Here is a 57,671-nt window from a genome sequence, read left to right on the forward strand (position 1 = left end):
AAAACTGAGTTCGAGTAAATTGGTGCGGATGATGGAAAACACCTGAAGGAAAAAACCTGTAAAAAATAGAAGAGCAGCACTTCTTAAAATCCAACCCTTTTCGTATAACCAAAAGTATACGGACACAATCGCCACATAGGAAAACAAACAAAACCATTTGAGTTGCGATGTGGGTTTTAGATACTCCAAGGAAGGGGTCATCTCTTCTGCTGTTTTTGCATCTAGAATATTGAGTATGAGAATGTTTTCGATGAGGTCGGCAAATCCTGCGATCACAAGGAGTAGGATCATTCCCATAAAAATTTTGAGAAAGATGGGACGCACTTTACGACCTGCATAATGGCCTGTATAGGTGAGAAACGCCAAATAACAAAAGATAAATCCAAAGTCAAAATAATGAACCCGACGGTATTCTGTGGAAAGGTGGAAAAAATCGATCGTATCGGGGATGCCAATGAGGTCTTGCACTTGTTTTGGTGTTTCTGCCATCTCGAGCCCTAGCAGAGTGGATTCAAATCCAGAATGGTTGTCGAGAGCTGGTTCTTTGGGAGTGATGTGGTTTAAAAAACCAGCATAAAGTGCTAAAAAGAGACCTAGGCCCAGGCCCCAAACTTCTGGAAAATTTGATTTTTCACCCATAAACTGTCAGAAATTACATAGAATGCGAAGGGATTCAAGGCTCCAAGAAGAAATTCCATTGACCCAAGGCCCTATAACCAAAACCCTAGTGGAAACTAACAAATTCTTCTACCTACAAGTGTTTCTATGTAGGTATACCCATAGGAGAAATATGAGAAACTACGAAATCACGAATATTCTTCGTGAAGGGAATGTAGAAGAGACGAAGTCTGCCGTTAAGGAACTTCTCTCCAAATACAACTTCACGATCCAAGGCGAAGAGGATTGGGGTTCTAAAAGACTCTGGCATCCCGTTGGACAAGACGAACAAGGTCACTTTATACTCACTAAGTGTTCTGGATCTCCCGCAGAAGTTATCAAGATTGAGCATGAATTTAAACTCAATGCCAACATCTTAAAAACCCTCGTAATTAGGGCAAATGGCTAACGATCTAAACAAAGTACTACTCATCGGTCGTATGACTCGTGATCCGGAATTTAAATCGGTGAACGGGAGTTCTGTTGTCAATTTTTCAATTGCAAATAACAGAGTTTATGTGACGAACGGCGAAAAAAAAGAGGAAACTCATTATTTCGACTGCGTTGCATGGGGCCGACTTGCTGACATTTTAAAACAATATGCAGGCAAGGGTAAACAAGTAGCAATCGAAGGTAGACTCCAACAACAGTCATGGGAAACTCCTGAAGGCAAAAAAGCCTCAAAGATCCGCGTGTATGTCGAGACCGCACAACTATTAGGTGGTCAAGGACAAGGTGGCGGATCCGGAGACCGATCTGACAGTTCCAATTCTTATGATTCCGGCATAAGTAGTGGTTATGATGATTATCCAGCCGGTGATGACGACATTCCTTTTTGATAGGTGATGACAATGAGTGAAACGACAAATATTGATGATACAAGAATAGATTCCCGAGACAGTATGGACGGGATGGATGACGACGAAAAAGGTGGTTTCCGTGGTAAAGACGGAGAAGGTAAGTTCGGTCGTAAAAACGCAAAATACAAAAAGAAAGTATGTAAGTTCTGCGCTGACAAAGCGTTACTTGCAGGTCTTGATTACAAACGAGTTGATATCTTAGAAAGATTTGTAACCAATCGTGGTAAAATCATTCCAAGAAGGATCACAGGAACTTGTGGCAAACACCAAAGAGCTCTTGCTCGTGAAATCAGAAAATCCAGATCCATCGGTTTATTACCGTTCAAAGTTCTGTAGGAGTTACGGATGAAAGTTGTATTACAAAAAGACGTATTAAATCTTGGTGATGCTGGGGATGTAAAAGAAGTTGCTGATGGTTATGCACGTAACTTTCTCATTCCAAGAAGACTTGCCGTTCGTGCAAACGACGGAAACACGAAAGCAGCTATCCACCAAAAAAGACTCGCTGAATTAAAACGTGACAAACGTGTAAAAGTGATGAAAGAACTTTCTTCTTCGATTGAAGGTAAAACTTACGAAGTGAAAGTGAAAGTGGGTGAGAACGACAAACTTTTTGGTTCTGTAACAGCGAATGATATTGCTCTGGCAATTAAAAACACTGGTGTAGAACTCGACAAACGTAAACTTGAATTAGGCGAGCCAATTAAATCAGTTGGTGAGTTCAAAATCAAAGTTCGTTTGGCTGAAGGTGTTGTGCCTCAAATCGTAGTGAAAGTCGTCGGCCAAGCATAGTCTTACACTAACGCTTTTTCGATGAATTCTAACCCCCTTCAGGAGATAGAGTCTGAGAAGAACTTAATCGGTTACCTACTCATGCGAGGGGTAGCCGGGCAGGAAGACTTAGGTCTGAATCCCGATGACTTTTATATGGATACCCATAGAAGAGTCTTCGAAGCAGTGACGGACCTCATTAATGAAGGGACAAACATTGACCTAGTCACGGTCACAAACCAAATGCGAGAAAAACGTCTTTTTAAAGACGAATCTCGCGACTTGGAATACATCACATCTCTCTACAAAGATACCGTCCCCTTTCAGCCGTTAGAGTATTACGTGCGTCGTGTGAAACGTGTTTCCGACAGACGGAAGTATGTCGAAGCACTGAATCAAGCCATTGATAAAGTCAAAATTGAACCGGGTGAAAACGATTCTGTTTTTAGTCTCGTAGAGCAGTCGTTAATGGATATTTCTCGCCAAGAGAGATCCAAGGGTTTACGGAAAGTCAAAGACGATGCCAACGCTCTCATTGATTATATCAAAAATGTGGTGGCGGCAAGCCAAAACGGAACGGGTGGAATTAATGGTTTAAAAACCCATTTTACGGGCCTTGATATGGCAACGACTGGTCTTAAGTCACACGAACTTATGATCCTTGCGGCCCGTCCAGGAAATGGGAAAACAACATTTGCTTTGAACATTGCAGCCAATGCAGCATTAAAAGAACGTAAAACGGTTGTTATTTTTTCTCTCGAGATGAGTCGGATTGAACTACTTCTCAAACTCATCAGTGCCGATGCAAGGATTGATTCCTATGCCTTAAAAGCGGGAACACTCACTTCGGCACAGATGACACAATTAAAAGATAGTATTGGGAATATCACTTCGGCAAGTCTTTACATTGATGACTCTGGGTATTTGACGATCCAAGAATTTTCGGCAAGGTTACGCCAACTACGCACCACAGAGGAAGTGGGTTTAGTGATTGTGGATTACTTGCAGCTTATGAGTGATCCGAAAGCTGCGATGGGTGGGCGCCAACAAGAGGTTGCCAATATTTCCAGAGGACTCAAACAAATGGCACGGGAAGTGGGTTGTCCCATCATTGCCTTATCGCAGATGAACCGTTCCATTGAGAACCGCTCCAAAGACCAAAGGCCACAACTTTCCGACTTACGGGAGTCAGGTGCTATTGAGCAGGATGCGGATATTGTATGTTTTATTTATCGGGAAGAAATGGTGAAACCTCCCGAAGAGCTTGACCCTAATAAAAGGGGGATGGCTGAGATCATCATCGCCAAAAACAGAGCGGGAGCAACGGCCGATTTTCCATTGATGTTCAATCCGAAAATCAGTCGTTTCGATAACGTTCCATTATAAGAGGTTTTCAATTGAATCACTGGGTAACATCAGAATACAAAAATAGAATTAGCGCCACAAATGTCTCAGATGCGTCTGTTGGAAAAACATTATTCCTTTCTGGTTGGGCTTTCCGTTACCGCGACCAAGGAGGGGTAATCTTTATCGACCTTCGGGATCGTTCTGGAATTTTACAAATTGTTGCACGTAAAGAAATCCTCGGAGATGATTTTTCCAAAGTCGAAAAAATTCGTTCCGAGTATGTGATTGCTGTCAAAGGAAAACTTGCCTTACGCGATGCAGAGTCTGTGAATCCCAAAATGGAAACAGGGAAATACGAACTCATTGCAGAAGCAATCGAAATCTTAAATACTTCCAAAACTCCACCGTTTACCTTAGATGAATTTGATCCGTCGGGGGAAGAAATTCGTTTGAAGTATCGTTACCTCGATATGCGTAGGGAAGAACTTCGAGATCGTTTGGTATTGCGACACAAACTAACCTTTGCTCTGCGAGAATACCTGGACCAACATTCCTTTTTAGAAATTGAGACTCCCATTTTAAATAAATCCACTCCTGAAGGAGCACGTGACTTTCTTGTGCCATCTCGTTTGAATGCTGGTGAGTTTTATGCTCTCCCGCAGTCCCCACAACTTTTCAAACAGATCCTTATGATTGGAGGAATGGAACGATACTTCCAAATTGTAAAATGTTTTCGGGATGAAGACTTACGTGCTGATCGCCAACCTGAATTCACACAACTCGATATGGAGTTTTCCTTTGTCACTGAAGAAGACATCCGTCGTGAAATCGAAGCTATGTGGGCTTATGCTTTAAAAAAAGTTTTTCATTTAGAAGTGAATGCTCCTTTTATGACAATGCCATACCATGTGGCGATGGAAGAATACGGTTCTGATAAACCAGACATTCGATTTGGAATGAAACTTGTGAATGTATCTGAACTTGTGAAGTCATGTGACTTCCAAGTTTTTACTGGTGCGATTGCAGGTGGCGGTGTTGTCAAAGCAATATGTGTTCCAGGTGGTTCGACTATCTCACGTAAAGAAATTGAAGACCTCACCGTATGGTTATCCCGCGACTTCCGTGCCAAAGGCCTTGCTTACATGAAACATGGAGCTAACGGACTCGAATCTACGATCACAAAACGATTCACACCGGAAGCCTTAGAGACAATCGCCAAAGCAGTTGGTTCCAAAGAAGGGGATATGGTATTTTTTGGAGCCGATTCGTCTAAAATTGTAAATGCTTCCCTTGGTGCGTTACGATTGAAATTATCAGAAAAATACGATCCACCTAAGGTCCCTTATAGTTTCCATTGGGTGGTTGATTTTCCTATGTTTGAGTTGGATGAAACCACAAAAACTTGGACCTTCCTCCACCACCCATTTACTTCTCCGAAAGAAGAAGACTTTCAAAAATTAAGGGATTGGAAAGCAGGGAAAGAAGTTGACCTTTCTTCGATTGGTGCGAAAGCATATGACCTAGTTCTCAATGGAACAGAGATTGGTGGTGGTTCAATTCGTATCCACAACCCAGAAATCCAAAGTCTCGTACTGGAGGCAATTGGGATTGGAGAAGAAGATGCCAAATCCAAGTTTGGATTTTTACTCGATGCTTTATCCTTTGGTGCTCCTCCACACGGTGGGATTGCCTTTGGAGTGGACCGGATTATGATGTTACTCACCGGTGGAACATCGATCCGTGATGTCATCGCTTTTCCAAAAACACAAAAAGGAACTTGTATGATGAGTGAAGCGCCAGGCCCAGTCGAGGCAAAACAATTAGAAGAACTCAAACTTAGGGTAGTCACAATTTAGTATGGATGAAAGTTTTACATTCCAGGAAGAATCCCTCTACCAAACGGTATGTGGGATTGGTGACAGCAAACTCCCGTTATGGGAAAGTCGACTCAATGTAAAACTCATCCCACGGGGAAAATCTCTCATCATCCAAGGGAACGCTGACCATGTACAAGTGGCACTGGATACATTCCAGAAAGTAGAAGAAAACTTCAAACGAAGACCAGACAAATCAGAGTATTCTTTTTTTGATATCGATTACTTGGTGAATAAGGTAAAAGACTCAAGTGGTGGATGGCCAACCCCTGGTTCCCCTGACTTCCAAAAGGAAGGAGAATCTTGGACACCCAAAGACAAAATTTTTGTTACCTTCAAAGGGAAACCCATCTTTCCCAGGACCAAAAACCAAGAAAGTTTTGTGGATAGCCTTCATAAAAACTATATCACGATTGCCATGGGACCTGCTGGGACTGGGAAAACATTTTTATCGATCGCCACTGCTTGCCGTATGATGCAAACAGGAGAAGTGGATAGGCTCATCCTCACAAGGCCTGCAGTGGAAGCAGGAGAAAACTTAGGATTTTTACCTGGTGACCTAACACAAAAAGTAAATCCCTACCTTCGTCCCATCTATGATGCGTTACATGAATGTATCGGTTTTGAAAAAACAAGTGAATACTTACAAGTGGGAAAAATTGAAATTGCCCCGATTGCCTTTATGCGAGGTCGAACCCTTTCCCATTCCTTTATCATTTTAGATGAAGCCCAAAACTGTACATTACCACAGCTTAAAATGTTCCTCACTCGGTTTGGAAAAAATTCCAAAATGGCGATATCGGGTGATGCCACACAAATTGACCTTGCCCATGGAAAATCAGGCCTAGAAAAAACAGTTTACACTCTCAGAAATTTGAATGGAATAGAGACAATTTTTTTCGGAAGGGAAGACATCACCCGTCACCCGATTGTGGAATCGATTGTCCGACGATTTGAAGAAAACGAAAGCCTATTTAACAAAAAACAATGAAAGCGATCTTTGATTCTTCCATGACGAGTGTGACTGACTTTTTAACAAAAGTTAGACCTGTCTCAGTTGTTCGTAACATCCAAATCATTTTGGTTTCGCTTACGTTATTATTTGTAACTTATGTGCTTTCGATACCCTTCTTTGGGCAATCCAAAGTGAATACTGACCCAGATGGACTTTTTTCAGAAGGGAAAATTGCACCAGAAACCATCCAATCGGTAAAAGAATTTTCTTACGAAGATATCGAAAAAACCAATTTAGAAAAACAAAAAGCAAAATCGAATGTTCCCTTTGCATTTGATAAAGACTTTGGAGTTTTAGTAGCTGGGATTGATACCAATTTATCAGAGGATTTAGAAATCCTTCGTATTTTACTCCAAGAAGGAAAATCCAACCCTTCTGTTGTAAAAGACCGGATACCAAGATGGCGTAATCGTACAAACGAAGAAATCCAAGCGATCTTAGATTATCCAAGGAAAGACAAATTAAAAAACTTCATCCAACAATATACAAATTTGATTTTTTCTAAGTATTGTATTGTGAAAGAGGATTTACCATTTGCGAAGGAATTAGACAAAGCAGGTGCTAAAATTCGTAACATTGGAACACAAGACCACACCACCATCATTGATGGAAATTTAGTCATTCCTCGTTCTCAAATATACAAAGATGGACCAGTTACTGCCGTCTTATCAAAGTTAGCTTCCGAGAAATTACCAAACGTTTCCGATTCACTTCTAAAGGCAGTGTCAAGGATAGGATTGTATTATGTATACTCTTATCCTGCTTGTAATTATAACCCAGAAGAGACTGAAAATGCAAGGGTAAAAGCAGCCAGTGCTGTTGTTGTTCAAAAAAGTAGAATCCAAGCAAATGAAATCATTGTTAGAGCAGGGGATGTCATCACACCAGAAGTGAAGTTAAAACTGGATATGATGAATTTGTATGCGACTAGGGCAAACCTTGCTTCTATCATTTCCATTTTTCTCACTCAATGTGTACTCATAGTCATTGTGGGATTTTATTTGATTCGTTATAGACCAAACCGATTGAATGATCTTTCGAGTAACCTCATCATCTTTTTTACACTTTGGATTGTGATTGCTTCCATTTATTTATTATCCAAAGTATTTTATGCAACTGACAGTGATTTGTCGGCAGTTTATTATTTTGGCATGTTTGTCCCAGTGGGAATGCTTTGTTTATTACTCGGTTTTGTATACGATGAACAACTTTCCATAGCGATAGGATTCTTTTTAGCCTTTGCAGTTTTTTTTGCTTCGAGATACAATCCCACTTCGTTTATGTTAGCGTTCACCGTTGCTGTGATGAGTTCGATTTATGGCAGAAGGTTACTCAAACGAATCGATTTTTTAAAAGCCGGTTTTTTACTCACTTTTGTCCAAATCCTTGTGACTACGGCGGGTTATTTGTTTGATGGTAGGGAGTTTTTTGTCTCCAGTGGTGCTGGATTTTTTAAGGACTTAAGCAACTCCAATCTCTTCCGAATCACTGTGATGTGTTTTGTAAATGGATTTGCAAGTGCCACTGCGGTTCAGTTTTTACTCCCTCTCTATGAGTATATTTTTAATATCCCAACACGTTTTAAATTGATTGAACTGGCTGATACAGGCCATCCATTGTTACAACAACTTCTCACCAAAGCTCCTTCCACTTATACACATACCTTTATGGTGGCAGCACTTTCCGAAAGAGCAGCTCAAAATCTTAATTTGGACAGGCTTCTTGTGAGAGTAGGAGTTTATTTCCATGACATCGGTAAAATTCCGAATGCTGGTTTTTTTGTGGAAAACCAACATTTAATCCCAAAACCCGAACACATTGATAAAAACAATCCAGCACTTGCCGCAAAAACAGTCATCGATCACGTGTTAGATGGGATTGAAATGGCGAAAAAAGCAAGGCTTCCACGTGAGATCATCAGTTTTATCCCAGAACACCATGGAACATCCACTATGGCATTCTTTTATCATAAAGCATTACAAGAAATCTCGAGTAGCGCACGTAAAAATATAAACAAAAAAGATTTCCAATACCCAGGTCCAAAACCACAAAGTAAGGAAACAGCCATTGTGATGATTGCCGATTCATTAGAGGCAGCATCACGTTCGTTAGATGAGGTATCTCCTGAAAGTTTGGATGAACTAATTCGTAAAATTATCAATTCAAAATTAGCAGAAAACCAGTTGGATGAAAGTGGTCTAACGATTGGTGATTTAGAAATCATCAAAGCGAGTTTTAAAGAAGTTTTACTTTCCAGTTTACACCAAAGACCTAAATATCCGAAACCAGAGGATACAAAGGCATTGGAAACAGCGAACACTAAAAAATCAAAATCATGAATCCAAAACTTCAGGTTTTCACAAATTGGAATGACGAAACAAACCAAGAGGAAATCGATCCAGAGTTAATCATCCAAAACTGTGACCTGATTTTAAGGTATTTAGCTCCTGAATTTTTACAATCTTTGGAACTTTCGGTGTTAGTTGTGAATGACCAAATGATGTCTGAGATCAATGGGGAACGTCGAGGAAAACCCAAAACAACAGATGTTTTATCGTTTCCATTGTATGATGATTCATTAAAAATACCGTTTCAAATTTTAGGTGAAATAGTGATTTCTATGGAAACTTGCCGGAAACAAGCAATTGAAATAGGGCATTCAGTCATTGATGAATTTTATCGACTTCTTGTGCATGGTATCTTGCATCTGTTTGGTTATGACCATGAAACCAATGAAGAGGATGCTGTCTTAATGAGAAAAATGGAAGATGAATGTTTGGATTTGGTATTTGCAACATAAATGGCAATACGAAAAGAAACAGGAATCATCATCCAAAGTAAAGACATTGGTGACAGTGACCGACTGATTAGTCTTGCAGGGGAATCCCAAATACGGATGAATTTTATCAGTAAAGGGATTCGTAAGTCCAAACGTCGTGCCATCATTTCAACGGAGATAGGTTGTTTAGTAGAAGTTGATTTTTATGACCAAGCCGAGAAAGATTGGAAATCGACAAAGGAAATCCATCTCATCAAACGATTTGATGAATTAAAGTCTGATTATATTGGAACTCTTTTTGTTTTGTATATGACGGAACTTACTTCCCAATTGTATCCTGAAGGAGAAAATCATCCTTTTTTATTCCAATTACTTTCAGGGAGTTTGGAAACAAGTAATACGAATGGTTTTCGAAAGGAAATTTTACCATTTTTTAAAATCAGGGCACTCACACATATGGGCCATTTTCCTACGGAATTTTATTGCCATACCTGTGGGGAGGAAGTCCTCACCAAATCAAAAGCCTATTTTTCAGTTGATTCTCGTGAATTTTTATGTTCCGATTGCCATCCCATTACCAAAGATCATTTGCCTGTTTTAAAACTATTTCATACAATGTTATCTAAGAAATTTTCAAATGTTTTGTCTATTTTTCCGAGAGAGTTTGAATATAAAGAAGGTGATATGATGTTGAATCAATTTATACGTTCTCTATTTGGAAAAGAATTAAAATCTTATTTTGAGTTTTATCGAACGATAGGGGATTTATGAATTTTATAACTAAAACCACCTTACTTGTGATGACCTTTTCGGTTTTCCTTGCTCTGTTCCAAATTTTACTCAAAACTGAAAATCTAAAACAAAATTCATTTGGCCCTAAATCAAAACCAAAGAATGAAATCTTCCAAACGATCCTACGGGAAAAAGAAGAATCCATTCCCAATTTTGTATCCCGATTTAAAATCAAAAGTTTTGAACTATGGGAAAATTCAGACAAATTAAAAATGGAAATTAAATATTAAAATGAAAGCCAATCAATTATTAAAGAATATTGTCCTCGCAGAATTAGAGTCTGCCGTTAAGTCTTATTTACAAAAACAAAATGTTGAAATCCCGTTTGATGATTTTAAAATTCGAATTGAATATTCGAGGGACGAAAAATTTGGAGATTACTCTTCTCCTTTTGCCTTAGAAAATAAAAATCTATTAAAATTAAATCCAAAGGACATTGCAGAAGGGGTTCTTTCCGAGATCAAAAATGATTCTCTCTTTGATTTTGTTTCTTTTTCTCCACCTGGTTTTATCAATTTTAGAATCCGGCCTTCGTTTTTAATTGGGTATGTTTCAAAGGTCATGTCACCTGCTGTATCCTTTGCGAAAGCAGAAGTTTTGGAAACAATTTTGTTGGAATTTGTATCCGCTAACCCTACAGGTCCCATGAATATTGTATCTGCTCGTTCAGCAGCTTATGGTGATGCGTTGGCAAATTTATTATTAAGTTTAGGTCATACCGTCAAACGAGAGTTTTATGTAAATGATTACGGGAACCAAGTTTATTTACTAGGAGTGGCCGTTTTACTTCGAATTTTTGAAAGTAAGGGGGATCATATCTCCTTCCAAGAAGAAGAATCTGACGAGTCCATATTTTCACTGATAGAAAAACGTGTATTACCCAAAGAAAGTTACAGAGGGGAATACATAAAAGATATCGCCAATGAATTACTTCAAGACTTGGTACATTCAAAACAAGTAGGGGACTGGATCCAAAATAAAAATTGGGAAGATTGTATTCAGTTTTTATCAAAGTATGCAGTTGAATATAACCTGAGTCGACAAAAGGAAGACTTAAATTTATTTGGTGTGCAATTCGATAAGTTTTACAGTGAAAGAAGTTTGCACGAATCGGGTGAGGTGGAAAAGGTTCCAACCCTTTTGAAAAAGGAAGACGTATCCACCATCGATGGAAAACTCCATTTTTTATCTACACATTACGGTGATGATAAAGATCGCGTGATACGGAGGGAAGATGGAAGACCTACTTATCTTATGGCAGACATTGCATATCATTTTGATAAATACAAAAGAGGATTTACTAAACTCATTGATATTTGGGGGCCAGATCATTATGGTTACATTGCTCGTTTAAAAGGGGCAGTGGAATCTTTTGGAAAAACAAAAGAGAGTTTTATGGTTCTCATTGCGCAACAAGTGAATCTCATCGAAAACAAAGAAAAAGTGAAGATGAGTAAACGATTGGGTATATTCCAAACAATGCGAGATTTATTGGCCTATCTAGGAAAAAATGGAAAAGATGTGGGTCGTTATTTTTTCCTTATGAGAAGTTCTGATGCTCCTCTTGATTTTGATTTGGATTTAGCGAAGGATGAATCAGATAAAAATCCTGTCTTTTATATCCAATATGCACATGCCAGAGTCTGTTCCATCTTCCGTGAGTTACAAATGAATATATCGGAATGGAAATTTCCTTCTGAATTAAAAGATGAACAATTCCAACAAGAGGAACGGATTAGGCTTCTTTTTTGGGTTTCCCGTTTTCAGGAAGAAGTTTACGATACTGCAACTCATCTGGAACCACATCGCCTAACAAACTACCTACAATCACTGAGTAAAGCTTTTACTAAATTTTATTCCCATAAAGATAACCGTATCAAAGAGAAAGTAGGAGAGGAAAGGGAACAATTATTACTTCTGATTTATGTTACGAAATTGGCGATTGCTTCAGGTTTAGAACTTCTTGGTATCTCTTCACCTGAAAAAATGTCAAAAGAAGTCGAAGGATGATGTCACCATTTATTGTGATCCTTTCCACTGGATCGGAATTAACAGCAGGACGAAGTCTTGATACCAATTCTGGATGGATTGCGAATCAACTGTTTGAACTCGGGTGGAAGGTTAAAAAATTCATTACTTTGCCTGATGATCCAAATTTGATTCTATCTGAGTTACAATCCCTACAAACTTTTGCAAAGGAAAAACCAGTGCTTGTCATTATGACGGGTGGCCTTGGTCCCACAGAAGATGATTATACTTTGGAAACTGTTTTAAAATTAACAGGGAAAACATCCTATTCAGTTGAAAAAGCAAAACTTCGACTCACTAAAATTTATGAATCAAGGGGAAAAGAATATAAAGATATCCTTCCCAATGTGTTTCGCCAAACATTTGTTCCTGAAGGATGTAAGACTTTAGACAATTCTGTAGGCATTGCAGTAGGATTTGTGGAAGTGATTGGAGAAAATTCCTATTTGGTATGTATGCCAGGTGTTCCTTCCGAGATGACTGAAATGTTTAAACGTAGGTTAGTTCCTGAACTAAAAAAACTTTATCCTCGGGAAAACTTACTCCAAAAAACAAAATGGTTGTGGAACATAGGTGAATCATTATTCCAAAATGATTTTATCGAACCAAATAGAGATGAATTCTTCAAGGAAGCGGAATGGGGTGTTACGGCAAACCGTGGTTATATCAAATGTATTTTCCAATCAACAAATCAAAATTTGCTAGATCAGGTCATCAATCGATTGGAAACACAATATCCAAATATCATCTCTGATGATGTGTTTAGTTTTGTACACGAGCGATTGTTAGGTGAAAATTTGACAATCTCTGTAGTGGAAAGTTGTACTGGTGGATTACTGGGTAAAAAATTAACAGAACAACCTGGTTCCAGTGCTTACTTTATGGGTGGTTTTTTAACATATTCGAATGAAATGAAGTCCCAATTACTTGGGATTCCCAGTGAAACAATAAACTCATTTGGTGCAGTCAGTGAAGAAGTGGCAAAAGCGATGGTGGATGGTCTTTGCCTAAAAACAGGGACAGATTTTGGAATATCCATCACGGGAATCGCAGGGCCAGACGGTGGTAGTGAAGGTAAACCAGTCGGTACGGTTTGTATCGGGATCAAAGAACCGAATGGAGAAACCACTGTGTTTCGGTATGTATTTCCTGGTAATCGGGAAGCAATACGTGAAAATGCAAGTAACACTGCAATATTTTTGATTTACCAATCATTAAAAAAAAGGGTCATATAAATTATGCTTCAAAACATATTCTATTCCATCGGATTTTTTCTTTTGTTTTATTTTAGTTGGGATGTGGATTTGAAATTTGTTCCGAGTATTCGTGAGACTTGGATATGGAATTTGGAAGGAAAATTTGGCACCAATCCTCCGAAGTTTGGCGAGGATCCAATCAAAACAATCAATGGTTATAAATACAACAAACAGTTTTATTCCTTTAAAACGAGTTCCCGCCCCGAGATTGATCCAAAATATTTAATCGATTTTCCTCTTTTAGGGAATGGGTATCTGTTATATGAAAAAATTGGAGATGAAGTTAATTTTTTCTCAGATAGTAGTGAGTTGTTTTGGAAAAAACCTATTAATTCATACCCACGTAGTGGTTATTTTGCTTCTCCTGTTTTGTATTTATCAGGAGATAACAACACGGTGTTTTTACTTGATGAAAGTGGAAACAGAATCGGAAAACAGGAGTTAAATGGTAGGTTTCTGACTGATTACCAATTTGATACTAAAAACAAAGGTTGTGTTGTATTGTTTTCTGGTGGGGAAATTTACAGGTTAGATGAAAAAGCTAATTTAAAATATGGATTTGATTTATCGAAAGAGAAAGAAAATTCTTTTTTTAAGTCTTTGTCAATTTCTCCTGATGGTAAGTTTGTATCTGTACATTTTTCAGTAAATGACAAAGATTGGATCCTTAACTTAGATGAAAAAGGTGAAGTCGTAGAAGAATTTCCGTTGGTAAAGTTTTACCCACATCAATTGTATTTAGCTACAAGTAACGAAGGGAATCTTTTTTTGCAAACTCCAGATTCATTGCAGTATTATGAAGATGGGAAATTGGTTTGGGAAAAAAACAAAACAAAACAAGTGGGTGTTTACCAATCAATTTTTGCCAATGATCATTTTGTTGTGGCAGCTGTGGATTCAGAACTTCAGTTTTATACTCCAAAAGGGAATTTGATTCGCAAAAAAAGAATTTCACCCTCTGAATTTCCCATTCGATTTTTCCCAGGAAAAACAGATTCTGTTTTTTATATGGAAACGAAAACTGACTTAGTGCAGTTTCAATTGTTATAAATTTATTTACACTTCGTAAATTGATAAAGATTTAAAACCAGTTCTTCCTTCTCGGTTGATCATGGCAATGGTTTCTGTGCAAACACCTGGTTTGATATTAAAGATCAGTTGGTCTGAAATTTCCCTACAGATATAAAGGCCTCTTCCATGGCTGTCTTCTAAACCTTTTGGAAATCCAGTTGTTTCATCTATGCTGATATGACGATCCAAACGGTGTAAAATTTCTTCTTTACGCAGGGATCCGAATTGGTCGCGAACTACGATAAAAATTGTACTATCAGTAGAACCATAACCGATTAAAAAATAATCATCTGGCATCAGTTGGATATTATCGAGTGGAACAACCATGTCATGGCTAGGTATTTCAAATTGGTATTTGTATTCCCCTTCGTTTGTACGAGGAGCACGGATCATTGCATTGGAAGTTAATTCTTCTAACACCTGTTGGATGGCTTTGGGAGCACCCAATTGGATTAAATTTTTCGAGATTTTGCCACAAAGGATGGACCTGTCTTGGTCTGATTTAATTTGTTTATAAACAATTCCATTGTTAGGAGCTTCTTCAAATTCACTATTAATGTTTTGGTCTAATACTTGGAAATCTTTTGCAAAATACTTTTCAATTCCAAAGATATCATTTGATAATAATTTTTCTACCATCACTTCAATTAGATGGATATCTAAAAAACTATACTTGGGTATAATGTTCCAAATTTGAAGGTCTTTCGCATATTTTATGTATTCATTGATATTGTATGCAGTCATCAATGCATATTGAACAGTTGGGAATTCTTTTTGGATGAGTTTTACAAGGTCTATACCTGATTTACCAGGTAATCGAATATCAGTTATGGTTAAGTCAATTTTTTCGTTTGATAAATACCAAACTGCTTCTTCAAAATGTTCTGCACCAAAGACATTAAATTTTGCACTTAATAAATCCATGATGGCTTCACGAATTGAATGGATATCTTCAACGATAAGAATGGATTGTTTCATGAATTTGGCTCCGTGATGTCATTAGTGAGCGGAAAAGAGATCGTAAATCTTGTTTTTTGTTCCACTGATTTAACAGAGATATTTCCATCATGTTCTTTGACGATGGAATGGCAGATCGAAAGTCCAAGCCCAGTTCCAGTTCCTGATTTATTACTTGTAAAAAATGGATCGAATATCTTTTGGATGATCGCATCAGGAATTCCTCCTGCATTATCTTCCACGATGATGTGGAGCCAATTTTTGGTTTTGCGAATTTCAATTGCGATTTCACCTGGTCTGTAATCAAACGCTTGTAAGGAATTACGAAATAAATTCATAAATAACCTTTCCATCTTCCCTGGGTGGAAAGGGAATTGGTATTCGTGGTCACATGTGATACGCCAGTTGATGTTTTTACTTAGGTGGGGATAAAGCCGAATCACAGTATCTTTTGCACGGTTAATGGTTTCAACGATGTCACCTAAAGTGACCTTTACTTTGTCTGTTTTTGCAAATGAGATGATATCAGAAACAATGATGGCAGCACGAGAGATATCGTTCCTAATCATATCCAATCTTTTTTCAATTTGTTCTGGTGGTTGGTTTTGCCAATTTGCCTTTAAATTTTGTAAAGTAAGGCTAATTCCAGTTAAAGGGTTATTTAATTCGTGAGCAATTCCTGATATTAAAATTCCTAAGGATGCAAGGTTACGCATTCGGAATGATTCTTCTTCTTTGTCTCTTTGTTTGGTAACATCCGATATTTTTTCCACCATCCAAAACAAATCTTCTTGTTTAGGGTAGGGGTAAAATTCTAAAAGAAGTGTTTGTTTTTTGTCCTCAGAACGGAAAAAAATTTCTCTTGTGATGGGAGCGGACGATGTTTGATTTTTGTCCTTTGATTTTACATTAATTTTAGGGCAATATGGACAAACATCTGTTCGTTGGTATAAAACTTCGTAACATTTTTTGTCTAAGAGTTCGTCGTATTTATTGTTTTTTGCAAACAAAATGGTCGCAAGATTGGCTCTTTGGATATTGAAGTCAGAATCGATTAAAACCAGCGGGTCTTGTACAACATCATAAATGGCTTCCAATTCTCGGGCTTTTTCGGCAACTTTTTCGATGTTTTCCATCGATTGAGAATCACCATTGTTTCTGTTTTCTGACAAATTAATATCCCAGTGATTGGTTCAATTGTTTGAACATTTTTTTTTGGTTTTGGTTTCCGTTTGTTTTTTGAAGTGCACTAATCGAAATTAGTTGGCTATGGAAATCTAATAAAAATTTGATATAAAATTCTTTTTTGAAATTATTCCTTTCCTGTTTGATGGAATCATTTCTGAGGGAGGAAAGAGGGAAACTATCAGATCCATCAAGACCTGAAAATTGGATGACCATATCATTCACCGATTCATCTAAAGGAGTAGAATCAGTGATTTTTGTTCTGGTTTTTTGTTCGATTTCCGTGTCTTCAGAGGTGATTTGGATTTCTACTTTGGAGAGTACAGAACCATTAAATTCAAGTAAGATTGATTTTTCTTCTGAATGTTTGATTCGATTTTTGTTCTGAGGGTCCGGATCAACTTTAAACTTACGGATTCGTATGCCTGTTCGGTTGGGATAAGATCCAATGAATTGGATGGTGGTATTGGCAGGTAAAGACGAAAGTTGTTCGTAGGACAGAAGTTCCCTGGCCTTTGCGATGTCTCGGTAGAGGCTAAGGATTTCCTTGTCTAATCGATTTTCTTTTTCGGCAATGTCGACCTCAGAGAAGAGATCGACACTCAGTAAAAAAAGACTAAGGAGTGCTAGGTGCCGGTACTTCGGGAGTTGTTCCATCAGTTTCTACCGGAGTTTCCAAACTTGGTTCCACATCTGGTACCAATACTTCATCTTTCTTTGCAAAAACAAAGGAAAGAGCAAGAGATAATACAATAAACAAAATCGCTGCTACTCTTGTTGTTTTTGTCATTACGTCAGCTGTTGAAGCTCCAAACACGGATTGGCTCGCGGTAGATCCGCCAAGCATTCCCGCACTTCCACCTTTTCCTGTTTGGATCATCACAAGAAGGATGAGGAAAAGTGAAAGTAGAACAAATAGAGTGAGAATGGTTCCTGCAAAAAATCCCATATAATTTCCTTATTTTAAAAGTCCTAAAAATGATTCTAGTTTTTGACTGGCTCCACCCACAAGGCCACCGTCAATGTTTGGTTTGGCGAGAAGTTCTTTGATGTTGTCTGGTTTTACAGATCCACCATAAAGAATTTGGATGTTTTCTGCCACTTGGTCTGCTCCTACAAAGAGTCTGCCAATTTCTTTTCGAATGAAGGCATGTGCTTCCTCTGCTTCCACAGGAGTTGCTACTTTTCCAGTTCCAATCGCCCAAACAGGTTCATAAGCGATCACAAGATTGGCGAAGAGATCACTCGTAATGTCTTTTAGACCTTTTTTGATTTGGTCTTCTAACACAGAGAAAGTTTGTCCTTTTTCTCTTTCGGCCCAAGTTTCACCCACACAATAAACAACGCGAAGTCCCGCTTTTAAAAAGTAGGTTATCTTTGCATTGTCAAACTCGGAAGTTTCTCCAAGGAATTGTCTCCTTTCGGAATGGCCCACAAGGACAGTTTTGATCCCGAGTTCTGCGAGTTGTACGGGAGATATTTCCCCTGTCATGGCAGTGAGAGCTGATTGGTACGCATTTTGTGCACCAACGATGAGTTTAGAGCCACTTGCGATAGAAGAAACCGATTCCAGATGAAGAGCACTTGGGAACACCATCACTTCATACGAAGAAACATTACTTGTTTCTACCAGTCCTCTTGCGATTGTTTTCGCTTCCGCAAGAGTGAGGTTCATCTTCCAGTTTCCGGCTATGATCTTCTTTCTCATCTTATTTGTCTTCCTTTGGGAGTAAACATTGAACACCTGGGAGTGTGCGTCCTTCCAAAAATTCTAGGGAAGCACCACCACCAGTGGAGATGTGAGTGATTTTATCAGCCACACCAGCTTTATTCACAGCGGCGATGGAATCTCCTCCACCCACAACGGTTTTGGCTTTGGATTTACTGATGGCTTTTGCAATTTCAATCGTTCCTTTAGAGAACTTATCCATTTCAAACACACCCATCGGTCCGTTCCATAAGATGGTCTTTGCTTCTTTGATGGCTTTTACATAATTGTCGATGGTTTTTGCCCCGATGTCCATTCCCATCCATCCGTCCAAAATTCCCATTTTGTCAACAGACTTGGTTTTTGCATTCGGATCAAAATTGTCAGCAATGATATGGTCAACTGGGATTTGGAGGTCAACCCCTTGTACACCAGCACGGTCAATGAGTTGGAAGGCTTGGGATTCAAATTCAGGTTCCACAAGGGATTTGCCCACAGGAACTGCTCTGGATTTGAGAAAGGTATAAGCCATACCACCCCCGATGAGAAGGTGGTCCACTTTTTCGAGAAGGTTCTTTAAAATCGCAAATTTGGAACTGACTTTTGAACCACCTACGATCGCCACAAACGGACGTTCTGGTCTTGCGAGAAGCCCACTGAGCACTTCAATTTCTTTCCGCATGAGGAGTCCCGCAAAGGCAGGGAGGAGGTGAGCCACACCTTCTGTCGAAGCGTGGGCTCTATGTGCCGTTCCAAACGCATCGTTGACATAGACATCAGCGAGTTTTGCCAGTTCCTTACAGAAACCGACATCGTTTGCCTCTTCTTCCTTATGGAAACGAAGGTTTTCTAAAAGTAAAATTTCTCCTTCTCCCAGTTCATTTGATAACTTCACAACAGGGGCACCAATGACCGCTTCCGAGAAACTGACTTTGGTTTTGACAAGTGTGGAAAGAACATCAAACACAGGTTTCATGGAATATTTTGGTTCCGGTCCACCTTTGGGTCGGCCTAAATGGCTTCCCAAAATGATCTTTGCTCCTTTGGAAATGAGTAATTCCAAAGTCGGAAGGGTTTTTTCAATCCGAGTTTTGTCAGTGGCGATTCCGTTTTCCACAGGGACATTGAAGTCCACACGAACAAAGACTCGTTTTCCTTTTAGATTTTGTTCTTCGAGAAGAGGTAATTTCATCTTAGCCTTTTTTTGCCATGTAACGTACGAGATCGAGAACTCGGTTGGAGTATCCCATTTCGTTGTCATACCAAGACACGAGTTTGAAAAAAGTAGGGCTTAGTTCAATACAAGCATCTGCATCAAAGATAGAGGAACGAATGTCACCAAGGAAGTCATTTGATACCACCATATCTTCTGTGTATCCAAGGATTCCTTTCATGGAACCTTCACTTGCTTCCTTCATTTTCTTTTTGATTTCGGCAAGGCTTGTTGGTTTTTCCGTGCGAACGGTTAAGTCCACAACCGATACGTCTGGAGTGGGAACTCGAAAACTCATACCAGTGAGTTTTCCGTTTACTTCAGGGATACAAAGTCCTACTGCTTTTGCAGCACCTGTGGAAGCAGGGATGATGTTTTGAGCAGCACCACGACCACCACGGAAGTCTTTTTTAGAAGGTCCGTCTACTGTTGGTTGGGTTGCTGTCATCGCGTGGATGGTAGTCATTAAACCTTCCACGATTCCAAAATTGTCAAGAACCACTTTTGTGATCGGAGCAAGGCAGTTTGTTGTACAGGATGCGTTGGATACAACATTGTCTTTTCCTGCATCGTATTTCTCATGGTTTACACCCATCACAAAGGTAGGGATGTCTTTGTCTTTTGCAGGAGCAGAGATCACTACTTTTTTCGCACCAGCTTTGATGTGTTTTTCAGCGCCCACTCGGTCTGTGAAAAGACCTGTTGATTCGATGACAAAGTCCACTCCAAGTTCTTTCCATGGGAGTTTTTCTGGGTCTCTTTCGGAGAAAGTTTTTACTTTTTTGCCATCGATGATGATTTCGTTGTCTGTGTGAGAAACTTCCCCATTGAAACGACCATGAGTTGAGTCGTACTTAAAAAGATAAGAAAGGTTGTCTGGGGTGACTAGGTCGTTGATTGCGACAAATTCTAAATTGGGGTCTTTGATTCCGGAACGAAGCACAAGTCGTCCGATGCGACCAAAACCATTAATTGCGATTTTTACCATTGAGTTTCTCCTAAAAGGCTCGTATCTAGAGATAAAACGATTTTTTAATTACAGAATTTCGAGTTCGGGGTCTATGTCACTCATTTTAAAAGGCATAGGAGCAAACAGAAGCCTAGAAATTGATATTTTTAACGGGAGGTTCCACCATCCTCGTTGTACGATTTTTGCTATTTTCGATGTCTAAAAACGGCATGGATCGGATTCAAAAAGAGCTAAATCGGGCCAGATTCCAACAAAACATATTGGCACAAGTCTCCTCTCATCCGAGTGCCCGGTCAGGCGACATCCAAACTTTAGCCAAGTTCATCACCAAATCAGTGGCGGAAGGACTTGGAATTGAACGAGTGGGTGTCTGGCTTTTTAATGATTCCAAAAATGAACTTTTGAATGTGGATACATACTTCCAAAGTAAAGCCCTTCATAGTTCAGGAGCCATTTTGAAGGAAGTTGAATTCCGAGAGGAATTCCAATACCTAGTGAAGGAAAAGTATGTGGATGCTAACGATCCTTATACGGATCCACGTACGAAAGGATTCATTGAAACCTATTTAAAACCAAATGGCATCACGGCAATGTTAGATGGTGTAATCAGAATGGGGGAAGAACTGATTGGAACTTTATGTTTTGAACATGTTGGTAAAAAACATAAGTGGCAAGATGATGAAATTATTTTTTGTAGCCAATTAGGTGATCAAATCGCTCTCACAATCAGTAACCAAAGGAAAAACCAAATTTATGAGGAATTGATTGCAAGAGAAAATGAATTAAGAGAGTTAAATGAAAGTTTAGAACAACTGGTTGAAGAACGTACAAAAAAACTAAGAAATTCTAACGAAGAACTAGAGTCAACTATCTCCACATTAAAAAAAGCTCAAAACCAACTCATCCTTTCTGAAAAAATGGCAAGCCTTGGGCAACTCGTAGCAGGCATAGCACATGAAATCAATAACCCCATTGCAGCCATACAAGCATCAGCTGAAAATCTAAAAGAATCTTTATTTGAATCCGAATATTCCTTATTCCAAAAAGAGTTAAAAGAACTCTTGCCAGATCATAAGAGTCAAAATTTATTTCAGGAAGTAATCCAAGTTTTAAAATCTAGAATTGAAATCATATCTGGTAGAGAACGGATGAGCCGAAGGAAACGAATTGAATCTTGGCTACACCAAAGAGGGCTTCCCGATTCTTTTTCATTCCATTTGATAGATGTTGGGTTTGATTTGGATGTTTTGGAGTCGTATCAGGAATTATTTTTAAAAGACAAGGTAGAGAAGATACTCACCTTACTTGTGGAAGAAATCACTGTTTACCAATCACTTCACATTATGTTATTAGCTGTTGAACGTGCCAGTAAAATGACGTTTGCTTTGAAAAACTTTGTTCGATTTGAAATATCCAAAAATCCAATCAAGGTTAATGTGAAAGAGAATATCGAAACTGTTCTCACTTTGTATCAAAATCAATTCAAGAAAAATGTGATTCTAATAAAGGAATATGAAGACATTCCTTTCATAGAAGGGTATCCAGAAGAACTTTTACACTTATGGACCAATCTCATTTACAATTCTTTACAAGCGATGTCCTTTTCTGGTACACTCAAGATACAAACCAAAAATCTAGAGGATAAGGTTTCAATCTGTGTACAAGATTCGGGACCAGGTATACCTGAATCCATCCAGACCCGTATTTTTGAACCATTCTTTACAACAAAAGCACTCGGTGAAGGAAGTGGGCTTGGTTTAGATATTTGTCGCAAGATTGTAGAACGCCATCAAGGTTCGATTCGATTCCAGTCAATTCCAGGTAATACTGAATTTACGATCGAACTTCCGCTCCAAATTCCAAAATAAATCCAGTGAAAATTACCACATAACAGCAATGATTTGGGATTCTTGGATGGTGCCGAGGGTTCTCGAATCCACTCCCAATTCGCGGTTGTCAGCGAGTAAAAAGAAATGTTTTTCAGGAACTGTCACTGGGTTCATATCATCATGTTCTGTTTTCCCGGCCGGGATGAGAGCGATCGATTGTGTACTTGGTTCGGGAAACATTGTGGGATCTAAGATGGTTCCATTCCGAAAGACCATGCGTTTTTGGATGGAAATGGAGTCTCCCGGTTTGCCAATGATCCTTGCAATGAATGTAGAATTTGGGTCAAGTGGGGAAGTGGCAATGACCACATCTCCAATTCCCAGTTGGCTTTTGCGATAAAAACGATTGAAGTAAGCGGTGTCCCCTTTTTTTAAACTTGGTTCCATATAAGAATTGGGTATGGCCACAGGAAGCAGGACCTTATACTTCACAAACATAGCAGAGACCAGGCCGATTCCCATCGGAAGTAATATCACAATGAGTTTTGTTTTGAGTGGGACTTTATTTTTTGATTTAGACATGGAAATAATTGATCTCTTTACGTAAACTTTCTGTTAGTTGGTTCATGTTTTGTGAATGTGATTTTGTGCCGTCACTGGAAATGGCTGTGGTTTGCGCATGGTTATTGATCTCGGCAATGGATCGAGAAATTTCCATCATCGCTGTTTTTTGTTCTTCAGTGGCTTCTCGGATCATTTCAGAAAGTTCTCGGATTTGAGAGACACCTTCATTTACCTCTTCGTTGGTCTCAATTTGTTTTTGGACAACCATGCGGATTTCTTTTGTCATTTGGTTGATCGAATTCACACCTGTAATGGTTTCACTTAAGATCGAAATTGATTGGTCAATTTTTTCTTGGCCTTGGTAAATTTCGACTTCATTCTGTTTGATGAGTTCTTCGATTTCTTCTATGGATTTTGCTGTTTTGTCAGCAAGTTTTGAAATCTCATCCGCAACAACGGCAAACCCGCGCCCACTGGCACCAGCCCTTGCCGCTTCAATGGCTGCATTCAGAGCCAGTAAATTGATTTGTTCGGAAATGGTATGGATGATCTCCACTACATTTGTCATCTCAGAAGATGACTGGTAAATTTTATCCATGGAAAGTTTCATCTCACCTAGAGAGGATTCCCCTTTTTTGGCATCCTTTGTGATTTCTTCTACACGGACATCGGCAACCTGGAATTTTTTATCAATTTCGGAAACAACTTGGTTCAGTTCTGTCATTTTTTTCATGAGAGAAACTAAGGTAAAGGATTGGGTTTCTGTACGTTGTGCCACACTTTCAATCCCAGCAGTGATTTCTTCAATCGAGGCAGAGATTTCTTCACTACTTGCCGCTTGGTTTTGGGCTGCATCGGAAAGGGTTAACATGGATTCGTAAATATCGGAACTAGTGTTTGTTAGTTCATTGGAAACCGATTGTGTTTGGTTGACGATTTGGCGGAGTTTGGATTGGAATTCATACATGGCATTGGCCATACTTCCAATTTCATCTCGGCTCGGGTCATAAAAATCGGATTTTAGATTTCCTTTTACCATTTCGCTTATGCGTACTTTGATACGTTCTAATGGTTTTAATTTGGATTCAATCACAAGTACTGTCACAACACCAATGATGAATACAATCAAAATAGAAATCCCGAGTGTCATTAGAAGGCTTGATAAGGTTTTTTCGTATAACTCTGCATTTTCAAAAATACAATAGATGATATAATTGAATTCAGGGTTTTTCACAAAAAAGATTCTTTTTTGGGTTCCATCTTCGGTGGAATCAATAAACCCAAGTGCTTCCTGAGTATGGAAGGGAGTATCGAAAACTAACATTGTTTTGGCGTTTTTTCCAATGTCTCGTTTGTCCGAGAAATAAACTATGGTTCCATCACCATCAAAAAATCCAACTTTGCCTGAGGTTCCAATTTTTAAATTCCCTAAGATAAAACTGGATAATTTACCAATATTGAGAAATCCACCTACGTAACCTTGGAATTGGTTGTTTTCGTAGACGGGTAAGGTGTAAGGGGAAACAATATCTCCTGAAATTTTGGAACGAATACTTGTATGTCTAAGTGGTCCTTGTCTTGCTAAGTTTCCATCTTCAATGTAAAAAATGGATCCGGTTTTGGAACGATCATATTCATTTGTTGAGATAAAAATTCCATCATCGGGTTTGTAATAAAACAATGCTTCAACCGCATGGTTTGTACTTTTTAATTGGATTTCGTTCAGGACATTACGAATTCCATTTAAATTCCGTTTTACAATTTGGTCTTTGAGTTTGTTCTCTGTAAAAATGGAAACTGTCAGTCGATCACGAAAATCAACTAAAGTCAGTCGCATGAGGGATTCAGAATCCATTACAGATTGTTTCATACTTGAGTTTACTAGGTCTAACTCTTGTTTGAAGTTCATTCTATAGTTAATGATAAAAAGTAACAAAATAGCAGCTAAAAATGAGAGGACAGTTTGGAATCCTAAATTCCTCGATAACTTTCTTGTATTGATCCTCGAGTTTTTATCCAACCGAATGGAAAGTAAAATTCCCTTTATATTAAATTTTGTTTCTACATACCCAATAAAAATCGATTGGAACAGAATCGTAAAGGCAACTGTCATTCCAAGGCCAATGGCAAGTTCACTCAGAAGGACAAAATTTTTGGTTTTTTGGTAAAAGAGTAGAGCACCGAGTACAAAAAGATAACCCACTGAATAACGGACAATGACATCGATCATCGAGACCTTTTCTAAATGATCGAGCCAAAAGTATGCCTTGTGGTTGTCTGTGTTGGAAGCGGTTCCATTAAATATTCTGTAAACGGGTGAAAAACGAATCCAATAAAAAGAAACAGCAAAACTGACAATGAAGATGACGATGACGCCGGTAGAAATTAGAATGATTTGAAGTTCTTCACTTGTCCATTGCGTAAAAAAATAAATATATGACAGCAAAATCGGGAGGCCAATTAAATAGTTAAATCCTTCAAGACCAAAAATTATAAATTTGATCATTTTCCGTATGTCCATACCCTAGGGATACAGACTGTCTAAGAATTGTAAACGTAAAATTCCTGACGGTTCCTCTTTATGAAAGATGCCCTGATACTCAAAACCATCCAAGAAAAAATAAAAAACTTAGGTAGTTTACCAGGTTGTTATCTTTGGAAAAACCAATTGGGGCAAGTGATCTATGTGGGAAAAGCCCTGAAACTCCAATCACGAGTTAGGTCCTATCTCAACCCCAACCAAAAAGACAGAAAAACAAGAGCACTCTATGTTGAATTGTATGATTTGGATTGGATTGCAACTAGGACAGAAAAAGAAGCCTTATTACTCGAAGCCACTCTCATCAAAAAATACAACCCTAAGTTCAATGTTAGGTTAAAAGATGATAAAAAATATCCATTCTTATGTGTCTCCACAAGTGAAGACTATCCAATGGTGTTTTTGACAAGAAAGGTGAAAGACAATGGGGATAGGTATTTTGGACCGTTTACGGATGTCAAAGCTGCAAGGGATACGTTAGAGCTCATCCATCGTATATTTCCTGTTAGGAAAACGAAATTAAAACTTCCTCTTTCAAAACCACAAAGACCATGCCTAAATTTTCATATGGGACGGTGCCTTGGGCCTTGCCAAGGAAATATCACAAAAGAAACCTATTCCGAGTTAGTTGATGAAATCCTCCGTTTTTTAGAAGGTAAAAAAGATCGTCTAGTTGCCGATTTAAAATCAGCGATGTTAGATGCATCCACCAAAATGGAATATGAACGAGCAGGATTTCTCAAACAAAGGATCGAAAAAATTAATCAAATCCGAGAAAAACAAACTGTTGTTAGTTTAGATGGTGGAGATGAAGATATTTTAGGGATTAGCAAACGAGACGATGAAGGTCAGATTGTTATACTGGAAGTGAGAGGAGGAAGGTTGGAAGGGAAAAAATCTTTCCCATTGACAGGGCTTTCTTTTTCAGATGATGAAGAGGCATTTAATTCCTTCTTACGCGATTATTATCTAAATGTAACCATATTACCAAGTGTTGTGTATTTACCAACTTCTGCGAAAGGTAATCATGATGTTTTTTTAGAAACAATTCTCGAAAAATACGGAACATCCATCAAATTAAAATTCCCTGAGATGGGTCCTAAAAAATCCTTACTCCGCCTAGCGGAAAAAAATGCGGAATTGAGTTTAACAGAACGTATCCTCGCAACAAAACTTCGGGACCAAACCGTTGCCATGAAGGAACTACAAGAAAAATTAAATTTACCGACACTACCAAGGACAATTGAGTGTTATGATATTTCCCATTTCCAAGGGAGTTCCCCTGTTGCCAGTGGTGTGATGTTTGTTGAAGGAAAACCTTATAAATCTGGGTATCGGCATTATAAGATGAGAGGATATGATGGGATCAATGATCCCGGTATGATCCATGAAGTGATTGCAAGAAGGTTAAGCCATTTGGTAAACGAAGAAGAGCCACTTCCTGATTTAATTGTGATCGATGGAGGACTTACCCAATTATCTCGAGCAGCGGAAGCGGCGAATGCACTGGATTTGGGTCATATTCCGATGGTAGGCCTTGCAAAAAAACGAGAAGAGATTTATTTTCCAGGGGAAAAACATCCATATAGTTTTGATATCCATTCCCCCATGATGCGACTCCTTCGTAATGTACGGGATGAAGCCCACAGGTTTGGTGTTACCTTCCAACGATTACAAAGGAAGAAAAAAGCTCTCAAATCCATTTTGGATGATATCCCCGATATCGGAGCGAGTAGAAGAAAAAATATTCTGATGTATTTCCAATCAAAAAAGAAAGTCACTGATGCAACAAAAGAAGAATTGGAAAAAGTACAAGGCATAGGGCCTGTACTTGCTGAAAAAATTTACAATAACATTCAATCCTTAAAAAAAATAGAACCGAGATAAAGATTTTTAACTACTTCTTTGAGAAGGAGTGGTTAGGTGAAACAATTTTTACTCATCTTTATTGTCTTCGGATTCTCTTGTACTTCACAGAACCAATCTCCATTTTATTTTTATGATGATTCTTTAGGAGAGGTTCCTGAATTTTTTTTTGAATATGGAACAAAGGATTCGTCACTCAATTTACCAGATTCAAATGAACTATTCCATTATGAAAATGGGATTTTTTGTGTGTATTCCATTCCCATCTCATTATACAAATTAGAGTTAGGTGCAAAATTCAGAATTTGTTCCAAACTGAATGAAGAGAGTTCCAAGCGTTGGAAAACAGGTTTTTCTCTTTTAAAAAATCAAAAATCAGAATACCAAACGTTTTTTGAATTTGGAAAGGGTTGGAATCTTTCATTCACAACATTTGGGAAATGGAAAGAGAAACGAAAAGAAATCGATCCAATCATAGAGTGGAAGGAACAAGTATTCTCAACAGGCCTTGTGACGTACCAAAGTTTTGCAATCCCTCACCCTATTTTTTTGCAAAAATCAAATTCAGAATGTGAGGTTGTTTACCGTTCGTATTCACTCTCTAATTCGGAAAACCAAACCCCAACAATTGACTTCGAATTTCCATGCCCTCCTGTGGAGAAGGTTCTCGATTTGGTCTTAAGCCAAAACCAAAATTGGATTTCTAGTTGTGAGATTGGTTCCCCTAACGTATCAGAATTGTTCCGTCATTCAGAATCTGACTATTTGCGTTATTTAGAATGGGAGAATACAAAAGATAAGGTGATCTGTCCTTACGCGGAAACACTCGAAAGGGAAAAGGATGGAGTTACAATCACATTCCAATCGGAAGATTTTCGAAAACGTAGCCGAGTCATGTTACCCCATGGTATCCTACTTTTATCAGACAATCCAAAATACCAAGGGATACTCATCCCCAAACAATTTTTATCACAACTGGGAACAACGGAAACCATTCGATTTGGAGAATCGGTGTTGTATGATGCCTCGTTTGATTTCAAACAAGGTGAGGAATATTTTGCGAAACAGTGGAGAACTACTTCTTGCCGTGACCAAAAAAAACTATGGGAAACTGAAGGATCTTTTTGCGGTAATCCAGGTTTGCCAAACTACCTGGAAGAAAATTCCATTTCAAATACAATCCCCAAATGTTTTCCAAGTCAGATCCATCTCACAGAATTTTATCCAGGAAACGAAACGGATTCAAATTTCCCTTTTCCTGCTTACTTTGAATTTCGAAATGAAGGCACAACTTGCGATTTATCATCCTTAAATTGGATTTTGAATGGGAATGTTTATCCATTTTCGGCGAAAGAAGAAATTCTAAATCAGAATGGAATTTTCCTAATGACTAATGAACGTTGGTTAGGTTGGAATCTTTTAGAAAGGGAAAAACCATTTACTATCCCGAAACAAATGTTTCAAATCCCTCCCTTTCTCATCCAAAGTCGTTTATCAGAAGAGAGTATCTCTGTAGAGTTTGATCCAAATCGTTTTCATTTACTTCGAAAAGGAAACCAAAATCGGTTTTCCATCATTGTCCAAGAGAAAGAGGTTCCTCATCCCCGAATTCAGAGTGATCCAAGATTACTTTCTTATGGATTTCAGTTGAGCCCTGGTGTACATGAAACAAACCAAATCAATTTCATTGGCAGTTCGCTCTTAGAACTGGCACAAAACCCGTATCCATTTTTTGATTTCGGATTCATTGAAGGGGAAGAAGGGATTGGTTCATTTCAATCGAGTGAAAAGAAAGATTATTTCTATTGGAAACCGAGTGGCACTAAAATTGTAACCTTTGGATACGAACCAAATCTATGTAATGGTGAAAACATTTACCATTTGCCTTCTGGTTTTTTTGGCGAATCCTTTAATTCTTTGTCGTACGTTGAAAAAATTACATCTAACAATCGTTTAATAATATGGAGTGATGCCCTTATAAAAGAAAAATCTTACGACAACACTCGTTCCCTTCATCCCGAAATTGCACCCATCTTTTTTTCATCATCAATGGTAAGTTCGTTTCCTTGTCCAGGATTATGGAGGAGTCCGGGTGTTGAAAAAATTTCCAGTTTGGAAATTGTAAAATTAAGAGACCAAGTTGGTTACTTGGCAAATTCACCGTTAGGAAACGTTGGTTCTTTTCTTTTTGGAAACCAGAGACAGAAATTACCAATCTCTATACTACCATTGTCTGACTTACAATTTAACTTGGATTTAACGAATGTTTTCTCTGGTCACTCAGAAGAGCAGATGTATTCTTATTTTTCACATCCAAATTTAATCAAACCAATTGGATTTTTGGAAAAAAAGGGACCAATTCAAATTGAAGCTATTTATCCGAATCCTTTTCTCTCACAGAATGAATGGGTTTATGTATGCAATCGTTCTGGAAACTCAGAGGATTTGAGTTCGTATCTAATTGAAGATGAAACATCAACAGACGATTTGGTTTCTTACCAATCTCGGTTTCCGAATGGAACACCAACTGGTAAAAATGGAAAAGGATTTATCACAAACGATACAGTTTTACCACCTTCCAAATGTGCCTGGATTGTGGATCCGGATGGTAAAGATTGGTACTTACCGATCTTTCATTCCGAATCAGATCGATTGATCACGGTTGTTACAACACAAACGATTGGAAATGGAATCTCATCTGGCGAATTCTTACAACTTCGAAAAAAGAGTAATGGGGTTTACATTCTCATTTCATCCTTCGGGCATAAGGAAAGTGCATCTAACTTTCGTAAGACAACAAGTACGGGAGAATACCTATGGTTGAAAACAAATGCAGAAGGTACCACTCCAGATGACTTTGAAGTCTACCGTGAGGAAAATTGAAACCTTCACACCATCTAACAAACGTATTTTTCTATTTTTTAGTTTTGTTTTTGATTCCTTTGACAAAAGTGAATGGGATTGGACTTGAGTTTGGTATTTATGGATATGAATTATTTTTAAAAGAAAACCAAACCAAAAGGCCTTTGGAAGTGCCAAATTGGGATTTTTTTAGCCAAAGATGGAGTCGTGTATTTCGTAACGATGGTTATTTGAATCGAAGCTCGGGAGAGTCAGGTTTTGTAGGATTAAAAGATAAGAACAACCGAAACCAAATCCATTGGGACCTGGATGCCAAACTCACAACAGGACCAGAAACTGGATTACGAAATTATTATTTAGGAAAAAATCATTTTTTAGGGTACAAGTCCAAAATGTTTTTCTTAGGTGTGGGCCGACGGGAACACTTATTTTCACCTAAAAGTTTTTCATCTCAATATGATGGTGGAGAAGGTTTATTCTTAGAAATAAAACCTGAATCAAATCTTACGTTTCAATTGATGATTTGGGATTTTTATTCAGGATCACTCCTCCTCTCGAAAGACCAATTTCATGGTTTACTTCGTAATGAAACCTCATCTGAATTTTCAACCTCCGAAAAAAAGAATGATGGGTTTCACCGTTCCCATCATAGGAGGCATAGTTTTGGCATTCATTATGGAGAATCTAATTCTTTACGACTAGGAGTTCACTACATGGAACTAGGGAGTTTTGGACCAAACACAAAAGACCATCCAAGCGAAACAAAGAAAAATTCAGCAGATGGGGATTCGATTTTTTCTGGGAATATTGGATTTGGAATTCAATGGGAACACTTATCTTTTGAGTTTGATTTTTTGTGGTGTAAAGGGAGTGACAGGACTCGTTCCCAAATCGCCGAAACACCAGGAATCATTCCGATTGCAGGTGAGGCATTTCAAGTTGGCACTGAATTAAAGTTAGGTGAATTTAAATTAAGAAGTTCTCATTTTCTTTCTGATACCGCAGAAACAAATCAAAACCATCAGATTGTAAATGAAGGTTATGTATCAATGGGAACACACCCAAGCCAAACTCCATATCTATCCCAGATTTTTCGAATATTTCCATCGGCCGCCGTGACTGAATCAGGGTATGAAAAGAACTTAGCTCTCATTGAAGGAAGAGCCTTCGGGTATTTAACAGAATTGGTCCTTTCTTACCAATACCAACAAGTTATAGTTAAGTTAATCGGGAATTATTTTGTGCCTTACCACCAAAATGGTTTGCTAGATGGTCGGATCCATTTTCAAAAAAGGCAATTTGAAAAATTTTTTGTTTCAGAAGGAATGTTGGAAGTGGCACTAAAAGAAGAGGAAGGGTTTGAATTAGGCGTTGGAATTTCTCAGTTATATCTACCGGAATCTATGGGAATTCGTTCTAATTTTGGATATGTCTATGGAAGGTACCAAATTTGAAAACGGAAACAGAAAAAAAGTTTATTCCTTTCATTCCCGTTTTGAGTGTATGGTTTGTTTTGTTTTGTCATGCGCCAAAATCAAAATTAGATCTGTCTTCCTTTTTATTTCCAAGTCCACTCAGTGAAATTTATTTTTCCTACCCAGGTAGGAATGTTTCAAAAGAAAAAAAGAGAATTATAAAGGATGTGATTCTTTCTGAAATTCATAAGTCGAATGAATCCATTCGTATGTATCTGTATTCAATTGATGACTATGAAATCATCTCTGCTCTTTATGCCAAAAAGAGAGACGGAGTGAATGTCCAAATTTATGGCGACAAAGATGAGGATTACAAGGAGTTGGAGTCGTTTGGATTCCAAGTACAACGTTGGGAAGGTTCAGGGATTCACCATACAAAAATCATGATACTGGATCGAAAACGAATGTTCCTTGGTACAGGAAATTTTACTTCACATGGATTGGAAACAGATCATAATGTTTATTGGATCCAAAATCTAAAACTACCTGAATATGATGCGCTTGCTTCCACATTGGAAGGTAAAAATCCTTTGGGTGTGGTTGAAGTAGGGAACTTAGAATACCTATTTGCACCTGATGCAGGGTTAGAAATCCAAACACGAATCCTTGAGGCGATTGATGCGGCAAAAGTATCCATTCAATATTTGATCTACTCACATTACGATCCAGTCATTAGTTTGAAGTTATTAGAAGCTTCAAAACGAGGGGTGCGATTAGAGGGAATTTATAACTCACCCAAACAAACCAATCCAGAGGCAATTTATCTAAGCCAATATTTGCAATTTCCTTCTCTAATCTGGGAAGATGGAAATGTTGACTTTGTGTATGAAGAGAATTCTTACAAAGGTGGACTCTTACACCATAAAACAATGGTGATCGACGAACGGGACGTATATGTTGGCTCTTATAATTATTCTGTATCAGCAAGGGATAAAAACAAAGAAGTCTTTGTCAAAATGAGTCACCCAACCATTACCAAAGAATTTTTACAGGAATGGAAAAGGATCGAAACAAATGCCATCCCACTCTCACCTTCCCAAGTTTCTCCTGATACAGATGAACCTTTTGAGTTACATACTTATACAGTAAAAAGATTCCAAAATCCCTTGTACGAAACAAATTTGTTTTTCCAAGAATCAGGTGGTTTTGATTCTAACTCCAATGCACTTGCAAAATCATACCAACAATCTTTGGCTTTCGTTGGGATTCCAAACAATCATTTGTGGGAAAGAGAATGGGGAAGGTTTCATTGGGAATCAGTCGAAGGGGATCCTATTTGGGAAATGAGTGAGGGAACTGATATCACTCTGAGTTTACAAAATTACTTTCTTGGAACATATGTGGGTCTTTCGAATGGAGAAAAAATCCAATCCATTTCGGTTTGGGATGGGAGTCATCCGAAAGAATTGATTCCTATCGATTCCAACTCCATTGCAGTGGGAAGGTCAAACTTTAGGCAGGGTAAAAATCTTTGGATGTGGGTCCACACAGAGAAACGAACAATCTCCTTTTGCCATACCAAACAAAAAAATACCATTCCAAGATGGATGGTATTTTTGCTAAACCGATTAAAGGCAAAACAGAATCAAACTTTGGTTTGTTCTAATGACTAGTCATTCCATTTTATCTTCTATGATCGGAACCAAAATTTTGGCAATATCCTCTTGCAATTTCATGTAGTTATTGATGCCTAAATGTGTGATTTGTTTGTTCACATCATTTAACATCGTTTGTATGAGAAGGATTAGCGTGTGTTTTTTGTCTTCGGGAAGTTTCGAATCATGGATCAAATCGGACATAGCTTGTCCAACTTGTCATGGAAATGAGAATTTCCAAGCATTTTTAAACCCAGTTTTTTAGCTCTAGTTCTTTTAGTTTGGGTGCCATCCGATACGTAAACATCACAATGAGAACCGTCATTGTGGCTCCAAACACAACGGAACCAACTGTCCCCAAAAATTTAGCAGAGATACCCGATTCAAAGGCACCAATTTCATTGGAAGAACCGATAAACACTTTATTGATAGCACTCACTCGCCCACGCATATCTTCCGGAGTCATCGTTTGCATGATGGTCGAACGGACTACGACGGAAACACTATCAAATACACCTGATAAAAATAAAGCAAATAGGGAGAGATAAAATGAATGGGATAATCCAAACACCAACATACAGATCCCAAATCCAAATACACAAGAGAGTAAAACCTTTCCCGATTTTTCAAGTGGTGGTTTGTAAGTGAGGTAATAGGCCATAATCAAAGCACCAAAGGAAGGTGCTGCGCGCAAATACCCAAGTCCTTCTGAACCCACAAATAAAATGTCCTTTGCAAATACAGGAAGAAGGGCTACGGCTCCGCCAAATAAAACAGCAAACATATCAAGTGCCATTGCACCTAACATGATTTCATTTTTTAAAACAAATTTTAGACCTTTGAGTAGGCTATCTTTTAGAGGTTCTTTGACTTTTGATTCTGGTAAACTTCGTTTTTTAATCCAGAAAAACAAGAGGAATGGTAAACCAATACAAATAGAATCAAGTCCATAAGCCCAGTGGATCCCAAAACTTCCATACACAATTCCACCAAGAGCAGGGCCAATCACGGCACCTGCCTGGAAAGAAGTTCCCATCCAAGCTGCTGAATGGGGGTAATGTTCTCTGGGGACCAGTTGGGTTACAAAACTAAAAATAGCAGGGGAGATAAACCCACGTGCAATCCCCGAAACTAAAATCACTAAAAATATCGGATATGCCTTATAAGTTTCCAATAGATAAAACAATGGACCCGTAAATGCAAATAAGGTGAGGGAACAGACGAGTAAAAAAAACAGACAAACTACAATGATATTTCTGCGGTCCCTAAGGTCTGCTAGGTGGCCTGCATAAAGTGAGACGAGGATGGACGGAATGGCTTCAAATAATCCAACAAGACCGAGGTCTAATACACTACCAGTGAGTTCATAAACCTGCCAACCAACAATCGTTGCTTGAATATTGATCGCAAGGACCATAAAAAACCTTGCGACAATAAAAAACCGAAAGTCTTTATGTTGGAAAATGGCTAAAGAAAGATTTTTTTTCATCTCTATTCAGCCAATGTTTTCCTACAAAATCAGGGTGCAATTCACAAATTCCAAATTAGGATTAATTCGATTCACTTCCCAATTGGAAATTTAAAGTTTTTACAGGTTCTTCATTTCCTACTTGGTCCACTGCATAATAAAACATTTGGAAGGAACCTTTACATTCTGATTTTAAACCCAATACTGAAATGTCTGTAGTAAAGGATTTAAACTCAGATTGGGTACCTGATTGGCAGGTGACCGAATACAGAATATCCTTTACTCCACTTCGATTGTCTTTTGATACCAATCGAATTGCCGAAGTTGGGGATAAAAAGTTTGTATTCCCTTTTCCTTTGGACATTGTACCCATCCACTCTACATTGGATGTTGGTGGAATTGTATCTCTAATAAATTCTAATATTTGTATTGGTTCCTTGTTTCCTGCCATGTCCACAGAGAAGTAAAATAATTTGTATTCTCCTTCTTCTGTAAAAGGAATCGAAGCTAAGGACTTTGCCGAATTCCATTGCCCATCATTCACTCGGTAACGAACCTCAGCAATACCCGATGCATCATCGGTAGGTGATACATAAATATGGTCTTTCGTTAAATACCGTGTGCCAACCTCTTTCTCTTTAACAATCACAAAACTATCGTTAGAGATTACGGAAACTTGATTTTTCGGAACTGGTTTCGGTTCAAATGTTTTTTTGGTTACAAATTCTCTTGGAACAGACAAAGGAGAACCAGGGTCCACATTTGTAGAGAACACTTGGGTCCAAAATCCTTTTGCTCCATATTCACCTAACCTGCGAACACGAAAGTATTCGAAGTCATCTTTTGGAGTGACAGTAATTCGGTTCCCTTTGAACTGAATTACTTCCGGTGGTTTTGGCGCAATTGATGCTTCCGTTTCACTTGGTTTTTCTTGCCAAAGTTCCAATTCAAAATTGGCATCGGCTTCTGCATCGATGAGGATTCTTAGTTCCCTTTTTGGTTTGGAATCTAGGGAACTAAAAATCAGTAATAAAAAAGTGAGGATTAAAGTTAGATTTTGTTTCATATCCCTTCTATTCTTCTTTGATACGAGGTGCTTCTGGAATTTTATAAGGTTGAACAGGAGACTTTCCTTTTTCAACAAACGTTGCCATTCCTTGTGTGAGTTCTACCGTTTTCCCTTGGGCATTCACATCCACAACACCTTCAAAACAAGAGATTGTAGAACTTAATTTTTCATCGAGTTCCACACGGAACTCAGTCCCTCTCACACCGGCAGTCGAAGAAGGGCTAACAATATTGAATTTATGATTGGCAACTGGTGGATCACTTTTTGCCACTTTTGCATCAAGGCTTCCTTTAAAAAGAGCCACTGTCACAGGCCCACCTTTTTTATCTTCACCTTTGACTTCAAAATGGCTATTGTTTAAGATACGAACCATACCTACTTGGTTGATGTGGATGTCCGTTTTTCCTTTTCCATTGGTTTTGATTTGGTCATTCGGGTGTAATTCTTGGCCAAGTTTGAGTGGAGTCCAAGGTCCTTTTCCACCAGTTCCATTCCATTCCACTTGTCCCATCACAAATTCAGTGACACCTACCACAGCCTTTCTTAAAAAAACAGGCACCACAAGGGAAAGACCTGGTTTGATCAAATCGGGATTTGGGATTTTATTGTATTTCAGAAGTTCTGGCCAACGTTTCGGATCAGAAAGGTGGCGTTCCGAAATGAGAGAAAGAGTTTCTCCCTTTTGGACGGTGATGGTAATGGGTTCCAATGCCGCATCTGGTTCTGCCATTACTGGGAATTGGCATAACATTATGATAAGTACTAGGATAGTGTGTACGATGGACTTTCTCATATTTATACTCTCTCAAACTTCTGTTTAAATTTCCAGCGATTTCGTAAATCTTGGGGATTTTTCTAAACGAAGTTTTCCATCATAGCATTCGAATGATCTAAAGAATGGAACCAAAATTTCCGAACCCAATGAATATTTACCCTTATCAAAGTTAGTTTCTAACCACCTTGTAAAAAATAAATTCCGAGTGCCGCCGCCATATGGGGGTGATGGATTGTTCCATCAAGTAACAGTTGTTTGACTTCCTTTGGTGATTTTAAAACAATTTCAATATCTTCCCCTTCATCAAACTCTACATCAAACATGGGTTCCACATCATAGGCTACATAAGAGTATGACCAGTTGGTGAACATGGCAGGATTACCAGAAAATTTTGACAACAGTTTGATTTTGTTTGGGTCTGTAGCATACCCTGTCTCTTCACGTAATTCTCGGATGACGGATGTTAGTTCGCTATCTGGTTCTTCTTCATCCACAATACCGCCAGGAATTTCTAAACTGTCTTCACCGATCCCATGTCTGTATTGTTTGATGAGTAAAATTTCTCCAGATTTGGTGACGGGAACCACATTCACCCAGTTTTTGGATTTTAAAACATAATAGGTTTTTTCTTGTTCTGAACGTGGTAGTTTGATATCGAAGGATGCCAGAGTATAAATGGGAGTAGGGAATAGGTCTTTCCAATTTTTTCGTTCTTTCAATTGTTTTTGTTCCTTTGGAGTAGTTTGAAGCCACCTCCAATCCAATCTTGGGTTTGTGGGATTGGCTAGCTTTTTTTAGAAGTTTCAATCTTACTCCTTGCTAGAAGAAGCATCGTTTGAAAACCTTTCCTTATGAAATTATATGGTAGCATCACTTCCCCTTATGTAAGACGCATACGTTTCCTTTGTTTAGAACTCGGGATTCCTTTCCAATTAGTCGATACGATGACAGAATCAGGTCAAAAGGAACTTAGAGAAAAAAATCCACTTTGGAAAGTCCCATACTTAGAAACTGACGATGTCAAAATCTGGGATAGCCACACCATCACTGATTATATTTTAGAAACAAAAGGGCATGGTAAGTTTCGTCCCAAAGTTGGTGATCATTTTTACAGAGAAGCCAATCTTCTCACAGCCATTGACCAAGCCCTCGACAATGCCATCCTTCTCTTTTATTTGAATAAGGAGGGAATCAAACCAGATGCCGCTCCTTACTTAACCAAAAATGCACTTCGTATCAGTTCCATTTTAGAATACATCAAACGAGAGTTAAGTGGTAATCATTTCTTTACCGATGGAAAGGTAGGTTTATCTGAAATTGCACTGTATTCCACTTTGGATTGGATGCGGTTTCGGTCTGTATTGCCTATTTTGGAAGAGGAAATTTTTGTCAATTTTCTGAATTTCCATGGGCCAAACAAATCCTGGATCGAAACGGCTCCTAAGTAAACTTCCCAAACCTTTTTTACTCGACCCCATTTGATTTCACTGGATTATGTCCCTTACTGGACTCCCTATGAAATTGAATGCGGCACAAATGGAAGCTGTTTCCACCATCCAAGGTCCCCTTCTTGTCTTTGCAGGAGCAGGGTCAGGGAAAACCCGCGTCATCACCAACCGGATCGCCCATATGGTGGAGGGAGTCAAAATCCCTGCGAGTAAAATCGTAGCTCTTTCCTTTACCAATAAAAGTGCCAAAGAAATGGCAGAGCGCCTTCGGAAAATGGTTCCGAGAGAAAAACTGAAAGGGATTACCCTTTCCACCTTCCATTCCCTTGGCCTTAAGATCCTAAAAGAACACATTACCAAACTTGGTTACAACGAAACGTTTTTACTCTTTAATGGAACCGACCAGGAAGCCTTTGTTTCCGACCTTTTAAAATCCAAACGCCTGGATCCCAAAAAAGTCCCTCCAAAAGAAATCCTTCGCCGTATCTCCTATGCGAAAAATACGCAAGTCCATCCCAAAGACAATGGTCTCACTGGTGAGTTTGATTTAGTGGCAGCCGAAGTTTTTTCACTGTATGAAGAGGGTCTCAAAGAAAAAAATGCCATCGATTTTGATGATTTGATTTTACTTCCCAAACGACTGTTAGCTGAGTTTCCTGAAATTGCAGCTTATTACCAAAGAAAACACGAATACTTCCTTGTGGATGAATTCCAAGACACAAACCAACTCCAATACGAGTTTTTATCTCTCTTTCGTGGGAACAGTGATAACCTCTGTGTAGTGGGAGATGATGACCAAAGTATCTATGCATTCCGCGGATCCAATGTCCAACTCATCCTGAATTTTGAAAGGGAATTCCCTCATGCAAAAGTGGTGAGGTTACTTGAAAATTATCGGTCCACATCACTCATCATCCAAGCAGCAAACTCCCTCATCCAAAACAACAAAGGCCGTAAGGAAAAAACCTTGTACAGCCGGATCCCTTCCGCCGAACGCGTGGAATACTATGAAACTGCCGATGAAAGAGAAGAAGCCATCTTTGTAGCAGGAAGGATCCAAACACTTCTCATCAAAAATGAATTTAAGGGTAAAGAAATCGCCATCCTTTTTCGTACGAACTTCCAATCACGTCCCTTCGAAGAAGAACTTCGCAACCGGAGTATTCCTTACAAAGTAGTGGGTGGTTATAATTTTTTTGACAGAAAGGAAATCCGAGATTGTATTTCGTATCTTCGTTACGTGGCAAACCCTAAAGATGATTATTCCCTCCTTCGGATCATCAATTACCCGAAACGTGGCATAGGTCCTGGCACCATGCAAAAACTCCAGGAAGAAGCCTTTACCCACAAACTTTCTCTGTATGAAATCTTTCATAAAATGATTGAGAGTCCCGACTATTTGCCCGAAGTAAAGGCTAAGGTCAGACAAGAAATTTACCAATTTGTAGAAATGGTAGATGCCTTCAAAAAGAAGTTTGCCATGTCTCCGAAACTCGCACCGGTACTTCGGGAAATGATCACTCAAATTGGGTTTGAGCGGGAAATTTCCATGGAAGAAACCGAAGAGAAGGTGGTCAAAGCCCGTATCTACAACTTAAGTGAACTTGTGAACATGTTGTCCTTTTTTGAAGAAGAAGAGGGCAGGGAAGGAAAGGCCACAATTTTTGACTTCTTACAAAGGTTAGTCCTCCTCATGGAAGATGAACCGAAAGAGGATGAAGAGGACAGAAGGGTGCAACTCCTCACCATGCACCAGTCAAAAGGACTCGAATACGATTTAGTATTTTTAGTGGGACTCGAAGAGGGAATTTTACCGAACTCACGTGTTATAGAAGAAGAAGGGGAAGTGGTCGATGAAGAACGACGCCTTCTCTACGTGGGTATGACTCGCCCAAGGCGAAAATTGTACTTGACTTCGGCTCGTACAAGACGCAAATTTGGGGAGCAAATCGAGAGTGCCCCCTCTCGGTTTTTAAACGAGCTGTCTCAGGACGCTGTTCTTTTTTTCCCTATGGAAACAAAGGATAGAGACACAGAAACTAAGAATTTCTTAGAGGAATTAGACAAACTAAAGGTAGGCTAATGAAATCGATTCTCCCACTCACCCTCCTATTGTTGGTAGTGGCATTTGAAAATTGCGCATCAAACAAGGAAACCATCCGCCCAGGAGTTTCCAAAATCAACACAGGGTCTCATTTGGCCCAAATCGAAGCAATCGATGCTGATCTCAAATCCTCTACACTATCTGACGAATCCCGTGACAAATTAATTATCAAAAAGGGAAAGTTATTACTCGATTTAGGTCGTTATGAAGAATCAATCACAACCCTAAACCAAGTAAACCAGGCAAAAGCAAATCCTGTACAATTGTCTGAGTGGAATTTGGCAATGGGGAAAGCCTATATCGGAAAAAACGAATATAACAAAGCGATCCAGTTCCTAAACCAATCGGAGAAACTTGATAAAAATACGAACCTAATGGAACGTAAAAAACTAGTGGTGCAATCTCTTGTAGCAGAAAGAGAGTATTACCCAGCACTTGCGACTCTTACAAAAACCTACACAAAAGGGAATCAGAAAAAAGACGAATTCTACTACGAGACTGCAGCAAAGACCTATCTCAAAATGGGATTCGAATACAAAAACACCGGTTTTTATCAAAAAGGATTACAAGTCGCAAATCTTGGTTTGGAAGAATTTCCTAACAATGAAACCTTAAAGTCCATTCAAAAAGAATGTTTGGAAGTGTTACAGCCGGAGGGCAAACTCTAAGATTTTTTGGAACGTTTTTTCCCAACACATCGTTTCCTTGAGTGGAAACAAAACTTAGAATTCGTACTCAATAGAATCCGTGAAAACAAACGGGTTCTATTTTCATTTATAGCTCTTGCTTTCGTTTTTTTTCTCTTTGTCCTATCTTACTATGGTTTAGAATTTTATCTCCGTAACTATCGGATCCCACTCGTCAAACTTCGTAAAGTTGTTGCCGCAACCATCAACCAAGAATTAGGCAAAGCCGTTGATATTGGAGTTCTCGATTTTTCGTTAAGAGAAGGACTCATCATTGAAGATTTGGTTGTCTCAAACGAAGAAGACTTTTCGTTTAATGATCATATGTTGAAGGTAAAAAAAGTTACCTTTCGACTCTCAAGTTATTTCAAAGAATCTCCTACGGTGGAACGCATTGATTTTTACAGTCCACAACTTGTTTTAAACGAAGATACCAGTTTAAGGAATCGGTTGATTGAGTATGCACAAACAAGTCGTATCAAAGACATCCGATTTCACGATGCAAAACTCACAGTTAAAAAATCAGATACAACTTTGGTGGATTGGAAAGAAGGTTGGGATATCGATTTACTTCGAAAAAACAAACGTCTTTATTTAAAATATACAAATGGTTGGTTTTGGGTTCCAAATACAACGCGAATCAAAGGAGAAGGTGAGTTTTCCGAGACCAATTTGAATGAATATAAATTTGAATTTTTTTGGAAAAATTATCCCTCAGAAGAAGCGATATTACTCACCAATTTTTTGTTTGGTGCAAATGTTCAATCTGCCGTTTTATCAGGGGAAGGTAAAATATCTTCCGATCCAAATAATGGTTTTGTGATGGATGGAGAGGTTGAATTTGAGAACTCATTCATTATCATACCATTTTTTGAAAACTATCTCTTGGAAGGTTTTCGGTTTCGAGAGAAGTTTCATTTTACGGAAAATTTAGAAGAACGAGAATTTATTGGGAATGAGTTCCAAATCAAATCACAAGTATTGTCCCAGATGGCGAAGGAAACGTTACTTTTTCGCAAAATTGAATTTCAAATTGGGGCATTAGAAGATATATTTGAACATGTTACTGACATCTCTGGATTTATTCGTTTTCCATTGTTTGGTGAAATGCATGGAAATATTGAATTAAAGGAAACTGGAGAAAAAAACAAATGGTTTACTCTTTCAGGGGAACTCAATGGAAGTGAGATCAAACTTGATTCTTCACTTGTCCAAATTGAAAATGCAAAACTAAGTTTAAAACTAAAACCAAACCAAGAATGGGATTTGAACTTAGATGCTGAAATTTTTGGAAAACCTTCTCATTTAATGGGTTCTGGATATTCCGAGTGGAGTCGGTCCAAAAAATTAGATGGATCTTATTATTACCCAATGACTTCAAAATCCAAACTTAGTTTTCAGACGACGGAACTGACAGCTAACGATTGGAAACCATTATATGAGGATTGGAAAAAAGAAACCTTAGAAGAAATTCGAGAAAGGCAGGAGAAACTAATTCCTGAAGAGTATTTTTACCAAACAAAACTCTATAAATACTTTTTAGAATCGATGAATTTTGATTTAGGAATCTACATTACAAATTTTTATCCTTACCAAGGGGCAAAATCTCTTGGAGAATCAAAAGGTAATTTTACTGTCAAAGATGGTCGCTTTAATTTCAATTTGGGATTGGGAAATATAGATTCAAAAGTTTCTATGGTATCTTATTTTGCGAGTAAAACACCTAACTTTAGTTTGAACCTGCTATTAAAAGAATACCCATGGTCGGAACCTTGGATGGTGATGTGTGGGATTGAATTAAAACCTACCAATGTCAGTATGGATTTTAGTTTCAATAGCATTGGGAGTGATTATTATATGTTGCATAAAGATGCTAGAACATCTTATTTCTTAAAATTATTCGGAATTAATTTAAAAGATGGAGACTTGATTGTAAAGGGAAATGTGGATTTAAAACCATTACAATCACCATTTGATATGGAATTTACCCTCAATCGATATTCCGATTTGGATTATTTATCGGATGTAGTCGTAACAAGTGGAAATGGATCCATTGATTTAAAAGGTTATGGCAATAATAAAAACGGTAATTACCAGATGACTGTGTATGGTTTATTGGGAGAAACGAGAGGGAATTTTTCGATTTCAGAGGAGGATAACAAATGCGTTTTCAAATGAGATTTTTAGTATTCGTTTCTCTTTTGATCTTTCAGTTCATTCAATGTTCGGAAAAATCGAACCCAGCTGATACCATACCAAGCCTTAGCAGTTTACCCAATTTTAAAGGTGAGTGGACCTTGGAATGGGAAAACAAAATCCACCAAATCCAAATTGATCCCGAAGAGAAAAAAGTCCTTTTCGATGGGAATGAAGGTTTGGAACTTGATTTGGATTCGGTTGGGATTCGAATCCGTGCTTTTGACGAAGAGTCTGTAAAAGGATATTTTTTGTATTCTGATATCAAACCAAAATCCTGGATTGGAACTTGGGAAAATCGAGTTGTTCGATTAATCAGAAGGAATTGATTTTAAAAGATTTTGGATTTCTTTTGCAGCTTTTTTAGAAGCATTATTTGTTCCCAGTTCTCTTTCTTTTGCCTCTCGTAAAATACCTTTGATTTTATTCCTGAGTTTTGTATTGGAAAGGATTTTCCAAGCTTCAGAAACAATGTATTCAGGTTTACATTCATTTTGAGTGATTTCGCGACAAACTTCTTCTCCACTCAGAATATTGGCAAGACCAATGAACTTGGATTTCATAAGAAGAGATCCAAGAAAATAGGTGAATAAACTTACCTTGTACAAAATCACCATAGGAGTTTCAAAATATAATCCTTCCAGAGTTGCTGTACCAGAAGCAATGAGGAGTAGGTCACTTGCTTCCATCACACGAAGAGAGGAATTCCAAAGATAATGGATTTGGATATCGGGGTGTGTTGTTTTAACAACATTGATTTTTTCTAATAAAAATGCTTCTTCCTTTTGGTTGATATTCGGTAGAAGGAAAACAATTTTCTTTTTTTCTAACTTACATTGTTCGTGGAGTAACACTGCAGTTCCAAGAATCGGATCAATGAGTCGATGGATTTCTCCTTTTCTGGATCCAGGTAATAAACCTACCGTATAACCATGATGAGGGTCTGGAAGTTTTTCCGGAATCACTGGTTCTTTTTTTAATTTTTCTGGAATCCTTTTCGTAATGGGGTGGCCCACAAATTTTGCATTCACACCATATTCATTGTAAATTTCTTCTTCAAATCGAAAAAGTGTCAGCATTAATGCGATATGTTCTTTGATAAAAAAGATTCGTTTGAATTTCCATGCCCAAATTTGTGGAGATACATAAAATACGGTTGGAATCCCACGTAATTTTAATTCTTTCGCCAATCGTAAGTTAAAACCTGGATAATCGATTAAGATTGCAAGCTGAGTTGGTCTGTGTGTGGTTTCGTCCAACAAACGATAAAATACTTTTTTTAGATAACTGTATTTTTTAATCGCTTCTGAAAATCCTATCACACTTAAATTTTCCATTTCTTCCAATGACTCAAGGCCATTTTGGATCATTCCTTCTCCACCAATCCCATAAAAATGATAATCAGGTTCGATGAGTTTTAATTCTTGTAAAAGATCAGCACCAATCAGGTCACCAGAATGTTCTCCTGCGATGACTAAAATGTTTTTTTTAGAATTAGATCGATGTGACTTTTTTTTGGCTACCATTGAGAACCTTACTTCCATTTTTACCGAGGACACAAAAGTTTAATTTGTGTTTTGTGGCAAATTCGATTGTTTCTTTCGGATTGACAACAAGAGTTTCACCTTCTCTGATGCACAATGTTTTACATCCACTTTCTAACATCACTTGGAAGGTGTGAATTCCGATGGTAGGTAAATCAAAACGTTCGTCTTGTTTTGCTTTTGGACTTTTGCAAATAACTGCATCACCTTTTTTTTTGGTGTAAAAACCACCACGGCGAATGGTTTCATCAGTTCCTTCCACTGCTTCCACAGCGATAACAGATTCATCACTCACAACAACCATTTGTCCGATATCTAAATCAGCCATTTTTTCTGCGTAGAACATTCCAAATTCAATGTCCTTTAGTTCTTGGGTGCTAAATTTTTTGGGAGTGTAACGTCCTTCTTTAAGGAGGAGGGACTGTAAGTAGATTTTTTGCGATATAACTTTGACTCCCATCGCTTCAAACTCATCGGCGATCGCAAGGAAAATGGGGTAATCATTTCGGTTGATGGTTTTGGCAAGGATAGAGAGTGCCTTCAGATCAAATTTGAGTTTTTGGAAAAGTAAATCCTTCCTCACTTTACCAAGCATGAGGATCCTAGAGATTTTTTCTTTTTGGATGGTTTTTAAGATTTTCCCCACTTGTGTGATGTGGACAGGTATTGTCCTAGACTCGTGTCCACGCGGGGAAAAATCAGATTCAATGAGTCCCAAAAACAATGGATCCTCGCCGCTAGCGAGAGCTTCCATCATTCCAATATGGGGGAGCTCTCCGCCACCAGCGATGATTGCCAATCTACCTTTTGAAGCCAAAGCTGGTCCTTTTATGCGTTACCAGAATCGCTACTAGAAGGTGTGGAAGGAGTACTTTCTTTTTTGTAGTCGGTGACGTAAAATCCTGATCCTTTGAAAATGATCCCCGCACTTGCCGAGATTCTTCTTTCCACAGATCCTTTTTGTCCACAAAGGCATTCCGTCAAAGCATCTTCCTTCATGGATTGTACGTGTTCAAAGTCTTTTCCGCATGTGTTACAGTGGTAGTCGTAAGTTGCCATAGTTTCTCCTCTAATGGATTCCTGTTCTCACTTCAAATAATAAGACATGGTCTCTGTTTGGTTTGGTCGCAAGCGGTAGGCAAATCTCCCAAGAATACTTGCCAGCTTCGAGCATTGCTTCCGAGAGAGGATAAGATCGAATGGATTGGATGAGGCCTGTATTCCTCCTCCAGAGGCTTGCGTTCCATTTGTCACCTTGCCTGTTTTCTATATGTAAGGACAGATTTTCTCTCCTTTTGGCACCGTCGAGGACATAACGGTTTTTATTGACCCAAATGGAAGTTTGGTCGAGAGAGATTGAGTATGCTAAATGTTCCAAGTGGTTGTATTGGACGTGAATTTCGATAAAGGGAATGGGAGTCTCTGAATCGGTAGGCATAAATGAAAATTCAAAATAGTTTTTGTTCCCGGAAAGTTTTTTGCAGATCCGCTCTGCACTTGGGTTTTTTGTGTCCGATCCATAAATGGGGAATCCTGTTTCTCCATACACTCGGATGGATTCCCTAGGAATGTAATTTCCGAAAAATGTTTGTGGGATTTTTTTCCCGTCCCATCCTTCAAAATCAATCCGAATCTCATTGTCTACGGCTTTGAAACGTTTTTCGAATTCTCTAGTGAGAGTTTCATCCGCTAAGGTTTCCTTTAAAAACCCTGAAAAAACCCATGCTGTTTTTTGTGTGTTTGGAAAATAACACCGTTTCCAATGCCCTTCATTTCCGCCGATGGTTTCTTCTGCCCCATCCTCTTCCAAACAAATTGTGGGTTCAGGTTCACTTACTTTTCCCACTTCACTATTTTCCCTTCCAGGTCCACTACGAAGGTTTACATTTTTACCTCGTATTGTCGCTGTTTGGTGGTAAAGATTGGTTCCTGAAATTTGTGATAAAAAATGTAAGGTTTGTAACAGAAATCCTGTTTCGATTTCTCCAATGGGTTCAAAAGGAAAGGTAAGTAAATGTGATAAAGCATCACTAAAACTTTCTTCCATTCCTCTTGGATCTTCTAAAATCAATAAGAGTAAAAAATGTGTGACTTCTGACTTGGGAATGGGTTTGATAATGGAATTGATTTTTGTGATGAGAGCCCTTTTGTAACCAGTTCCATGTTTTTTCAGATGCGAAAAGTATGGATCCTCAATATGGTAATACGTCCCTCTTGTGGTGTCCCATTCAAAGAGTTTTGTATCATTTCTTTTTTGGAAAAACTGTAAGAGTTCTTTTTGGTTGTCTTTCCCATTGATTTGTTTTTCCAATTGGGATAATGATTGGGATAAAATTGTTAATTCTAACTCACTTGTCGGAATTTCGGATTCCTTATATAGTTTTAGAACCTTTAGATAAGAACCAGATTGGTACAAATCGTACGCTTTATCATCTCTTTCTCGGAAATCAACAAAGGTATAAGTAAAAAGGATAACGAGTAAAAAAAGTAAACCAATAACAAAGAAAACACGGGAGCGAATCAAATGTTACCTCCCGTTTTTCTCTTAAAGATTTTCAGGGAGGAGTTTGGCTCGGTCCACTCCGTATTCTTCAAATAATGCATTTTTTGCCACATAGTATCTGTGTAAATTGATGTTATAGTCAACTTTCGCTCTTACGAGTGATAACTGGTCTTGTACCAATGTGTCCAGTGCATTTTTTACCGCAAGTGCATTGAACCTTCCTTGTTGGAAGGAACGTAAAACACCATTATAGTATTTTTTAGATTCCTCTTCCGTACGTTTTGCATTTTCCATCACACGAAATGAGGCTTTTAGGATATCAATTCTCGTTTTGACGTCATCCGAAACGGCTTTGACTAGATCAGCTTCCTCTAACGAAACCTGTCTTTTTTGGATTTCCGCATCACGGATTCCCACTTTGACCCCTTTGTCCATGATTGGATAACTTAGGTCAAGAGACCCTTGCATCACTGGGTATTGGTAGGAAAAAACACCATGTCGGTTGTCTGAGTAATTATTCTGAGGGCTAATGGTATTTTGAGCTTGGTATCCATAGGTTCCCGCTGCCTTTAGGGAAGGTAAGGCTTCGTTTTTTGCCATCTTCATGGCAAGTTCTGCGTTTTCTTTTTTCCTTTGGATGGCGCGGAAATCCGCTCTGTGTTTGTATGCGTAGTCGATATCAGATTGGTAGTCCAATTTGTCCGGTAAGGTTTCTGAAAGCGGAGTTGTTTTTTGGAAAACAGTGTCCTCAGGGAGGTTCAAAGAACGAATCAGCTTTCGTCTGGCTTCTTCTTTTTCGGCACTTGCTTGTGCCATTTGGCCTTCCACTTGGGAAAGTAGGGCATTCCATTGGTTTACTTCGAAACTTTCCGAAAGTCCAAGCCCTTGTTTACGAATTGTGAGATCTCTTACATTTTTTGTATTCTTTAACAATTGTTCGAATGTTTGGTATCCCGATTCTTTGACGGAGTAATTCCAATAATCGACAAGTGTGGATACCACTTTGGAAGCAACTTGGTCTTCCATTTGCTCCCGCATAATCTCTGTTTGATTTTCTAGAATTTTTTCCATATTCCTTTCATTTGCACCAAAAGCATTTTTGAGTAAGTCTTGGGCAATGGTGACAGATAAGGAATCCGTATAAAGAGGAGGGAGGCCGAGTGCTGTAAATCCAGCAGGAGTTTGGTTTGGATTTTCAAACGCGTTTGAGTCAAAACGTTGTGATCTTGCTTCCAGTTTGAAGTAAGTTCCTGTTGTGAACAGTTTTTCAATCCCAGCACTATAGGTGTTGGTTTGTGTTTTGGTTCCCGTAAAGATATTGTTTTGGTTAAAAGGGAACTTCTTTTGGTCGATTTCCGCTTTGGAAATCGCACGCCAAGAATACTTGGCTTCAAATTTCATCAAATTGGTATCAGCTTTTGCTAATTCCAAACGTGCTTGTAACACTTCGCGGTTGTTTTCAATTGCATACCGAACCGCATCTTTTAAACTTAAGGTAAACCCTTTATCATCCGATTCGGCGGCAAGAAGGCCGAAGGAAATGAAGAGAACCAATGCACTAGAAACCCATGAACGTTGTTCCATACTCTTAATTCAGACTCCTCATTTCCCCTGCAAAGTTGTTTTTTTTGAAAAAAACCCTTATTTTTTAAGGGCCAATTTCATTTTATCTCCCACTTCCCCAATATGAGCACAAATACTCACACCAGCATCTTGCATGGCAGCAATTTTGGAAGTGGCAGTTCCCATTCCCCCAGAAATGATCGCACCGGCATGGCCCATACGTTTTCCCGGAGGAGCAGTTTGACCTGCAATGAAACCAACAACTGGTTTTTTGACATGAGCTTTGATGTAAGCAGCAGCTTCTTCTTCCGAAGTTCCACCAATTTCACCAATCATGACAATCCCTTCTGTATCAGGGTCTTCGTTTAAGAGACGAACCGCTTCTACGTGGTTCATCCCTGGAACTGGGTCTCCCCCGATTCCGATACAAGTGGACTGGCCAAGGCCTGCCGCTGTGAGGGAAGCAACGGATTCATACGTTAAGGTTCCAGAACGGGAAACGATTCCGATGTTTCCTGGCGTGTGGATAAAACCTGGCATAATTCCCATTTTTACATTGTAACGAGGGTTAATCACACCTGGGCAGTTTGGTCCTACAAGTTTTGTTTTGGAGTTTCGTAACACACTGTACACTTTTAACATGTCGTGAGTTGGAATTCCTTCTGTGATACAAACCACAAGAGGGATTTCGGCAAAAATTCCTTCTAAGATAGCATCTGCAGCAAATGGAGGGGGAACAAAAATAACAGCAGCGTTTGCTCCGTCTTCCTTCATTGCGTCTTTGATGGTATTGCGTACTGGAGCAGTTTTTCCGAACTCAGAAGTCCAAATTTGTCCACCTTTTCCTGGTGTAACACCTGCCACTACTTTTGTACCATATTCCAACATTTGTGTTGCATGGAAGGAACCTTCTTTTCCAGTGATCCCTTGTACAACGACTCTTGTATTTTCATCTACTAATACAGCCATGTTTTTAGTTTCCTATTTTTTGATTAGGGAGACAATTTTGTCTGCCGCGTCACGGAGTCCTTCTACTCCCACAATGTTCATACCAGATTCGTTCAGGATTTTTTTTCCTTCTTCTGCGTTGGTTCCTTTCAACCGAACCACAACCGGTACCGATACGTTTACTTTTTTAGTAGCTTCGATGATACCAACCGCAACACGGTCACATCGTACGATTCCACCAAATACGTTCACAAAAATTCCTTTCACATTTGGATCGGAAAGGATAAGTCTAAATCCGTTTTCCACAGTGGTAGGGTTTGCTCCACCTCCCACATCAAGGAAGTTAGCAGGTTCTGCACCAGCAAGTTTTACGATGTCCATAGTTGCCATCGCAAGACCGGCACCATTTACCATACAACCAATATTTCCATCTAACTTCACATAGTTGAGGTTATATTCTTTTGCTTTTACTTCGTAAGGGTCTTCTTCCGAAATGTCACGGAGTGCTTCGTTGTCTGGGTGACGGTAGAGAGCGTTTTCATCCAAGTCCATCTTACAGTCACCTGCAATGATTTCGTTTTGTTTGGTAAGGATGAGAGGGTTGATTTCCAAAAGTGCTGCATCTTCTTTGATGTAAGCATTGTAGACAGAATTCACTAAGGCAGTGAATGATTTTTGAGCTTCCGCAGGGATTCCAAGTGCAAACGCAAGTTCTCTTACTTGGGAACCTTGGATTCCAATCCCTGGATCAATTTGGATTTTGATGATTTTTTCAGGGTGAGTTTCAGCAACTTCTTCAATTTCCATACCACCTTCAGTGGAAGCCATGATAATGGTTTTGCGAATTGCTCTGTCGAGAAGGATGGAAAGGTAATATTCTTTTGCGATTTCAAGTCCTTGTTCTAAGTATACTTTGAGGACTTTTTTCCCTTCTGGACCCGTTTGTGGAGTGATGAGTTGCATTCCGAGAATTTTCTCGGCTGCTGCTTTGGCATCGTCTTTTGTCTTTGCGACTTTCACTCCGCCACCTTTTCCGCGTCCACCTGCGTGGATTTGGGCTTTTACCACCACTACTGGTGATTTTTGGACAACTTCGCTGTATGCCTTTTCGAAATCACCGACTGTGTCGATGACCTTTCCGAATGGAACGTTGGCATTGTGTCTACGTAGGATTTCTTTGGCCTGGTATTCGTGGACTTTCATGGATTTCCTTATGTCATTGGTTCGTCCGAAAGCTTTCGCCAACGGATCACTAGGGTAAGCCTCAAGGGTTGGGTGAGATTGTCAAGACGGATTGAAAGGAAGTGAACAAAGAGAAGAGTGGGAAGTGAGAGGTGAAAGCTATGGATGATTCCGATTTCCTTTTTTACACCCTAAGTGTTTCTTCAGGGTTTTTGGGCAGTCTTACAAAAAATCGTGAACCTTTTTGTTCTTCACTTTCCACAGTGATCTCACCACCGAGAACTTCAACTTGAGATTTGGTAATAAAAAGACCAATTCCCCTCGCATCTTCATTGCGGTGGAATGTTTTGAACATCCCAAAGATTTTGTTTCCATGTTTCTCCAAATTGATGCCAAGACCATTGTCTTCGACCAAAATGGTGATTTGTTCATTTTTTTCTTCGATTCCTATTTTGATCCATGCACCTTGTTTCAAACGAACATATTTTACGGCATTCGACAAAAGATTGAGTAAGATGCTTTCTAAATAAGCAGGGATGGTCCTTATGGAAAGGCCTTCTGGAATTTGCACATCTACTTGGATCTTTCGTAACTCAATGGAACCACTCAGGATTGATAAAGTTTTATCCACTTCTTTTTTTAGGGAACAAATTTCCATAGGTTTATTCAACGTTTGGTTGATAGAGATGATATCGTTTAGATGGGAAATAGTTTCTTCCAATTGGATGGAGGAAGCATGTAACATTTCGATTAGATTCTTTTTATCTTCCTCTGATTTTGATTCTTCCAATAATTGAATGAGAGAAGTGAAATTGGATGAATGTTGTCTTATGTTGTGAGAAATGATGTAGGCAAAGTTCTGTAATCGATTGTTTTGGATGCCTGTGAAATGTAACATTCGATTGGTGTTCTCAAGTGCTTCAATTTCTTCGGTGATATCAAATCGTATGGATAAGTATGCTTCAATTTCGTCTTGGGAATTGTACAATGGGTGGATAAAGGTTTGTAGCCAAAAATAATTGCCATCTTTGGATTTGTTTTTAATGACCCCTTCCCAGGTGTTTCCATTTTTGATCTGCTTCCATAGCCCTTGCCAAAATTCTTTTTTATGATAATCCGAACTTAAGATTTTATGGTCTGATCCAATGATTTCGAATTCCTCATACCCAGAAAGTTTAATAAACTTTGAATTAGCTCGAATGATGGTCCCTTCGGGATTTGTGACACTGACAATGGCAGATCTTTCAATTGCATTTAAGACAGAGGTTAGTTTACGATTTTGTTGTTCGATTGTATTTTGTGTATTTTTTAATTCGCTGATATCTAGAAAACTAGCAGTTGCTCCTTCTAAATTACCAAATTCATCAAAAAGCGGAGTTGCATTTACATTTAACCATTTTAAGTGACCATCTTCTGAGATGATTCCATGTTCACAATTGTAGACTGTAATTTGTTTTCCAAGGGCGATTGCTAACGGAAGTTGGTCTATCGGGAATGGGCTACCATCTTCATTGATTTGTTTCCATTCCTTTGCACTAAAGTATCGGTTCTCAATTTTTTCTAATTCCAAATCCAAAATTTCGGAAGCACTTTCGTTTGCATAAAGGATTTGTCCTTCCCGATTCACAACAACAACACCATTGATCATTGTTTTGAGTAAACGATCTAGTTTTGTTTCTTTTTGCCTTAGTATTTTTTCTGCCAGGATGGCATCAGTTAACTCTTCCATAGATATTGTATAATGGATCGAATCCAATCGATTGAGTTTGAGTGAGTAAGTTGGGTTTTGGATTCCATAAAAGTGAAACGTATTTTTTGCTATCACTTCTTCCCATTGTTTGTGTTCTTTCCAAACGGATTGGATTTCTTGGAATAATTCTGTTTCAAATAAAAATGGAAATAGTGATCCAATGTTTAAATCGAATCCCCCAAGATTAGCTGTCCTTTGGATTTCCTTTGCTTTGGTGTTCGAAAATAACAAAGAATTTTCTTTTGCAAACGTTTGGGTTTTTGATTCAAATAAAAAAACAGAATAAGGCAATTGGTTAGCAAAAGAATAGAAGAACTCTGAATGATGGACTGTTTCGTTCATAAGGAATCAGGTACCATTCCTTACGAATCGTTACCATCTCAAGAACCATGGGACGAAATAATTGGTGAAGAACTGTGATTTTTTCGACTAAAATTTATTCCAATAAGGCGAAAGCCTGACGGAATCACAAAAACTTCCAATTGATTTTGTATCGAGTAAATCAAAACGGTTTGCATTATGCGGGGAGAGGTAAATTTCACCATTCTGACCAATGGCACCACCACGGTAGGAATTTGAACTTGGATTTGGCATTAACACTTTGATTTGGGAGTTATTGGAATCGATGGAGATAAAATTTGCATAATTTAAGGGAATCGGATAGAGTTTTCCGTTAGGTGCCAGTACAACTCCATTAAACATAGCAGTGGAGGCACTTGGAATGGTTCCCGCATTCACAACATTGTCATTATCTTTTGTGTCCACATAATATACTGTTGCAGCATTATAAGGAATAATATAGATACGGCCGTTAGGTGTGTAAATTCCTGAAATATAATTACTGGCACCACCAAACGAAAATGGGATTGTAGTGACTGTTTCTGTAAATGTGTCGAGGATATGGATATTGGTTGCTGTATGAGGTATAAAGTATATTTTTCCTTCAGGAGTTAACACACCATTGGCGAAAATTCCTCCACTCACTGGTGTTGTCACTGAACCAATGGTTCCTTTTATCGTGTCATAATACCGGATCGTTGATTCCCCACTGGGAACGTAATAAATTTTTCCATTGGGAGCAAAGACTCCACCATTATAAGCAGCTCCACCCATAGAAATACTTGTGATACTCGTCAAAGTTTTGTTAGTTGTATCAAATTTGAAAAATGAATTATTGGTATGAGGGGAAAGGTAAATGATACCATTTGGTCCTAAGGTTCCACCAATAAAATCCACAGCTCCTGGAACCGAAACAGCTAAATCATAATTTTTTGTTTTGGGGTCAATGGCGACAATTTTCGGTGAGTTATAAGGTAAAAGGTAAACATTACCATTGGGAGCACTGAGAGCACCTTGGAAGGCGGTTGATGCCGTACCCACTGCGGAGGCGACTGTATTTCCATTGTAATTCGTTAAAGTTTCTGGGCCACTCGAACCAAGAGCAAACTGACTTTCTACTTCTTGTTTCACTTGGACCCAGTTTTCAGGCAAGTGGGTTTCTTCGTAACCTAACGAACATGCGGGAATCCGAACTTTGTAACCACAAAGGTAACTTCTGTCATTCACGGCAAAACGTAAGAGTAAGGAATTTAAAAATGAATCCGAGTTCACATCACAATTGTTAGAGATATTTCCATTTGAACAATGGGATAAAAAAATGACAAAAAGGAACAAAACAATATTTCGGAGCATAAAGGTTCTAAATTGGACGTTACAGGTAACTGCATTCGAATCGCAACCAAGTTTAGAAAAATCCAACCGATAGAATGCGGATTAATCCTTAAGATTTTCGACTTTACATTGTTAAATAGAGGATGGAAAGAGTCTCCAAGGTTTCCTTTGGGAAAACCTTGGAGAGTAAAACGAAATATCCTTACGGAACTTCCGAACAATAAATTCCTACGACACGACTAGTGACAAGATGCCATTGCGTACAAGTCGGATCACCAGTTCTTGGTGGGTTTTCAAGAGAAAAATCTGCTCTGATTCCATTGTCAATTGTCGTAAATTGAACAGTTGCAGGGTTAGTAGATTCAGTGTATCCTCTATACCAACCACAAATACCTCCAAAATTATCCCAGAATTCGAATCCATAGACTCCTGGGTTGTGATAAATAGCTGTATTGCTTCCACGGACATAGCCAGTAGGACATTTAACCGTTGACACGAGTTGGTTTGCCGCATAGTCCGCTACAAATATGTTCACGTCACAAGTTTTTAATTGGCAAGATATGGTTTCTACAGCGCTTCCCCCGCACCCTGCGACTGGATCTAAGCAAGTGCGATTACGAGTTCTTGTGCCAAGACCACATTTTGCGCTACATCCTGTCCATTCTGTCCAAGCTCCCCAACCTGAGGTTCCAGCCAAAGTTGTTACGGTGAGTCCTATGTTAGCCGGTCCACGGTTGCCAACTTCGTCGTATCCCGCTATACAAACATGGTAAGTTGTATTTTGAAATAGACTTCCGATCACGGAGGCGACTTGAGCGTTAGGTACCAAGTTATTGATATTTGGTGAATACTTCCAAGGTGCATTTTGGCATTCTGATTCATTGGTGATTGGATTGATCGAAACTCCAATTTCATAATGGTGAATGTTCCCGATCAAACCATCATCCCCAACATTCAACCAAGAAAGTTGGATTTGGTCCTGTGAAATTCCTGTTCCGATGAAGGAAGTAACTTTGGCCGGAGAAATGAGATCCGCTTCATTAGCTAAAATTTGTAGAAAGTCATTTCCCGTTCTTGGACCACCGTAACAAGTGGAATTAGAATCGACAAAACTCAATTCCAAAACGTAATTTCCTGCTACATCCGGAATGAAAGAAGCATTTAATTGGTTGCCATTGGTAATTTGTGCATTCGTTAAATTAGAAGTAGGTGGTTTTGCAACGATTGACCATTTATAAACATAACTTGCAGGGTTTGCAGAACAAACTCCAGAATCTGGGTCATACGATTGGGAACCGTTTAGGTATACGGTGGCAGTTGCCATCGCATTCAATTGATCAGGACCTGCATTTACAATCGGTGGTAAATTTCCTAGCATTGTAGTTGCAGAAACAACACCATTCCATCGACTTTTGTTTCCCACTTCGTCAAAGGCTCTTACACAAAAATAGTAACGAGTATTTGCGCTGAGTTGAGTTACAGAGAAATTGATTCCAGAACCTACTGCGACTGAACTGATTGCGTTAGTTACCTCATGCCCATTGTCACAATCAACATCTGTATTGATCACACTTGCTGACCTTCGAATTTCGTAAGAAGACGCATTGCCCGTGTTTCCATCATCACCGACAGCGGTCCAAGCCAATTGGATGGTTTCATCTGTTAAGGCTGTGGCAGTAAGTGTTGTGATGTCTGCTGGTCGAATCGTATCACTAACAGCATAGGTTGTTGCAGAAACATTCGAAGAAGCCCATTCATTTCTATTTCCGTTATGATCATAGGCTCTAATGCAATAGAAGTAGGTTGTACTAGGAGAATGTCCATTTGCATCCCAAATTTCCACAGAACCAGCGTTTTTCGGAGTCAATGTGTGAAAGATCGTACTTGCTTGTGAACATTTTGCATCTGTATCAATATTGGAAGTTGCTCTACGAATTTCATAAGCACTGACTTTACCATAAGGTCCATCGTTACCTGGAGCGATCCATCGTAAACGAACTCGAGTGGTGGACATGGCAGTTGCGGTAAGCGTTGTGATATTGCTAGGTGGTAGGGTGTCAATGACTGTTACTGTGGAAGTTGCTTGGAAAGAACCAACTGTCACTTGTACACCGGCGATTCCTGGAGCAATTGCTTGGAACACAGAATCAGAAAATTCACCAACGGGAGATCCACTAAGAGCATTTCCAGTTGTAACAAAATTAGATTGTACGTAACGAGGTGAACCTTGGTACTTCGCTAGAATCGAAAATGTAATTTTTTCATCTAAATACATCCTTGCTTGGAGGGGGATGACAGCCAAAGAGTCAATTTGTGGGTTGTATTCACCATTGGGAGTTTGGTCGGCAACGTTTGGAATTCCATCCCCATCAGAGTCTGGAAACGAAGCTGCATTTGGCGAAGAAGGATTATTTGGATTGAATCCATTGTCAACTTCCCAAGCATCCAAATAACCATCGTTATCTTTATCGGTATCATAATTATTTACGAATGCAGGGTTTCCTGAACTTGCCGGATACAGAAACATATCGGAACTAGGTCGTGTTGTATTGTTTCCATAACTATCAACTGCCAATACTTGAATTTGAATTCCTGCTTGTACCATTGCTTCATAAGGAATGAGAGCCGAATACCAATTGCCAGGTTCCGGTGTCATTTGGATCGCAACAGTACCTTTGCCAATCGGACCAGTGATGAGATAAACGGACATAGTGTCCCCATCTGGTTCAATGATTTGGGCTCTGACTCGGTATGGTAAAAAAGATCCACCTGGTTTAAAATCATAAAAAGCACCTACGATGTTTGGTGCTCCATTCCCTGGAGGAGGAGTTCCACCACCAAAGATTGAAAAAGTTCGAGATTGGAATTGGATTTTATCAGCATTAGCAGTTGTCAGACTACCATCCCAACCACCACTCACTCGACCAGATTGGTCAGAATCGGAAGTTGAGGAATTTATGAATCCTTGACCTCTGGTTTTTGCTAAATTGAGTGCTTCAATTTTTTCTACGTTTTGCGTTAGGGTGACCACCACGTCTTTTTTGAAGCGATAGGACGGAGTGACTTCGTAGGCATCAGTTGTAGGAATATATCCGTTCGGCAAACTATTGTTTGTAAATTCGTATCGTTTGATGCTAAACGTTTTTTCTTCGTCCATGGCTCCTGGAGGAATCAAGACTTGAAACTTACCATCTTCGGATACGATGGACTTTCCTGATGGACCAACAGTTGTCGATCCCATATTTAAGGCCGTGGTAGCGACCAGGCCAAGTGATTCTAATTTTTTGTCAGCTTCTTTAGAAAAATCTAAAAAAGCAATACATGAAACCAATAATTGGCTCATGAGTAAGGTCGAAATGATTTTTTTCACTTTGATTTTACTTCCCGTTTTCGAATTGTTAAACGCCTTTTTCCATGACGAAGTAAACTTTGTCGAACTTTTTCAGAAGAGTCTGTTAAAAAAAGGTATAACAAACATTATGTATAGGGTTTTCCCACTGCGTAATTTTGGATTCTAGTGCAAAATGAGCTGCGATCGACTCGGATCGACA

Annotated in this window: 49 protein-coding genes (1 of these 49 only partly in view); 24 read left to right on the forward strand and 25 right to left on the reverse strand. The window is 38.8% G+C overall.

Annotated elements, in window-relative coordinates:
* Positions 1–639 carry the 5' portion of a hypothetical protein gene (locus CH354_RS15550; RefSeq protein ID WP_100727243.1) on the reverse strand. It extends 84 nt beyond the left edge of the window, so the window shows 639 of its 723 coding nt (coding positions 1–639); the start codon lies at positions 637–639; its stop codon lies beyond the left edge, outside the window.
* A gap of 151 nt (positions 640–790) precedes the next feature.
* Here CH354_RS15550 and rpsF point away from each other — a divergent pair, with 151 nt between their 5' ends.
* From rpsF to CH354_RS15620, 14 genes are all read left to right on the forward strand, one after another.
* Positions 791–1,066: a 30S ribosomal protein S6 gene (gene rpsF, locus CH354_RS15555; protein ID WP_100727290.1), complete on the forward strand. Its 276-nt coding sequence runs from the start codon at positions 791–793 to the stop codon at positions 1,064–1,066.
* Positions 1,059–1,496: a single-stranded DNA-binding protein gene (locus tag CH354_RS15560; RefSeq protein ID WP_100727242.1), complete on the forward strand. Its 438-nt coding sequence runs from the start codon at positions 1,059–1,061 to the stop codon at positions 1,494–1,496. Before rpsF ends, CH354_RS15560 begins: the two co-directional genes overlap by 8 nt.
* 72 nt (positions 1,497–1,568) lie before the next feature.
* On the forward strand, positions 1,569–1,853 hold the full coding sequence (rpsR, locus tag CH354_RS15565) for a 30S ribosomal protein S18 (RefSeq protein ID WP_174705011.1): 285 nt from the start codon (positions 1,569–1,571) through the stop codon (positions 1,851–1,853).
* 9 nt (positions 1,854–1,862) lie between these two features.
* Positions 1,863–2,309, forward strand: coding sequence for a 50S ribosomal protein L9 (rplI, locus tag CH354_RS15570; RefSeq protein WP_100727241.1), 447 nt, complete (start codon positions 1,863–1,865; stop codon positions 2,307–2,309).
* A 21-nt stretch (positions 2,310–2,330) separates the two neighbouring features.
* Positions 2,331–3,674, forward strand: coding sequence for a replicative DNA helicase (dnaB, locus tag CH354_RS15575; protein ID WP_100727240.1), 1,344 nt, complete (start codon positions 2,331–2,333; stop codon positions 3,672–3,674).
* A gap of 11 nt (positions 3,675–3,685) precedes the next feature.
* Positions 3,686–5,491 carry an aspartate--tRNA ligase gene (aspS, locus tag CH354_RS15580; RefSeq protein WP_100727239.1) on the forward strand — a complete coding sequence of 602 codons (1,806 nt, stop codon included), beginning with the start codon at positions 3,686–3,688 and terminating at the stop codon, positions 5,489–5,491.
* A gap of 1 nt (position 5,492) precedes the next feature.
* Complete coding sequence (locus CH354_RS15585; RefSeq protein ID WP_100727238.1) at positions 5,493–6,500, forward strand: PhoH family protein; 1,008 nt, start codon at positions 5,493–5,495, stop codon at positions 6,498–6,500.
* Positions 6,497–8,863 (forward strand): HD family phosphohydrolase, encoded by a 2,367-nt coding sequence (locus CH354_RS15590; protein ID WP_100727237.1) that lies wholly within the window; start codon positions 6,497–6,499, stop codon positions 8,861–8,863. The genes CH354_RS15585 and CH354_RS15590 overlap by 4 nt, the downstream gene beginning before the upstream one ends.
* Positions 8,860–9,324, forward strand: a complete 465-nt coding sequence (gene ybeY / locus CH354_RS15595; protein WP_100727236.1) for an rRNA maturation RNase YbeY — start codon at positions 8,860–8,862, stop codon at positions 9,322–9,324. The genes CH354_RS15590 and ybeY overlap by 4 nt, the downstream gene beginning before the upstream one ends.
* Positions 9,325–10,074 carry a DNA repair protein RecO gene (gene recO, locus CH354_RS15600; protein WP_100727235.1) on the forward strand — a complete coding sequence of 250 codons (750 nt, stop codon included), beginning with the start codon at positions 9,325–9,327 and terminating at the stop codon, positions 10,072–10,074. It begins immediately after the preceding gene.
* Complete coding sequence (locus CH354_RS15605; RefSeq protein WP_100727234.1) at positions 10,071–10,325, forward strand: hypothetical protein; 255 nt, start codon at positions 10,071–10,073, stop codon at positions 10,323–10,325. Before recO ends, CH354_RS15605 begins: the two co-directional genes overlap by 4 nt.
* A 1-nt stretch (position 10,326) precedes the next feature.
* Complete coding sequence (gene argS / locus CH354_RS15610; RefSeq protein ID WP_100727233.1) at positions 10,327–12,105, forward strand: arginine--tRNA ligase; 1,779 nt, start codon at positions 10,327–10,329, stop codon at positions 12,103–12,105.
* A complete protein-coding gene (locus CH354_RS15615) occupies positions 12,105–13,358 on the forward strand; it encodes a nicotinamide-nucleotide amidohydrolase family protein (protein ID WP_100727232.1) in 1,254 nt (417 codons plus the stop codon). The genes argS and CH354_RS15615 overlap by 1 nt, the downstream gene beginning before the upstream one ends.
* 3 nt (positions 13,359–13,361) lie before the next feature.
* The gene (locus tag CH354_RS15620) at positions 13,362–14,429 is read left to right on the forward strand and encodes a hypothetical protein (protein WP_100727231.1); all 1,068 of its coding nucleotides are present in this window, start codon (positions 13,362–13,364) and stop codon (positions 14,427–14,429) included.
* A 6-nt stretch (positions 14,430–14,435) separates the two neighbouring features.
* Here the strand turns inward: CH354_RS15620 and CH354_RS15625 are convergent, their stop codons facing one another.
* From CH354_RS15625 to gap, 7 genes are read right to left on the reverse strand one after another with little or no spacing between them, the layout of a single operon-like run.
* A complete protein-coding gene (locus CH354_RS15625; RefSeq protein WP_100727230.1) occupies positions 14,436–15,428 on the reverse strand; it encodes a response regulator transcription factor in 993 nt (330 codons plus the stop codon).
* Complete coding sequence (locus CH354_RS15630; RefSeq protein WP_100727289.1) at positions 15,425–16,543, reverse strand: LIC_12097 family sensor histidine kinase; 1,119 nt, start codon at positions 16,541–16,543, stop codon at positions 15,425–15,427. Before CH354_RS15630 ends, CH354_RS15625 begins: the two co-directional genes overlap by 4 nt.
* Positions 16,544–16,580: 37 nt before the next feature.
* The gene (locus CH354_RS15635; RefSeq protein ID WP_100727229.1) at positions 16,581–17,249 is read right to left on the reverse strand and encodes an LIC_12096 family protein; all 669 of its coding nucleotides are present in this window, start codon (positions 17,247–17,249) and stop codon (positions 16,581–16,583) included.
* Positions 17,209–17,541 carry a preprotein translocase subunit SecG gene (gene secG / locus CH354_RS15640; RefSeq protein WP_100727228.1) on the reverse strand — a complete coding sequence of 111 codons (333 nt, stop codon included), beginning with the start codon at positions 17,539–17,541 and terminating at the stop codon, positions 17,209–17,211. Before secG ends, CH354_RS15635 begins: the two co-directional genes overlap by 41 nt.
* A 9-nt stretch (positions 17,542–17,550) precedes the next feature.
* Positions 17,551–18,300 (reverse strand): triose-phosphate isomerase, encoded by a 750-nt coding sequence (gene tpiA / locus CH354_RS15645; RefSeq protein WP_100727227.1) that lies wholly within the window; start codon positions 18,298–18,300, stop codon positions 17,551–17,553.
* 1 nt (position 18,301) lies between these two features.
* Positions 18,302–19,492, reverse strand: a complete 1,191-nt coding sequence (locus CH354_RS15650) for a phosphoglycerate kinase (RefSeq protein ID WP_100727226.1) — start codon at positions 19,490–19,492, stop codon at positions 18,302–18,304.
* 1 nt (position 19,493) lies between these two features.
* Entirely contained in the window at positions 19,494–20,501 is a 1,008-nt protein-coding gene (gene gap, locus CH354_RS15655; RefSeq protein WP_100727225.1) for a type I glyceraldehyde-3-phosphate dehydrogenase, read from the reverse strand.
* A gap of 191 nt (positions 20,502–20,692) precedes the next feature.
* Here gap and CH354_RS15660 point away from each other — a divergent pair, with 191 nt between their 5' ends.
* The gene (locus tag CH354_RS15660; RefSeq protein ID WP_100727288.1) at positions 20,693–22,351 is read left to right on the forward strand and encodes a GAF domain-containing sensor histidine kinase; all 1,659 of its coding nucleotides are present in this window, start codon (positions 20,693–20,695) and stop codon (positions 22,349–22,351) included.
* A gap of 12 nt (positions 22,352–22,363) precedes the next feature.
* Here CH354_RS15660 and lepB read toward each other — a convergent pair whose 3' ends face one another.
* Complete coding sequence (lepB, locus tag CH354_RS15665) at positions 22,364–22,894, reverse strand: signal peptidase I (protein ID WP_100727224.1); 531 nt, start codon at positions 22,892–22,894, stop codon at positions 22,364–22,366.
* Positions 22,887–25,382: a methyl-accepting chemotaxis protein gene (locus CH354_RS15670; protein ID WP_165780351.1), complete on the reverse strand. Its 2,496-nt coding sequence runs from the start codon at positions 25,380–25,382 to the stop codon at positions 22,887–22,889. The genes lepB and CH354_RS15670 overlap by 8 nt, the downstream gene beginning before the upstream one ends.
* A gap of 75 nt (positions 25,383–25,457) precedes the next feature.
* Here CH354_RS15670 and uvrC point away from each other — a divergent pair, with 75 nt between their 5' ends.
* From uvrC to CH354_RS15690, 4 genes are read left to right on the forward strand one after another with little or no spacing between them, the layout of a single operon-like run.
* Positions 25,458–27,302, forward strand: coding sequence for an excinuclease ABC subunit UvrC (gene uvrC, locus CH354_RS15675; protein ID WP_100727222.1), 1,845 nt, complete (start codon positions 25,458–25,460; stop codon positions 27,300–27,302).
* A gap of 36 nt (positions 27,303–27,338) precedes the next feature.
* On the forward strand, positions 27,339–30,164 hold the full coding sequence (locus CH354_RS15680) for an LIC11755 family lipoprotein (RefSeq protein ID WP_100727221.1): 2,826 nt from the start codon (positions 27,339–27,341) through the stop codon (positions 30,162–30,164).
* Entirely contained in the window at positions 30,161–31,597 is a 1,437-nt protein-coding gene (locus CH354_RS15685) for an LA_2168 family protein (protein ID WP_100727220.1), read from the forward strand. Before CH354_RS15680 ends, CH354_RS15685 begins: the two co-directional genes overlap by 4 nt.
* A complete protein-coding gene (locus CH354_RS15690) occupies positions 31,594–33,231 on the forward strand; it encodes a phospholipase D-like domain-containing protein (protein WP_100727219.1) in 1,638 nt (545 codons plus the stop codon). The genes CH354_RS15685 and CH354_RS15690 overlap by 4 nt, the downstream gene beginning before the upstream one ends.
* Here CH354_RS15690 and CH354_RS15695 read toward each other — a convergent pair whose 3' ends face one another.
* The 5 genes from CH354_RS15695 to CH354_RS15715 all read right to left on the reverse strand — a co-directional run bounded on the left by CH354_RS15695 (position 33,232) and on the right by CH354_RS15715 (position 37,244).
* Positions 33,232–33,417 (reverse strand): hypothetical protein, encoded by a 186-nt coding sequence (locus tag CH354_RS15695; RefSeq protein WP_100727218.1) that lies wholly within the window; start codon positions 33,415–33,417, stop codon positions 33,232–33,234.
* 43 nt (positions 33,418–33,460) lie between these two features.
* Positions 33,461–34,702, reverse strand: coding sequence for an MFS transporter (locus tag CH354_RS15700; protein ID WP_100727217.1), 1,242 nt, complete (start codon positions 34,700–34,702; stop codon positions 33,461–33,463).
* Positions 34,703–34,763: 61 nt separating this feature from the next.
* Positions 34,764–35,747, reverse strand: a complete 984-nt coding sequence (locus CH354_RS15705; protein WP_100727216.1) for an LBF_2017 N-terminal domain-containing protein — start codon at positions 35,745–35,747, stop codon at positions 34,764–34,766.
* Positions 35,748–35,754: 7 nt separating this feature from the next.
* Positions 35,755–36,543, reverse strand: a complete 789-nt coding sequence (locus CH354_RS15710; protein WP_100727215.1) for a FecR family protein — start codon at positions 36,541–36,543, stop codon at positions 35,755–35,757.
* Positions 36,544–36,701: 158 nt separating this feature from the next.
* Positions 36,702–37,244, reverse strand: a complete 543-nt coding sequence (locus CH354_RS15715) for an NUDIX hydrolase (RefSeq protein WP_100727287.1) — start codon at positions 37,242–37,244, stop codon at positions 36,702–36,704.
* Positions 37,245–37,376: 132 nt separating this feature from the next.
* On the opposite strand from CH354_RS15715, the gene CH354_RS15720 reads away from it, so the two are divergent.
* From CH354_RS15720 to CH354_RS15740, 5 genes are all read left to right on the forward strand, one after another.
* On the forward strand, positions 37,377–37,973 hold the full coding sequence (locus CH354_RS15720) for a glutathione S-transferase family protein (protein WP_100728610.1): 597 nt from the start codon (positions 37,377–37,379) through the stop codon (positions 37,971–37,973).
* Positions 37,974–38,040: 67 nt separating this feature from the next.
* On the forward strand, positions 38,041–40,056 hold the full coding sequence (locus tag CH354_RS15725) for an ATP-dependent helicase (protein WP_207762695.1): 2,016 nt from the start codon (positions 38,041–38,043) through the stop codon (positions 40,054–40,056).
* Positions 40,056–40,745 (forward strand): tetratricopeptide repeat protein, encoded by a 690-nt coding sequence (locus tag CH354_RS15730; RefSeq protein WP_100727212.1) that lies wholly within the window; start codon positions 40,056–40,058, stop codon positions 40,743–40,745. The genes CH354_RS15725 and CH354_RS15730 overlap by 1 nt, the downstream gene beginning before the upstream one ends.
* Before the next feature lie 6 nt (positions 40,746–40,751).
* Positions 40,752–42,941, forward strand: coding sequence for an LIC_12586 family protein (locus tag CH354_RS15735; RefSeq protein WP_100727211.1), 2,190 nt, complete (start codon positions 40,752–40,754; stop codon positions 42,939–42,941).
* Positions 42,926–43,288: a hypothetical protein gene (locus CH354_RS15740; protein ID WP_165780350.1), complete on the forward strand. Its 363-nt coding sequence runs from the start codon at positions 42,926–42,928 to the stop codon at positions 43,286–43,288. The genes CH354_RS15735 and CH354_RS15740 overlap by 16 nt, the downstream gene beginning before the upstream one ends.
* On the opposite strand, the gene lpxB is transcribed toward CH354_RS15740, so the two are convergent.
* From lpxB to CH354_RS15790, 10 genes are all read right to left on the reverse strand, one after another.
* Positions 43,271–44,485: a lipid-A-disaccharide synthase gene (lpxB, locus tag CH354_RS15745; RefSeq protein ID WP_100766537.1), complete on the reverse strand. Its 1,215-nt coding sequence runs from the start codon at positions 44,483–44,485 to the stop codon at positions 43,271–43,273. The genes CH354_RS15740 and lpxB overlap by 18 nt on opposite strands.
* The gene (locus CH354_RS15750; RefSeq protein WP_100727209.1) at positions 44,454–45,320 is read right to left on the reverse strand and encodes an LpxI family protein; all 867 of its coding nucleotides are present in this window, start codon (positions 45,318–45,320) and stop codon (positions 44,454–44,456) included. The genes lpxB and CH354_RS15750 overlap by 32 nt, the downstream gene beginning before the upstream one ends.
* Before the next feature lie 11 nt (positions 45,321–45,331).
* Positions 45,332–45,562 carry an FmdB family zinc ribbon protein gene (locus CH354_RS15755; RefSeq protein WP_100727208.1) on the reverse strand — a complete coding sequence of 77 codons (231 nt, stop codon included), beginning with the start codon at positions 45,560–45,562 and terminating at the stop codon, positions 45,332–45,334.
* A 10-nt stretch (positions 45,563–45,572) separates the two neighbouring features.
* Positions 45,573–47,027, reverse strand: a complete 1,455-nt coding sequence (locus CH354_RS15760; RefSeq protein WP_100766538.1) for an SH3 domain-containing protein — start codon at positions 47,025–47,027, stop codon at positions 45,573–45,575.
* A 21-nt stretch (positions 47,028–47,048) separates the two neighbouring features.
* Entirely contained in the window at positions 47,049–48,590 is a 1,542-nt protein-coding gene (locus CH354_RS15765) for a TolC family protein (protein WP_100727206.1), read from the reverse strand.
* Between the two features lie 57 nt (positions 48,591–48,647).
* Positions 48,648–49,538: a succinate--CoA ligase subunit alpha gene (gene sucD / locus CH354_RS15770; RefSeq protein ID WP_100727205.1), complete on the reverse strand. Its 891-nt coding sequence runs from the start codon at positions 49,536–49,538 to the stop codon at positions 48,648–48,650.
* A gap of 12 nt (positions 49,539–49,550) precedes the next feature.
* Positions 49,551–50,720: an ADP-forming succinate--CoA ligase subunit beta gene (gene sucC, locus CH354_RS15775; protein ID WP_100727204.1), complete on the reverse strand. Its 1,170-nt coding sequence runs from the start codon at positions 50,718–50,720 to the stop codon at positions 49,551–49,553.
* Positions 50,721–50,883: 163 nt separating this feature from the next.
* Entirely contained in the window at positions 50,884–52,791 is a 1,908-nt protein-coding gene (locus tag CH354_RS15780) for a sensor histidine kinase (protein ID WP_100727203.1), read from the reverse strand.
* Positions 52,792–52,878: 87 nt separating this feature from the next.
* Positions 52,879–54,141 carry an NHL repeat-containing protein gene (locus CH354_RS15785; protein WP_100727202.1) on the reverse strand — a complete coding sequence of 421 codons (1,263 nt, stop codon included), beginning with the start codon at positions 54,139–54,141 and terminating at the stop codon, positions 52,879–52,881.
* 181 nt (positions 54,142–54,322) lie between these two features.
* Positions 54,323–57,490 (reverse strand): fibronectin type III domain-containing protein, encoded by a 3,168-nt coding sequence (locus CH354_RS15790; protein ID WP_100727201.1) that lies wholly within the window; start codon positions 57,488–57,490, stop codon positions 54,323–54,325.
* Positions 57,491–57,671: the final 181 nt, after the last annotated feature.

The sequence above is a fragment of the Leptospira levettii genome (genome assembly GCF_002812085.1).
In the GTDB taxonomy this organism is placed as follows: Bacteria; Spirochaetota; Leptospiria; order Leptospirales; family Leptospiraceae; genus Leptospira_A; species Leptospira_A levettii.

Coding starts and splice junctions, on each gene's coding strand:
- CH354_RS15710 (WP_100727215.1), bottom strand. CDS start 36,543: ATGAGAAAGTCCATCGTACACACTATCCTAGTACTTATCATAATGTTA.
- tpiA (WP_100727227.1), bottom strand. CDS start 18,300: ATGAGAAAGAAGATCATAGCCGGAAACTGGAAGATGAACCTCACTCTT.
- rplI (WP_100727241.1), top strand. CDS start 1,863: ATGAAAGTTGTATTACAAAAAGACGTATTAAATCTTGGTGATGCTGGG.
- uvrC (WP_100727222.1), top strand. CDS start 25,458: ATGAAAGATGCCCTGATACTCAAAACCATCCAAGAAAAAATAAAAAAC.
- CH354_RS15560 (WP_100727242.1), top strand. CDS start 1,059: ATGGCTAACGATCTAAACAAAGTACTACTCATCGGTCGTATGACTCGT.
- CH354_RS15740 (WP_165780350.1), top strand. CDS start 42,926: ATGCGTTTTCAAATGAGATTTTTAGTATTCGTTTCTCTTTTGATCTTT.
- rpsF (WP_100727290.1), top strand. CDS start 791: ATGAGAAACTACGAAATCACGAATATTCTTCGTGAAGGGAATGTAGAA.
- sucD (WP_100727205.1), bottom strand. CDS start 49,538: ATGGCTGTATTAGTAGATGAAAATACAAGAGTCGTTGTACAAGGGATC.
- CH354_RS15625 (WP_100727230.1), bottom strand. CDS start 15,428: ATGAAACAATCCATTCTTATCGTTGAAGATATCCATTCAATTCGTGAA.
- ybeY (WP_100727236.1), top strand. CDS start 8,860: ATGAATCCAAAACTTCAGGTTTTCACAAATTGGAATGACGAAACAAAC.
- recO (WP_100727235.1), top strand. CDS start 9,325: ATGGCAATACGAAAAGAAACAGGAATCATCATCCAAAGTAAAGACATT.
- CH354_RS15705 (WP_100727216.1), bottom strand. CDS start 35,747: ATGAAACAAAATCTAACTTTAATCCTCACTTTTTTATTACTGATTTTT.
- CH354_RS15785 (WP_100727202.1), bottom strand. CDS start 54,141: ATGCTCCGAAATATTGTTTTGTTCCTTTTTGTCATTTTTTTATCCCAT.
- gap (WP_100727225.1), bottom strand. CDS start 20,501: ATGGTAAAAATCGCAATTAATGGTTTTGGTCGCATCGGACGACTTGTG.
- CH354_RS15615 (WP_100727232.1), top strand. CDS start 12,105: ATGTCACCATTTATTGTGATCCTTTCCACTGGATCGGAATTAACAGCA.
- rpsR (WP_174705011.1), top strand. CDS start 1,569: ATGGATGACGACGAAAAAGGTGGTTTCCGTGGTAAAGACGGAGAAGGT.
- CH354_RS15725 (WP_207762695.1), top strand. CDS start 38,041: ATGAAATTGAATGCGGCACAAATGGAAGCTGTTTCCACCATCCAAGGT.
- CH354_RS15720 (WP_100728610.1), top strand. CDS start 37,377: ATGAAATTATATGGTAGCATCACTTCCCCTTATGTAAGACGCATACGT.
- CH354_RS15605 (WP_100727234.1), top strand. CDS start 10,071: ATGAATTTTATAACTAAAACCACCTTACTTGTGATGACCTTTTCGGTT.
- CH354_RS15635 (WP_100727229.1), bottom strand. CDS start 17,249: ATGGAACAACTCCCGAAGTACCGGCACCTAGCACTCCTTAGTCTTTTT.
- CH354_RS15700 (WP_100727217.1), bottom strand. CDS start 34,702: ATGAAAAAAAATCTTTCTTTAGCCATTTTCCAACATAAAGACTTTCGG.
- CH354_RS15590 (WP_100727237.1), top strand. CDS start 6,497: ATGAAAGCGATCTTTGATTCTTCCATGACGAGTGTGACTGACTTTTTA.
- CH354_RS15660 (WP_100727288.1), top strand. CDS start 20,693: ATGGATCGGATTCAAAAAGAGCTAAATCGGGCCAGATTCCAACAAAAC.
- CH354_RS15755 (WP_100727208.1), bottom strand. CDS start 45,562: ATGGCAACTTACGACTACCACTGTAACACATGCGGAAAAGACTTTGAA.
- CH354_RS15695 (WP_100727218.1), bottom strand. CDS start 33,417: ATGTCCGATTTGATCCATGATTCGAAACTTCCCGAAGACAAAAAACAC.
- CH354_RS15620 (WP_100727231.1), top strand. CDS start 13,362: ATGCTTCAAAACATATTCTATTCCATCGGATTTTTTCTTTTGTTTTAT.
- lepB (WP_100727224.1), bottom strand. CDS start 22,894: ATGTCTAAATCAAAAAATAAAGTCCCACTCAAAACAAAACTCATTGTG.
- argS (WP_100727233.1), top strand. CDS start 10,327: ATGAAAGCCAATCAATTATTAAAGAATATTGTCCTCGCAGAATTAGAG.
- CH354_RS15630 (WP_100727289.1), bottom strand. CDS start 16,543: ATGGAAAACATCGAAAAAGTTGCCGAAAAAGCCCGAGAATTGGAAGCC.
- CH354_RS15650 (WP_100727226.1), bottom strand. CDS start 19,492: ATGAAATTACCTCTTCTCGAAGAACAAAATCTAAAAGGAAAACGAGTC.
- sucC (WP_100727204.1), bottom strand. CDS start 50,720: ATGAAAGTCCACGAATACCAGGCCAAAGAAATCCTACGTAGACACAAT.
- CH354_RS15670 (WP_165780351.1), bottom strand. CDS start 25,382: ATGATCAAATTTATAATTTTTGGTCTTGAAGGATTTAACTATTTAATT.
- dnaB (WP_100727240.1), top strand. CDS start 2,331: ATGAATTCTAACCCCCTTCAGGAGATAGAGTCTGAGAAGAACTTAATC.
- CH354_RS15765 (WP_100727206.1), bottom strand. CDS start 48,590: ATGGAACAACGTTCATGGGTTTCTAGTGCATTGGTTCTCTTCATTTCC.
- lpxB (WP_100766537.1), bottom strand. CDS start 44,485: ATGGTAGCCAAAAAAAAGTCACATCGATCTAATTCTAAAAAAAACATT.
- secG (WP_100727228.1), bottom strand. CDS start 17,541: ATGGGATTTTTTGCAGGAACCATTCTCACTCTATTTGTTCTACTTTCA.
- CH354_RS15585 (WP_100727238.1), top strand. CDS start 5,493: ATGGATGAAAGTTTTACATTCCAGGAAGAATCCCTCTACCAAACGGTA.
- CH354_RS15780 (WP_100727203.1), bottom strand. CDS start 52,791: ATGAACGAAACAGTCCATCATTCAGAGTTCTTCTATTCTTTTGCTAAC.
- CH354_RS15730 (WP_100727212.1), top strand. CDS start 40,056: ATGAAATCGATTCTCCCACTCACCCTCCTATTGTTGGTAGTGGCATTT.